A 56,198-nucleotide genomic window follows, 5' to 3' on the forward strand; every position below is an offset into this window, starting at 1 on the left:
GGCCAAATCCACGTGAAGTGACGAAGAACCATAAAAAGAAGATGGATAAAGGTCGAACTTGTTGGAGAATTAATTGGAGAAGAGTTCGAGCGAGGAATTGGTCAGTTCCCCAGCATTAATGATGAAGCTCACATTGTTACTGATACTGATTTAAAGCTTATTTATGGAAATAAAAATAGCGGGCAAATAGTTATTGGAAAACTTTCGAGTTCAGATAGTATTGACGTGAGCGTAGATCTTGAAAAACTTGTAACACGACATTCCGCCGTATTGGGATCTACTGGATCAGGAAAATCTACAAGTGTATCAAGCCTTCTACGATCAATTGTATGCGACGAAGAAGGCAACGTAATTTACCCATCATCTAGAATCGTCTTGATCGACATTCATGGAGAGTACTCCTCAGCTTTAGGCGATATAGCGAAGACGTTTTCAACAAGCCCAAGAGCAGAAGAAGAAAAGCTACTTATACCATATTGGTGTGTTTCGCCCGATAGCTTAGTGGATTTCCTATGCGGCCAAGTGAATGATAAAAGCAAAAACTCAATCATTGATCGCATTCATCAAGAAAAAATAAAATTTATCAAAAAAAACTCCAACATAGCTAAGTTCAAAAAAATTGATTTAAATAGAGTAACCTCGCACACCCCAATTCCATTTAGCTTAAAAAAATTGTGGCATGATCTTTCATTTGATGATGCTGTAACATGGAGTGAGAAAGAGAAAAAAACCCCTTCCATTGCTGACGAAGGTGATCCAGATAAATTAATTGCCGCTCAGTTTAACCCTCCTGCATCTGGCAGTACAGCTCCATACAAAGGAGGAGAGGGTATATTAAAAAGAAGTCTTGATTTATTTAGGGCTAGGCTTTTAGATCATCAATATTCTTTTCTATTAACCCCTGATAAATGGGAGCCTAATTTAGAAAACGAAATTGAGTCTGATCTTGATGAATTGTTGAATTCATGGCTTGGACATGAAAAACCAGTCACTATATTAGATTTGTCAGGAATTCCGTCAACAAGGCTAGATCTTCTTTTAGGATCCCTGTTAGATATATTATTTGAAGCCGCTCTCTGGGGGAGGCGTCTAAAAGAAGGCATGAAAAACAGACCTTTGCTATTGGTTTTAGAAGAGGCGCACAGATACCTATCAAGTGATTCGTCCGGGCTTGCTAAAAATATGGTACGACGCATAGCAAAAGAGGGAAGAAAATTTGGTCTTGGAACTATGTTAGTAAGCCAACGACCTTCAGAAATTGATGAAACGATATTGTCACAATGTGGAACATTCTTTGCTTTGAGAATTAACAACCAAACAGACCGGAGTAGAGTCAAGTCGGCCATGTCGGAAAGTGTTTCTGGAATGATTGATAGTCTACCAGTGCTTCGCACAGGGGAAGCTATCGTCGCTGGAGAGAGCGCCAAGTTACCAATGAGATGCAGGTTTAAAGTACCCTCTCGAGGTAGGTATCCTGACAGCATTGACCCCAAAGTTGCTTCGCTCTGGGCAAAAGTCAGAGCTGAAGAAGAATATGATCAACTGGTTGTCGCTTGGCGAAATCAGAATCCATTTGAGTACGAAAACTAAAAGGTGAAAAGTATGAAAAAGGTACAAGTTGAATCTAGCAATATTGCATCTATAGGATATGATGCCGACAGTGAAACCCTTGAGATAGAGTTTCTAAATGGAAGCGTTTATCAATATTACAATATTCCTGAAAATATATACGATGGGATAATGTCTGCAGCATCCCATGGAGGTTATTTGGCTTCAAATATTAAAGGTCAGTATAGCTATAGCAAGGTGTAAACCTTATGGGAATAGTTTCTTTATCACAGAAGAAAATGAGAGTTGAGATAAATGAATTCGAACTGGAAAACCAAGTCGTTTTTGAGTATTTCAACAAACTTCCAGCGGCAGATAGAGACGAAAAGCTGACAAAAGCGATATATATTGGAATACTAGCACTTATGGAAGACAGGATGTCAGCTTTTTTAGCAAAAACATCAAACGAACTGGGCACTGAGCTAGAAAGCTTGAAGCTCATTTTTGATATGAAGCAAGAGATATTTTATAAATCATCTCTAAAAGGTGTTGCTGCAGAAGAAGACATAGCTGATTTTTTGTCCAAATATTTTCGCGATAACAATCTTAAAGATGAAGTTTTTTTAACAGGAGGGTCTCAAGGTCTTATAAATAAAAACAAAACCGGTGATATTGTCTGTCATGTCAATGGGCGTGACGACCTTAAGATAGTAATTGAATGCAAATTTGACAAAAATATTCGACTTGGGGATATCAAAGACAAAGAAGTATTTACTAACAAGACAGACACTGTGTGGAGTCAACTAATAGAAGCTCAAGCTAATAGAGATGGAAAAATAGGTCTGTTAGTGCTTGACATCTCCTCAGTTGATGGCGTTTTGTTGCGTGAAATACAGAATGTTCGCTTTATTCCGGAGATAGGATTTGTAGCTATTGTCGACTCCCAAAAGGGAGATTATTCGAGTTTGATAATTGCCTATATACTCTCCAGAGATATAGCCATAAACTCGCAAACACTTGAACCTGACAAAGAATTATTAAAAATAATAGTTAACCGATTAATCAAAGATATAAACGATGCTTCCTCTATAAAAAAATTAGTAAAATCAAATATAGATAATAATAAAAAAATCCTTTACCAACTTGAAAAAAGCATGTTGATGATGAATTTTAATATGAAATTTTTGACCAAATTCTTGTCTGATGGGACATTATCAAAAAAAGATCTTTTAGATTTCTATTTCGGCGATGAAGTAAAAGAAAAATACAAACTTATCGAGCAAGATATTAAAAATATATAACTTAAAAAATCAATAAAAACCCGAGATAGCTCTTATTTTCAAGCATCTGGGATCAACAACAGGTTAATACCTATTATCCTTGAACAACCGATCGCGTCATTTCCTATTGTTAATCTTGGAATACGCATCATAACCAAAAAAGGGCCCACGATTTCCTCGCAGGCCCCTCTTTTACAATTTGGCGCGCCCGGCAGGATTTGAACCTGCGACCCTCGGCTTCGGAGGCCATATCTTACTAGTTTCAGTTTTCTTGTTACTAAATCCAAAAATCAAAATAATTGTTATAAATCAAATATATAAATTAAAAACTAGTGAAATATTATAGCAATTTAGCACCGATTAACAACGAGACATGCCTTTTCCAGAGACGGCAATGGACACATTGCGTGATTTTTATACGTCTCTTTTCGGATCGAAATGACCCTTGGCCAATAGTGAAATTTTAATGTATAGAAAAATATAACTCATTTGAGAGAGATGAGTTATATCGGCTTAGGTTTTATACGAAAAGTTGGCTCTCAAGCAGCAGCATTAAAATAATAGACACCAACAAATGATGTGCACGAAGACTGATAGCAAAAAAGTTCAAATTATTCTTTTCTTTATATTCAACTAAGCAATGCGATACAGATAGCCTATACCGGACATGTTTGGGATGTCACTGAGGAGCGACAGCCGCAAGACAAAAATTATTTCAGGTTTATTTTTACTTCATTTCAAATCCTTTATCAACGAGGAATTCTTGCATATGTGAACGCAACTTTTGATTAAATAGCGGCACTAAACTCTGAGACCAGTTTGAAATTTTATTACCACCCCTGCGAGCCTGATAATAATTGTGCATCGTGAGATTGAAGGCATTCACATGTACTGTATCGTCGCCATAACTATTCTCTTTTAGAACTGCCTCAACGGGTAAGCGAGGTTTAACATCAGGATCATGTGCGGGGTATCCAAGACACATACCAAATACAGGATATACGTGTTGTGGCAAACTTAGCAATTCACTCACAGCTTGAGGATTATTACGTATACCTCCTATATAGCAGATCCCTACCCCTTCTGACTCCGCCGCGATTGCAATATTTTGTGCCATTAATGACACGTCTACCGTAGCAACTAAAAGCTGTTCAGTCATACCGCTAACGACGCTTTCTCCTGTGCTTCTAGCCGCTTCTAGCGAACGCTTCATATCGGCGCAAAAGACTAGAAAGTCGCTGCTGCTCGCCACGTACTTTTGGCCACCAGTAAGTTCAACCAATTGATCGCGTAATTGCTTATCAGTGACATGTATAATGCTATATGCCTGTATGTGACTCGAGGTCGCTGCTGATTGTCCTGAACGAACCAGTTCTATTAATAACTCCTTAGGAATATCTCGTTCTTCGAACTTTCGAATTGAACGATGAGATTTTAACAATCTGATGGTGTCGTTCATTATCTATCCCTATCCAAGATCAACTTTTAATGTCGTTTAAAATTTATAACTTGCTCTCAAGCTCCGGTAGGATCTCGAACAGATCGCCTACCAGGCCGTAATCGGCCACCTGAAAGATCGGTGCTTCGTCGTCTTTGTTCATCGCGACGATCACCTTGGAGTCTTTCATGCCCGCAAGGTGTTGGATGGCGCCCGAGATACCGACGGCGATATACAAATCCGGGGCAACGATTTTGCCGGTCTGGCCGACCTGCATATCGTTAGGTACGAAACCTGCGTCTACCGCGGCGCGGGAGGCACCAATCGCCGCGCCCAGCTTGTCGGCAATGCCGTCGAGCAGCTTGAAGTTTTCGCCGTTGCCCATACCTCGGCCGCCGGAGATTACCACCTTGGCACCGCCCAACTCGGGACGATCCGACTGTGCCAGCTCTTCTTTCACAAAGCTGGACTGGCTGTTTTCAACCACTACGTCGACGGCTTCCACCGTCGCGCTGCCGCTGGTGCCGACCGCATCAAAGCCGGTGGTACGCACGGTGATGACCTTGAGGGCATCGTCGCTTTTCACCGTCGCGATGGCGTTACCGGCGTAGATGGGACGCTTGAAGGTGTCGGCGCTGTCCACGGCGATAACGTCCGACAGCTGGCTGACGTCTTTTAGCGCCGCTAAACGCGGCAGCACGTTTTTGCCGGTGGTGGAGGCGCTGGCCAGCACGTGGGTGTAGCCATCGGTCAGTTCGACCAGCAGCGCACCCATGGGCTCGGCGAGCTGGTGGGCGTAAACGGCGTTATCCGCGACGCGGACTTTGCTTACGCCGTCGAGTTTTGCGGTGGCCTCGGCGGCGGCTTGAACGCCTTCTCCGGCCACCAGAACGTCAATATCGCCACCGATGGCTTGGGCGGCCGCCACGACGTGGGCGGTGGCGCCGGCCAGTTGGCCTTCGTGTAGATCCGCAAGTACCAGAATGCTCATGGCATCAACTCCTTTCAAAGCGCTTGTAGCAAAGTACTGGTGGTAAAGAACCGACCTTAAAGAACTTTGGCTTCGTTTTTCAGTTTGTCGATCAGCTCGTCTACCGAGGCGACTTTGACTCCGCCTTTGCGTTCTGCCGGGGATTCCACTTTCACTAGGCTGACCCTGGAAGCAACCTCGACGCCGTAATCAGCGGGGGATTTCACATCCAGCGGCTTTTTCTTGGCCTTCATGATGTCGGGGAGCTTGGCGTAGCGCGGCTCGTTGAGGCGCAGGTCGGTGGTGACGATCGCGGGCAACGTCAGGGCGATGGTCTGCAGGCCGCCGTCGATTTCACGCGTCACATTAACCTTGCCGCCGTCGACCACTACTTTAGAAGCAAACGTACCTTGGGGCAGGCCGGTCAGCGCGGCGAGCATTTGGCCAGTCTGGTTGTTGTCGGTGTCGATGGCCTGCTTGCCAAGGATGACCATGCCCGGCTGCTCATCTTCGACCACTTTGGCCAACAGCTTGGCCACGGCCAACGATTCGGCGCGTTCGTCGGTTTCGATATGAATGGCGCGATCGGCGCCCAGCGCCAGCGCGGTGCGCAGCTGCTCTTGAGCGGCTTTGGGCCCGACCGTGACGGCGACGACTTCCGTGGCTACGCCCTTCTCTTTAAGGCGTACCGCTTCTTCCACGGCAATTTCGCAGAAGGGGTTCATGGCCATTTTGACGTTGGTAAGGTCGACGTCAGAGTGATCCGCTTTAACGCGGATTTTGACGTTGTAGTCGATGACGCGCTTCACAGCGACGAGGATTTTCATAGATTTTATCCAATGCGTTTAATGTAGATATCAAGCAATCGGTAGTTGCGCCTCCGAGCCAGAGACTTGGTGACGGCGAAAGCTACCCGAGGCTGTGGCAATGAGTTGATCATTAGCAAACAGCTGGGCTTCAGCAAAAAAGACACGTCGACCACCACCTAATAAGCGTCCTTTTGCCAATAACACTCCTTCACGTGCCTTAGCCAAATACTGAATTGAAAGCGATAACGTCGCAGCACGGTGTTCTAACTTGCCATTTTCAGGACAAAAACCGGTATAGCCACAGGCAACATCTAGCAACGTGGCAATAACACCACCATGGAGGCTACCTTGGGTATTGGTATGACGCGCTGCAATTTCCAACTCCCAGGTACAGTGCTCCGGATACCATTCAACTAGTTGAGCGCCAAGCATGTCGATAAATGGGTTATGTAGTACGTTCAAATCCATGGAGTGCCTTGTATTAGTTATTGGCGCGTGCCAAAACAGCCCTAGCCCTAGATAAAACCGGCGCATCTACCATTTGGCCTTCAAACTGGAAGGCACCTCCTCGCACCTTGGCTTCTTCAAGAATGCATCGCGCCCAATGAAGAGTTTTATCATCCGGCGTAAAGGCATTATGAATGGCTAATACCTGCTTAGGGTGAATGCTCAACATGCCAGAAAACCCCATTTCTACGGCTTTTTTGGCTGCAATTTCTACTTTGCTAAGGTCATTAATTTCAGGAGTAACACTTTCAATGGGAGATGGAAGTGAATGCGCGCGAGAGTGCAAAATTAATTGGTGACGACAGTGATCTAATACGGTTTCAGCCCCAGAGCTACCTGGCTCTAAATTTAAATCAACCGCCATATCTAGCGCACCGAACACTAGGCGCTCTACGCCCGTTGAGGCCGCAATTTTGGGCAAAGAGATTAACCCTTGCGCAGTTTCAATCAATGGCCATATTGGTTTGCCGCTAGCACTTGCCCTAGCAATCTGTTCCGGCGTTTCTGTTTTGGGAAGCATAACGCCCGTAATGGCGGGAAACTTAGTACAGAGTGCCAAATCCTGCTGAAAGTCTTGTTCTTCGTTGCCAACCTCTGCGTTGATTCGAACAATGAAAGACACCCCAGGTGTGGAATTTAAATACTGCTCCAGCGCTTTACGTGCAGTCGCTTTTTCTTCTAACGCAACGGCATCTTCCAAATCTACAACGACGATGTCCGCACCGCTTGCCAGTGCTTTAGCAATACGATCTGTCCTTGTGCCGGGAACAAAGAGTAAGGAGCGTTGTTGACCCTGTCGCATGGCTATCCCCCTATTAGATAACGCCGCTGGTTTTAAAAGACGCAATGCTTTCCAGTCCATATCCAAGCTGAGCAAGAATTTCAGAGTTATGCTCCCCCAGTTCAGGCACGGGGTTCATTTTAGGTTGAAAAGCACTACTTCTTCCTGGGGGCAACAACGCAGGTAGATTTCCTGAGGGGCTATGCACGCCTACCCAACGCTGACGTGCCTCAAGTTGGGGGTGTTGCCAAACGCCTTGCATATCATTGACATGAGCATTAGCAATACTTGCATCCTCCAATCGCGCTATCACTTCATCGGCAGAGAGATGCGAAAATGCTTGGATAATCAGGGCCCTTAGCTCGTCACGATTGGCCGAACGACGGGAGTTAGTGTTAAAACGCTCATCACTTGCAAGGGCAGCATTTTTCATCACAACTTCGCAGAAGGAGTACCATTCTCGCTCGTTTTGAAGTCCCAACATGACTGCCTGCCCGTCCCCTGCTGGAAAAGGTCCGTAAGGGTAAATCGTGGCATGTGAGGCACCAGCACGGGGAGGTGGCTCGGCGCCTTGATAAGCGTAATACATCGGATAACCCATCCACTCCACAAGACTCTCCAGCATAGAAATATCTATATGGCTGCCTTTACCGGTGCGATCGCGCAGTATTAATGCAGAGAGAATATGGGTATAGGCATACATGCCCGCGGCAATATCTGCGATGGAACACCCTGCTTTGGCCATGCCATCACCACCTGGTTGGCCTGTAGTAGAAAGAAAACCCGCCTCACTTTGAATCAATAAATCATAGGCTTTCTTTTGCTTATAAGGGCCATCAGCGCCGTAACCCGAAATATCGCAAACAATTAAACGCGGGAATCGTTCTTGTAATGCTTCAAATGAAAGCCCGAGCCGTGCCGCTGCTCCCGGCGCTAGGTTCTGAACCAACACATCAGCGTCAGTTAGTAAGCGTTCAAGAATTTCATCCGCTTCGGCTGATTTCACGTTAAGGGTAAGACTCTGTTTGGAACGGTTTGTCCAAACGAAGTGAGAGGCCAGACCATCCACACGTTCATCATAATTGCGGGCAAAATCACCTATTTCAGGGCGTTCCACTTTAATTACACGTGCACCCAAATCCGCCAACTGACGTGTACAAAAAGGTGCGGCAATTGCATGTTCCAGACTAACTACCGTTATGCCATCAAGAGGGCGGGGAGAATCTTGCAAGTTCATATTATTATCCTTTCATCGATTTCCTACGAAAAGCCAAAAGGCACATTCAGCATCGCGTTATGCATGAGTGAGAAGCATGGGTAATGAGTCGAGCTCTCTCAATCCCCACGAAAACGCGACTAATTGTTTGCTTTCGCTTTCATCGACTGCCCCTGAAAAGCCCACTAAACGCCGGAATTTATGTTCAAGCTCCGTTCGTGAAAGTGTGTTTTCTGGGTCTCCTTTAGGGTCACGCACCGTCGCTTGATGAACCTGCCCATTCTGCGTTGTCACCTCGACTTTACCGATCCATTTACTCGGATATGCCTCATTGACTTCAGGATCTAAGCGCATAGTGACTAAACGACGAAATACAGCTACCTCTTCATCTTTCAGCGCGTGCGTTTGAAACTCTTCTAGTCCAGCTTTCCCATGCACCGCGATTAAGCCCAGAACGGTACCCATAGAAAACTTAGCCTGATGTACTGTACTAGGCTCATCTACCGGGCCAAGTACATCTATAGCGGCCTGATGGACAGGCGTGACTACAGCAGAAATATTACTGTAATCCAGTCCTTCACGCTCCATTACAGCTAAGAGCGCATCGGCAGCAGGATGCGTGTGACGACAAGAGGCATGAAACTTAAAAGAAGTTTCTTTTAATGCCCATCGGCTTCCCAACTGGTCAGCCAGGCACTCTGGATCAGCGTCCAGAGACATACCTGCAGCCATTCCCTGTTTACCGTCTATGATACGTTGGGCGCCCGTTAACCCGTCTGCAGTCATGTAGGCCGCAAGCAGGCCATCAGCCGCTGCTTTTGCTGTATGCAGCTGTTTGGAATCTGCGCCATCACGTAAAAACTCCCATAACCCGGCGGCTTGGGTCCCTGCACTCCCCAGTGCATGCATGAAATCATCAGATGAAAAGCCCAACAGCTTACCAACACCCACGGCTGCAGCTAATGTGCCAACGGTTCCTGTGGTATGGAAAATGGTGTAGTGAGAGCGCCCTAAGCTTTCTCCAATACGAATACCCGCCTCGTAACCAGCTACTGCTGCGACGATTAACTCACGGCCCGATTTACCTTCTGCCTGCGCCGCTGCTAGCACCGCAGGAAAAACAACCGTTCCGGGATGTAAAACTGAAGAGTTATGCAAATCATCTTGCTCGACGACATGCGACGCCGCAGCATTAACAAAGGCTGCAAAGTAAGGCGATGTAGAGGTCCTGAGCGTCAATATCTCGCTTTTACCAGCATGTGGCCCCATGAGCAGTGCAAAACGTTCAAAGATAGGAATGGGAGCGTAATCTTTTCCTGCTAATGCGGAGCCAAGCCAATCAAGGAATAATTCTTCGCATCGATCAAGCACAGCGTCTGGGATATCTTCATAGCGAAGTTCTGCAAGAAACTCCGCGAGTGCTCTTGTTGTATTTGTCATTACTACCTCCAAACAGTTAAAACGAGCGCGGCAAATCGAGCAGATGTTCGGCTACATAAGAAAGAATTAAGTTGGTCGAAATCGGTGCAACTTGATACAAGCGTGTCTCTCGGAACTTACGCTCAACGTCATATTCCGCCGCAAAACCAAAACCGCCATGCGTTTGCAGGCATACATTGGCCGCTTTCCAAGATGCTTCGGCGGCCAAATATTTTGCCATATTGGCACTGGCACCAACGGGTTGACCGCTGTCGTACTCCGAGCAGGCACGCCAACGCATCAAATCTGCAGCTTCTACATCAATATGTGCTTCTGCAATGGGGAACTGCACCCCCTGATTCTTACCAATAGGGCGGCCAAAGACTTCACGGTCACGGGCGTAATTGCTCGCCTTCTGGATAAACCAACGACCATCACCAATACACTCCGCTGCGATTAATGCTCGCTCAGCATTAAGGCCATCCAGGATGTAGCGAAAGCCCATTCCTTCTTCGCCAATCAAGTTGTCAGCAGGGATTTCTAAGTTATCGAAAAATAGTTCATTGGTTTCATGATTCACCATGTTGGCTATCGGCTGAACGCTCAGCCCATTACCAATTGCCTGATGGAGATCGACCAGAAAAATCGACATCCCCAACGATTTACGCTCCACCTGATCCAACGGTGTGGTGCGTGCAAGCAAGATCATCAAATCAGAGTGCTGAACACGTGAAATCCAGACTTTCTGCCCATTGATGACGTACTTGTCTCCTTTTCGAACGGCGGTGGTCTTAATTTTGGTGGTATCAGTACCGGTGGTCGGTTCAGTAACAGCCATCGACTGTAGACGTAACTCACCAGCGGCTATTTTCGGCAGGTACTCACGTTTTTGCATCTCACTACCATGACGCAATAAAGTGAACATGTTGTACATCTGACCATGAACTGTGCCCGAGTTGCCGCCACAGCGGTTAACCTCTTCGAGAATGACTGACGCCTCTGTTAAACCAAGACCAGAGCCTCCATACTCCTCAGGAATCATTGCGGCTAACCAGCCAGCTTCCGTTAAAGCATCAACAAACTCCTCAGGAAATGCTTTCCGCTCATCGATACCACGCCAATAAGAGTCATCGAAGTTTGCGCAAAGAGACCGCACACCATCACGTATTGCTTCCATTGATTCATTGTCATGATTAAACATTATATTGACTCCTTATATTCAATTTCAGCTTGATGCGCTGGGCCTTTATCATTAAAAGCCCAGGCAGTGCAGTGCTGTTCACTGGGATGGTGACCACCAATGTGAAAAGGGGTATCGGCAATCAAAGGGCGCAAACCACGGTAGGAGAAGTTCTTCGGTGTGCGCTGAGGGTATTGTTTGATAAAGCTGTGTAATATCAATGTAGCGATCATTGGGCCATGCACTACCAAACCGGGGTACCCCTCCTGCTCTGTGGCATAAGGGTGGTCGTAATGTATTCGGTGACCATTGAAGGTGACGGCGGAGTAGCGGAAGAGCATGACGGGGGTGGGGTGAATTGTCTCGTTCCAAGTAAATGCTGGTAATGGTGAGTCATTTTCTAACTTAGGAGGACTAGGCTCGCGGTATACGATATCTTGTTTTTCACTCAGACAAAGCTCACCATCCTGAAAATACTGATGCTCGACAGTAACGAACAGTAGGGAGCCGGTTTTGCCTTGCTTTTCCTTAACCGCTTTGATGGTTGAGATACATTTAGCCAACTTACCTACGATCAATGGCTGAAGAAAGCAGACACGCCCACCTGCCCACATACGATTTCTGCCCTCGGCAGGAGGCAAAAAAATCCCACGTGCTGGGTGCCCATCTTTTCCCAGGTAAGTTTCAATAAGGGGTTCTTGAAAAAATGCCCAATGCCAAAGGTGAGGTAATGGCTGTCCTTCGTGCGGGCAACCTTCACCAAAAATGATGGCAATGCGCTTAGTTAGCTGAGCTGATATCACATCATGGCGGAGTTCTTGCTTCCCTATCCATTGGCTAAAATCTTGGGGAGAAGTGTGAAATATGGCTTGGGCCATGGCTGCCTCTCATTTCTATTGTTGTTTAAACATGAAGCAAGCATGAAGGAAGGTCAGGGGTGGCTGGAATTTCAAAAACAATAACGGGGCATTCACCCATCATTAACTCAAAAAAATAAAGCAATGATTTCAATAAACTAGACATCATCAATGTTTAACATAAACAAATAAAAACTAATAAATGATCTTAGTTGGCGATTCTTAACTCTCAATTAAAGCCTCACATCCCCCTTAGACAAAAGTCTTGTTAAACAAAGCCAAAAGGGGGGGTTGGAAATTCCAACTTCACCTTCTCCACCAGCTGTTGCAGTCTGCACATGAAGCTCAATCAGTGAGCTAGCAACCCATGAGTCGCCACACATTGGCGATTAACAACAAGACAGCTAAAGGGTTAGACATGAAAAACATTTTATTAACAACTACCGCTCTTACACTCGCAATCGCCTCAATGAATAGCTGGGCGAACGAACAAACTGACTGGCCTAACAGCATGACGGTAGGCACGGCAAGCCAGGGGGGGACTTACTACATTTATGGTTCCGGCTGGGCAAACCTAGTTAACCAAAAGCTCGATACCCGTATAGGTGCTGAAATAACTGGCGGTCCTGTGCAGAACATCAGCATGGTCCAGATGGGTGAACATGACTTTGGCATGGTCACTATGGGTCCGGCGGTGGACGCCCTAGAAGGCAACAGTGAGCTACTTCCTGACAATACGCATGCTGATGTGCGCGCTATGTTCCCTATGTATCAAACAGCACTCCACATTGTTAGCCTAGAAAATTCCGACATTGAATCGGTGGCTGACCTTGATGGCAAACGCGTAGGTGTAGGGCCTGCGGGCGGCACCAATGATGAGTATCATCCGCGGCTTTTTGAAGCTCTAGGGTATGATGTCGAGACTCTTCAAGGTGGTGCTTCCGATCAAGCAGGCCAATTACAAGATAATTTAATTGATGCCTTTGCTTTCGGGGCCGGTATGCCGATAGCTTCTTTCAGTCAATTGGAAGCACAAGCAGACGTTAATATTTTCAGTTATAGCGAGGAGGAAATTGAGCAGATTTTAGAGGAGTTCCCAGCCCTTTCTCACTCTGTGGTGCCGGGAGGAACATACAATTCTGTCGATGAAGATATTCCAACAGTCTCTTTATGGAACTTCGCAATTACTCATAAGGATATGCCGGATACACTCGTTTACGAGATTGTTGATACCATTATGAGTAACCATGAGCAGATGCTCCAAGTACATGGCGCCGCTGCAGAAACACTTCCAGAAAACATATCTTACAACAACTCTATTCCCTTTCACCCAGGTGCCGTTAAGTGGTTTGAAGAGAATGGCTATGACATTCCCGAAGACTTAAAGGGCTGATTTAACGCATAATTAAGTTAATGGTTTGCTGTCGAAAATGGCAGCAAACCATCGCGTCATAGCAGTTTAATGTCTTCCTGAACTACCATTTAAAATCTTTAAACCATCACTTATAGAGTGCCACACAGGGTGCCATGATGAGCAAAGACACCAACACTGCTTCCACAGCAGAAGGCAGTACTGCTTCCGGTGCTATCAATGCCGCTAGCGTAGATGAAATTCAGCCCGCTAATAATGAACGGCTGCTTAGTGGCGCTTCTGCCTCAATCATTTTTATTATATGCGTAGGATACATTGGCTTTCACCTTTATGCCCTAAATATACAGCCAGTTGAAACCTGGACATATCGTATTATTCACGTTTCCTTTGGCTTGATGATCGGCTTTTTATTACTTGGAGCTACAAGCCGGTTTAATGATGACAAACCACAAAGCATTGTGGCAAAGTTCTTCGGCATTGCGTCGATCATCCTATCTGGGTATGCGTTAGCGCTTGTTGTATTACTCTGGCTACAACCACAAGATGGAGGAACTGCTGGTCCTCTAGCATTTATTCAGAGCCAACTTGGTTTAGTCTCATTTTTGGCTCTCGCTATATCGCTTTTTACAAGTTACTGCATAAAAAGCAATCGTAAACGTCTGAACATGTCAGACCTTTCGCTCGGATTTATAGCCCTTGCCGTTGCTGGGTATCTTATTTTATCGCTCTCCCGCTGGCGGCTGATGGCTGGTACATCGATGGTAGGCGATTTAGATTTTTATATGTCTACTATCGGGGTAGTACTTATTTTAGAACTCACCCGCCGTGTTGCTGGAATGGCGTTAGTAATAATTACCGGTGTATTTATTCTGTATGCGTTTATAGGCCCATGGTTGCCAGGAATTTTCGAACATCGTGGCTACAGCCCTGCTCGCTTCTTTACCTACCTCTATACTGACAATGGGGTCTTAGGACCCACTATTGCAGTCTCATCTACTTACATTGTTCTTTTTATTACGTTTGCCGCTTTTTTGCAGAAGTCGCGTGTAGGTGAGTATTTTGTAAACTTTGCATTTTCAGTTGCTGGTCGCTCGCGTGGAGGACCAGCTAAAGTCGCTGTCTTTGCTTCGGGACTAATGGGCATGATCAACGGCACCTCAGCAGGCAACGTTGTTTCGACCGGCAGCCTAACTATCCCGCTGATGCGACGTGTTGGCTATCCAGCGCGTAGCGCTGGTTCCATAGAGGCCGCTGCCTCCACGGGAGGCCAGATTGCACCGCCAATAATGGGGGCTGGCGCCTTCATCATGGCAGAAGTGACCGGTATACCGTATACCGAGATTGCGATCGCTGCGATTATTCCTGCCGCTCTGTACTTTCTGTCTATTTATTTCATGGTGGATTTGGAAGCTCAACGTAAAGGCATGCGTGGTCTGAGAAGTGCTGAATTACCGAAGCTTCGCCCTTTGCTTAAACAAGCTTACCTTTTTATCCCTATCATTATTCTGATTAGTACATTATTTATGGGCTACTCCGTTATTAGGGCGGGCACTTTAGCTTTAGTCTCCGCCGCAATGGTGTCATGGCTGACACCACACTGGATGGGGCCAAAAGCAATTTTGGGTGCTTTAGCACTGTCAGCGAGAATGGTTATTCCATTGGTGGCTGTCTGCGCCTGTGCAGGCGTGGTGGTAGGTGTTATCGCCTTAACAGGTGTCGGTGCACGCTTCGCCTCACTGATGCTTGATATCGCCGATAGCAGCCAATTTCTTGCGCTACTTTTCGCGATGATGATAAGCATCTTACTCGGGATGGGCATGCCTACTACAGCTGCTTATGCAGTCGCGGCTTCCGTAATTGCTCCTGGGTTACAGCAGATAGGTATTGATCCGCTGATTGCGCACTTCTTTGTCTTCTATTACGCAGTCATCTCTGCTATTACTCCACCCGTTGCACTTGCTTCTTACGCTGCAGCAGCCATTGCCAATACTGATCCACTCAAAACTTCCTTAACCTCGTTTAAGTTTGGCCTCGCTGCTTTTGTCGTCCCCTTCATGTTTTTCTATAGCCCTGCCATCCTCATGCAAGGTAATTGGCTAGAAATCACACGCGTTGTCATAACTGCTTCTATTGGTATTTACTTACTATCAGCTGCTGTACAGGCATGGATGTTCGGTGCATTAAGTAAGTCTTTGCGTTTAATTTCTTTAGTTGCTGGGTTAACAATGTTAGCAGGGGGAATCACTACCGACCTGATTGGTATTCTTTTGGGGGCGCTGGTAATGGGTTATCAGCTCAAAATGAAAAGAGGTCACTCACAAACTCAGGTCAGCTAGCGGGAGCTAATTGAAAACCGACATGTATGCTTTTTTATAGGAAGTAATAATGGCTAACTATAGCTTCGAAGGCTTACAACCCAAAATTTCAGCCAGTGCTTACGTTCATCCTTCAGCTGTTATCATCGGTGATGTTGTTGTCGATGATGGTTGCTATATTGGACCGGGAGCCAGCCTTCGAGGCGATTTCGGGCGTATCATTATGAAGCGCGACGCAAACCTCCAAGATAACTGCGTTGTGCACGGCACTATCGGTTCTGAGACTATAATCTGCTCACGCGGACATATTGGTCATGGTGCCGTAGTGCATGGTTGTATTCTTGAAGAAGATGTCTTGGTAGGTATGAACGCTGTAGTGATGGATGACAGTGTTATTGGGGCACGCTCTATTGTTGGTTCGTGCGCTATGGTAAAGGCCAATTTCATTTGTTCGACAAACTCGCTCGTAATAGGAATACCTGCCAAAGTAGTAAAGACCCTCACTTCATCAGAAATTGAGAACAAACGTCAGGCTACGCAACGCTATATCGACCTCGCGAAACGCTCATTACAAAGCATGAGGATATGCTAAACAATGGCTTTCTCACCATTAATTAGCGCTGACGTACTTCAGCATAATCTTGAACAAGGTCAAGATGTGATGATATTAGATTGTCGCGCTAGTTTGACGGACGCAAATGCAGGCAGACTTGCTTGGCAAAATGCACATTTACCTAAAAGCCAGTATTTTGATTTACATAGAGATATGGCAAGTGAAGACTCAAGCCAAGGCCGTTTTCCACTGCCTTTAAAAGAAGCTTTTACCAAGAGATTACAATCGCTTGGCATCACATCCTCTCAGGCAATTGTATTACTAGATGATGCAGGAGGAACACTAGCTGCAGCCAGAGCGTGGTGGCTATTATATATCTGGGCAGACCATCCTAATGTAAAACTTCTCGATGGTGGTCTTGCAGCTTGGCGGTCAATTGGTGGCCAACTTATTGACAGTAGCACGGAATTAACTCAAGCAAGCAGTGATGTATCAGCTGTTTCCGATTGGACTCCTTCATATAACAATAATCAGCTTATATCTGCAGAAGAAATTATTGCTCGTCCAGACCTACACTTGACTGATGCCCGCTCTTTTGACAGATTCACTGGTAAACATGAGCCCCTAGACTCTGTAGCGGGTCATATTCCTGGTGCAGACTGTCGCCCATCAGCTTTCAATTTAACTTGCGATGGTTATTTTAAATCCTCAAAGCAATTACGCCAGGAGTTAACGCATAGGTTTTCTGAAGTGGCTTATTGTGGAGGCGGTGTAGCAGCTTGCCATACTATTTTTTGTTATCATATTGCTGGCCTACCTATACCTAAGCTTTATATAGGCTCATGGAGTCATTGGATAAGGGATAAGACGCGCCCCATCATTCGCACTACTAAAACTGAATCAGACCTAGAAAACCTGCAAAAGGAAGCAAAGAAGTAAAATGACTTGCCGACTCATATTTATCATATAGACTTAAACTACTCATATTTAGCTAGAATTCTGTATATCACCATTAAAAAACCTTTTTCTTCAGTAATAACTATACGCCTAACTAACAGCATTATCGATATTTATTTTAATTAATTGCTAAACACATAGTTAAGTGCGCTTCAGAAAGATCTTAATTTCCGTACAATAAACGCTCACTCTTTATAGCTATGGTAGCTTCTTATCTCATGAATAAGGTTTTTAGAAGATTCAGGCAATGACTCAAACTCTCTAACAACAACTGATCGCTCACGTTTGGCCCATACATCTTTTAGCTCAACAATATTAAGACGCATAGTTGTTTGATAACGCAGTGCACTCGATTCGGGTAAAATGCCGATTCCTACCCCTGCCTCAATCATCCTACAGGCTGGTTCGAAGCCAAACACTTGAATACGCAGCGGCAAAGTCTCTCCTACTTCGCTAACCTCCTTTTTAAGAAACTCAAGAAGGGTACTACCCTCATGTAGGCCTACATGAGGGTAGATAAGTGTATCTTTAAATGCTAAATCTTTAGTTCCCGTAAGCGGATGGCCAATCGGAACTACAACGACTAGCCTATCCATGCTAAAAGGCATGACTTCTAAGCCTTTCATTTTAATTTCACCCGACGTCACGCCAAAGTCTGCTGCTCCATCTAGAACGCCTCTGAAAATATCTTTAGTAAGGCGCTCTTTTAAGTCGATAGTAATCCCTGGACGACTGCCTAAAAAGTTGGCCAGTACTTCAGGCATAAACTCCGTCACTGCTGTTGTGTTAGCAAAAATTCGTATATGCCCAGTTTCACTACGTCCATAGTCAGAAAAATCGCTTTTTAAATACTCGACCTGCCGCATAATCGCACGAGCATGTTTGAGTAAGTTCTCGCCAGCTGGGGTCAGTTCCACGCCATGGCTTCCTCGGTAAAAAAGTCGGCTGCCTAACTGACCCTCAAAAGATTTTATCCGAGTACTAGCAGCTGCCGTGGACAGATGAGCTTGCTTGGCGCCTCCTGTTAAGCTGGACGCTTCAGCAACGTGAATAAAAAGATTAAGGTCGGCCAAGTCAAAATGCATATAAGTGATCCGTAAGTCAGATGAAATTGTTGGCCTGCTGTACGCTGTATTGAGAGACGTACTCGTCCGAGTATTAATCTTTATGATACATGACGTTTTAATTAGCTCCTTGGCTTTAACATACACCTTTCGAATAATATAGAAAATATTCAGTCCGTCCGAAGTCGCTTTCCTAACCCCACCCGCTTAGACAACTGGAGCCATTTCCATCATGTTTCGCCGTGTTTTTTGTCGATCCCGGATGTAGACGTAGATCCACTGATGTCTCTCGTAAACACCGTTAGCATTGGTCATGAAGCTATTGTTTTGCGAGGACTGCATTCGCCCATCAATCGACCAGGAATCAGGTTTGGCAGTCGCTTCGCCATTTTCCAAGCGGTACGTCGGCTCTGATCACTTGCCGGTTAGGCCTGGCGCATAACTACTGGTCAGCCCGTCGCACTTTATTTCGCACCGGTGATTTTTATAGTCTGAGAGTCACCACCCACCAAGGTACGTAATCGACAATTGCCCAAGCTTCGTTGCTGCGCGAAAATGTCGGTGTGCAGATGTCGCTTACCGTCACCATCGCAGTGCTATTTGCGTTGGGCGCACATGGTGCTTTCTTACCGGCGGTGATTTTCAACCCAGTTGTCCAAATGGCTGCGCTTAAGCAGTCTGTTTATTACGCTCGATCTCGTGCACTTTCCCTGGGTTGAGCGACACCGAACCAGTGACCTCCCAGTTTCGGGTGCTGCCCGACCAGCGTTTCAGATATCGACACTTAGCACTTTCATAAACCGCTTTACGGCGTTCAAGGCATTTTCTATCAACACCACGATATCGATCAGCTGGCGTGACATATTGGATGCCACTGTGAAGGTGCTGCTCGTTGTAATCCTGCTCGAACGTTAGCATCCATTCCCGTACCGCGCTCAGCGATGCAAAGCTCTNCTCGTTGTAATCCTGCTCGAACGTTAGCATCCATTCCCGTACCGCGCTCAGCGATGCAAAGCTCTTTGTGGGCCACGCCGGGCAATATTTGACGGTGCGGAACAGTGATTCCGAGTAAGGGTTGTCATTGCTCACTCTTGGCCGACTGTAAGACATCAACATGCCCAATTCTGCTAGCCTCGCGTTTAGCGTCAGGCAAAAGAATAAGGGCGCCTTTACACGAGGGCGCCCTTATTGCATCAGCATCGCATAGAGTAAACCAATACGCTTGGCTAGAGTGTTAATGCTCGCTTACGCTACGGTCGTACTCCCAGTCGCCTTGATCAAAAATTCGTTGGAAAGAGTACCCTCTGTCAGCATCAGGCCACCCATCTCTGAAAAATCATGAGAGGTATACTCATTGGGAGGATACCGTTTACCAAGGTAGCCCATCCGCTGGTAAGCCAACGCAACGCGTTCACTGCAAAAATACTGGAAAGACCACATCGATTGGCGCCTATCAGGCCGTCGTAGACAGAGCGGAAAAGTTGCTTGGTGCAGCGTTCATAGGGACGATCACGCAACTCCTCACGTAGCGCGGCGAGCGCTGCGTAGCGCTGCGTAGCGCTGTGCACTGGGAACATGTCAACACTTTGCCAAGGTAGGCTTCAATACGTTGCTTGAGAGGTACGGTCTGAACCCCTCCAACGATTTCCCCACGCTCGATACCTACAGCCCCGGCTTGCGCCGGTCGACTCGAACAATAACGGATAAGGGTAAGCATCGAGATGTAGCACCATCCCGATGTGCGACCACTTACTTCGCGTGAATCGCTTGATCAGCGACCTACACCGCCCCGAGCCTGCAAATAATACCAAGTCGCCAGTCTTGAACTGAGCTAATTTAAGTTCAAGCCCCTGCATCGCTTTTCTCTTATTCTTTTAGTTTCTAAAGTTAATTAGCGTAACACAATTGATGCCGACCATCTCTCCACCATCACGCTCTTACCAGGTCTCTCGGCCTTTCTGCGTCTAATGTTCACGCCTCCAGAGCAGTACATGGCGCTTCTGGGCGACATAAGTTCACACGAGGCCGCCGTGAGTAATGCATTTACTCATGGCTGCCATCAAAAGGTTCCAAACGGCTCAGCCACCGCGAAGGTTATTCAGCCGTCCAACCACCATCCACCAGTATGCTGCTACCGTTCATCATGGCTGCGGCATCAGAAGCTAAGAACACGGCTACCCCGACAATGTCACCCACTTCAGCAAGTCGGCCAAGCGGAATCTTGGCCAATACATTGCTGAGAAATTCACGATCCTCGAACATGGGCTTGGTCATAGGGGTGTCAACGAAAGTAGGACAGATAGCATTGGCACGAATGCCATATGGCGCGAGCTCTACAGCTAATGCTTTAGTGAGCCCTTCCAACGCCCACTTCGAAGTACAGTAAAGGGTTCGGTTAGGCGCCCCAACATGGCCCATTTGGGACGACATGTTGATGACAATACCTTTCTTTCCCTCTTGTCGCATTCTATTGGTCACCGCTTGCGTGGCGAAATAAACTGCTCGTACGTTGAGGTCCATTACAGTGTCGTAATCGGCAATGGTAATGTCGGCTAGGGGTTTAGGCCGATTGGTGCCAGCATTATTAACAAGTATGTCGTAGCTGGAACGACGTTCAAGCGCCTGAGCAAGGGCTTCCACATCGCTGACATCAGCGACTAACGTGTCAGCACTGTATCCAGCTTGGCATAGTTTTTCCGCCGTTTCCTCTATCTCGTTAGCGGTACGTGCACACAGTGTAACCGTGGCACCAGATGCAGCATAGGCTTGTGCAATGGCATTTCCTATACCACGGCCAGCACCAGTCACCAAAGCGCGTCGTCCATCTAAGCGGAAGCTGGGCACCAAATTGCTCAACTCTTTACACATCGTCATTCTCGATCCTCTTGCTGGTGCTTATGGGCGGCTAACGCCATCATTCGTCTGTCGCGCCATTTACTCCGTTCTATGAGCTTTGTCGCTGGCAAGCGTTGGCGCCGCTCATGCTCTACCTTACTGATCAGTTCATCACTCCAAGGCTGTGGTGACGCCCGCTCCTTGGTAATAGAGAAGTAGAGGTCTCCCAGCCGCTGGGCATAGTCGCGAATGCCACCTGGCGCATTAAGGTCAATGGTTTCGAAAGGGCCCATAAACGACCAGCGCAACCCTAGCCCCTTCGAAATGGTTGCATCGATGTCTTCAAGGGAGCAGTAACCTTCCTCGTATAGTGCCCACGCTTCGCGTAGCAGTACACCCTGCAATCGGTTTAGTACGAAACCCTCGACCTCCCTATTCACACGGATCGGATGTTGCCCTACGCGGTGCATGAGCTGATGAACAACTTCCATCGTATCAGCACTTGTCCAACTGGCCGGCACCAGTTCCACAATGGGGGCGAGGTAAGGCGGGTTGACTGGGTGTGCAATCAAACAGCGAGAACGGAAAGAGATATCTTGGGTGAACGCTGAAGCTGGGATCCCAGACGAGGAAGACCCCACTATAGTATGAGGAGCAAGACTACTTTCCATCTCTTTATAAAGGTCTTGTTTGACGTCAATACGCTCGAGTACGGATTCTTGTACGTAACCAACGCCTTCCAGCGCTTCAGCCAGCTCTTCATGGCAACTGCAGCGCGCAAGAATTTCCTCTGGGGACTCTTGGATCAGGCCATATTCAGCAAGATCCCTGAGTGACTGCCGAATACGGTTTGGCGCATCCTTCAGTTGTTCAGGGTTCCGGTCATGAAGCCGCACGGGCATGCCTGCCCGTGCGAATACAATCGCCCACCCCAGGCCCACTAGACCAGTGCCTACAATAGCAATGGTCATATTCCCGGTTTGAGTATGTTGGATCATGACACCACCGAAGCCATATTGTCAGCTAGACAAATTTCGCTGATGCGCAGATTTTCTTTAGTTATACGTGATGGAAAGCGGTCAGCAAGCCCTTCTTCGTGAATTGGAATGACCCGTGTGTCATCGTAATCTACTTGCTTCATCATTTCTTCGGTAGCCAATAACAGGTTCATTTGGCTGCCTATTGCTAAGCCTACAGGCGTATACATGGTGTCCACCCCAACCACAGAACCATCGTTTTTAATGTTGCTGAATTGGTAGACAAGGTCACCGGCGAGTACCCAGGTGTCCTCAGAGTCAGGCTTGCCATCATTACGTACCGTGACCCACATAGAGCCAAACGTGTGGCTGTCTTTTGCCAAATGCAGGTCGATGCCGGGAAGAACATCTTCGACTGATCCTTCAACCGTACGTAACCTTCCTTGGGCGGCAAGATTAACGCCACGTAGAATATCGCTGGGATCTACTGCAATAAGCAGCCAGCGTAGGCGATCTGGTAATGATAGCGCCCATACCCACTTCTCAATTTCTTCTCGCTGTATATAGAAGGTGGCATTGGGGAAGTCCTCGACACTTCCAAAATGGTCAAAGTGGGCATGTGTAATAAAGACGGTATCGACATCTTCCGGCGTAAGTCCCAACTCAGACAGAACTACTTTGGGTGAGCGCCAGTTTTCCACGCCAAATTTTTCAGCAAGATGCTGGCCATAGTCTTTATGGTTATAACCTACGTCCACAAGCGCTATGTGATCGTTACTGCGTATTAGAACGTAGCAATAAGGTAGTTTTACATAGCCTTCATTATGAGCACCGTAGAGCACGCCACTTTTATGGTAATTGGCAACGTAGCTATACTCCAAGACATGAATTGAATAGTTTGCCATGTTGTTCTCCTTATAGAGTTTATTTGGCTGGGCTAAACGCCCTTTGAAACGCCACAGCTGCAGCAGGCGTGGCTAAAATCCACAGGACTAAGGTGCGCACCGGGTTCTGAAGTGGCGATGAAACATCGCTGTGCTTTATTTAATTGACGCATTAAAAGACGCGTATCTGTATCGTCGAAAATATTGCGTTGATGGGTTTCGATGCTATCGATACGCTTGCTAACCTGTTGGAGGTGTTTGCACATCTCTGAAAGCAGACCATGATGACGCCTAGCTTGGTGAGGAATCCTAAGAGCACGTAGCTGTTCTTCGCAGCTATCCAGTTGTTCTTGCGCTAAGTTGAACATGCCGTGATCCAACGGTAACTCGCGCTGCTGGCTCGACAAGTACAATAAGAAAATCCCCGCTAGCTGCGCCATAACGCGACCAAGCGAATCATAGACTGGCCTTATACCAGTGAGATATTGCGCTGTATCAGGGGCGTATCCCGGAGGAGGCGCAACTAAAGGCTCGGTACTATCTTGAGTTTCCCAAACATCACAATGGGCTGTATGTATATTTGTTTTATTCATTAACCCTCCCGCTGGCTAGTTTTGCTGAGCCACGGATAATCAACTCTCCAGGCATAAAGTATTGCTTAGGAACCGCAGAACGGTTTTGTTGAAAGCGCAAGATTTCGGTTATGACACATTCGATCATGTCATCCATCGGTTGACGAACAGTGGTTAAATCATGTGAAGGCCATGAAGCTAAAGCAATATCATCAAACCCTACGATCGCGATGTCCTCGGGAATCCTTAGACCCAGTTCACGCCTAATACAATCACTGGCACCGACAGCGATGATGTCGTTGGCACAGAAAACCGCATCAATACGTTGATCTCTGGCAAAAAGCGCCTGCATGCCGTCATAACCAGTTTCGTAAGAGAAGTCACCCCCGGAATGGATCACAGGGTCTGGCAAACCAGAGGCATCGATACCTTCCAAATAACCAGTTAAGCGGTCGGCATTAGTACTTGCCGTTGCCAACCCTTCAATAAAAGCAAGATGCCGACGGCCAGACTCCGCTAGACGTTCAGCAACAAGCTGCCCACCGCCAATATTGTCACAGCAGATGGCGCTTGCCCTGGCACCCGCAACATAGCGATTGAAGAGGATAATAGGTGTATTACTGTCATTAAACTCTTGCAAGTAATCTGCTTTCATAGTGGCAGCAAGTAAGATTGCCACGTCAGGATTAATTTCCTGCAACGCCGGGACTGAGTCTTCTACGCCATCGTCCGAAGTAAAAATCATTGTATGCAATTTCATTTTTTGCAAACGCCGAGATAGTTTTACTAGCACTTCAGGGTAGAAAGGGTTGGTAATATTGTTTACGAAAAGGGCAACAACACCACTGCGCTGACGAATCAAACCTCTAGCAAAGAAATTGGGTCTATAGCCCATTTCCTTTGCTTTCATCGTGATGCGCTCTCTGGTTTCTTTAGCGATCACAGGATCATTCGCCAGCGCTCTGGAGACGGTAGAGACGGAGACGCCAGCCTCAATAGCTATATCCTTAACTGTAATGCGATTGATATCGGATTGCTTGATGCGCTTCTGTTCGGCGCCTTCCATGCATTGTTTCCTTTTCGTCGGTTGATGTTACTTATGTATCACAGGGGCAGCAGTGCCATATGGCACTTCAACTCCACCATAACGGCGCACACGAATATTGCACTGCTCTGCATGGCCAACGAACCCTTCCAGCATACACAGCCGGGAGCCGTATTCACCGACCATAGCTGCCGCTTCATCGGTGAGGATCTTCTGGTAGCTATGAGTCTTGAGAAATTTGCCGACCCAAAGCCCTCCTGTGTAGCGCCCTGCTTTCTTCGTTGGAAGGGTATGGTTAGTACCAATAACCTTATCGCCATTGGCCACGTTAGTTCGAGCCCCGAGGAATAGTGCACCATACGCCGTCATATTTTCCAAAAACCAGTCATCTCTATCCGTCATGACCTGTACGTGTTCACTTGCTATATCGTTGGCGACTTCCAGTATTTCTTCGTACGTATCACACAAGATGACAGCACCATAATCTTCCCAACTTTTTGCTGCTGTTTCAGCGGTGGGTAAAACTCCCAGAATCCGTTCGACTTCAAGCATCGTCGCCTCAGCCAACTGACGAGAGTTGGTTACTAGGACGGCTGGGCTGTTATACCCATGCTCTGCCTGCCCTAGCAGGTCTGTCGCACAAAGCTCAGCATCTACGGTTTCGTCGGCGATCACCATGGTTTCAGTCGGCCCAGCAAATAGGTCAATTCCTACTTGACCAAACAGTTGGCGTTTAGCTTCAGCCACAAAGGCATTACCCGGACCCACTAACATATGCACCGGTGCCAGAGTTTCAGTACCCAAGGCCATGGCACCGACTGCTTGAATACCACCTAATACATAAATCTCGTGGGCGCCCCCAAAATGCATAGCGGCGATGACAGCAGGGTTAGGAAGGCCTTTAAAAGGTGGGGTGCAGGCGACTATGCGGGGGACGCCTGCGACGGAGGCAGTGGCCACTGACATATGCGCACTGGCCACCATAGGAAATTTGCCTCCAGGTACGTAACAACCAACCGATTGCACAGGGATATTTTTGTGACCAAGAATAACACCCGGTAAAGGCTCAACTTCAAGGTCGAGCATTGTATCCCGTTGTGCCTGGGCAAACTGTTTGACCTGTTCTTGGGCAAATTTTATATCAGAGACTTCCTGTGGCGATAACTCACTAATTAAGTTATCGATTTCTTCTTGCGTTAGTTTGAAGCTGGGCGGGGTGTAGTTATCGAATTTTTCAGATAACTCACGCACGGCGTCGTCCCCACGTGATTTGATTTCATGGAGCGTAGACTCAACGATTACGCGGATCTTGTTATCATCATCACTGATTTCAGATTCCGCTTTTCCATGCTTTAAGTATTCGACAGGCATATTGTTTATCTCTCAAAGGCGGTAAATGTGTCGATCAGGTTTAAGAGCTCTATAGGCCATTGCCACCGGAGTAACAATGGCCTCTAGTTTTATGGTGAAACAGTTGCTTCCACCGTAGTCAATTCATAGAGATTTTCAGGAGTATCGCAGCTGCGGCAGTTGATACCAGGCTCATTAGGCGCGTTTTCAATCACATCCTCAGGTAGCGGCTGGATTGTAGCGCCAGGAGTAGGACTACCCTCTAATGCTGAAGCTAATGACAGTTCAGGCAGAAGTTGAGGATTGAAAACTTCGGTTACGAAAGAACTGGGTACTTTGTCTTCGGGAAAAGTGTTACAGCCATTCTCGAAAGTATCTCCCTCACAAAGTTGCACGTCACCTGCTGAAACCCAGGGAAGTGGGTATTGAATATTGCGCTTGTCTTCCGGCAAGCTTTCACGCTGGCCTTCGAGCATCTCCATCATCAGCTTGAAAGCAAAACCGGATTGCGCAGGTGGGGAACCGGCAGATACTCCTGAGAGCCCCTTGGCCTGATACTCTTCGTTGGCAAGTGCTAGGCGGAAACCATTGGAATTCTCGCCAGTGATTGGCACTAGACGATTCTCATCAGCTTGTAGAAGCGCCTGAATAGCGCCATATTCACCCGCCTGGGCCCAGATACCGTCAACATCTGGATGCGCTGCAAGTGCTTTGGACGTTTCTTGCTGCGTTGTACGGTCATCCCAATTACTGTAGTACTCGGCAACAACCTCAATCCCAGGGTACTGATCGAATATATGCATGGCCCCATTAGTATGGCGCTCATCTACAGAGTTACCCGGCACCCCACGTGAGAGGAAAATCTTGCCTTCACCTTGTAGCTCGTTGACCAGCGCCTGAGCGGTATTCTCGCCAAATCCAGAGGTGATATAACTGACATTATAGGCGCACTGTTCTGTGACAGTGGCGTCGTACATAAAGAATAAGACACCTTGATCACAGCCATGCCTAACCGTTCGATTTAGCGCGTTGGAAGAGATGGGGAAACTAACAATGCCGTCTGCTCCGTTAGCGATCATGCTTTCGTAGTCAGAGATCTGTGACTGAGGGTCTGTGCCAGAAATGACCTCAACAAGTTCCACAGTTTCGTCATACGGTGGAGTCTGGGCAAGTGCCTTGACAATATTAGCCGCTTCACTTTGCCAAGAGTTACCTGAATAGCTAAGAGAGAGGTAAATTAGCCATTTCCCATCTTCGGTCTTGGCTTCGGCCGGCTGCATTCCAGCGGCAAGCATGGAGACGCCTAGAGCAGCAGCTAGCGTAATGTGCTTTTTCTTTGTAATTAATGACATGGAGACCCCCTGGTCAGTCGTCTTGTGGTTATAGCTTGGGCTTGTCTTGATTTTTAAAACGTTTGCATTATTCATTGTTAGTTTTTATTTAGTCTACAAATCCTCCTTCTTTATGGCTTTAGCTTTAGCTTGATCTTTTAAACATTGACTGAAGGCTAGCAAATACTTGCTCACGCAACATTAGTAATGCGACAAGAATGACAACCCCTTCGAGAACTGTTTTCCATCCTTGACCAACGCCTAATGCGCTAAGCATGGAGCTCAATGTGGTAAGTAATAAAGCACCGCCTACTGTACCGAGAAAATTACCACGTCCACCCAGTATGGAAGACCCTCCCACAACAACTGCTGCTATAGAAGGAAGCAAATAATCATCCCCCATTCTCAGGGTTGCTCCATTGGCATATGCAGCCAGAAGTACCCCGGCGAGAGCGCTACAGGCAGCTGATATGGCATAGGCGGAGATAGTCATTCGTTTTACCGTAATCCCAGCGATATTAGCAGCATCAGGATTATTACCTACGGCATTCAACTTGCGACCAAAGGCAGAATAGGACTGTAGAGTGGTAAATATAACAATTAATATCAGCATTAGTAGGATCGGCAATGCCACGCCGAATACTTTACTTTGCATAAAAGCATTTAAAATCGGTGCCGGAAACCCTCGCGGAGTACCTTCAGTGAAGCCTAAGCACACGCTATATACAATCAACCCCATCGCCATAGTCATAATAAAAGGAGGGATGGATAGACGCGTTATACCAAATCCGCTAATCCCCCCCACCAAGGCACTAATGAGTAGAATCCCAGGAATTATGAAATAGAGCCCCTCATTAGTTCCTTGCATAAATGTCGTTGATAATACGCCACCCAAAGTAATCATAGATGCCACAGAAAGATCCAACCCACGCACCATTATCACTAATCCCTGCCCAAAAGCGCATATAACCAGAAAGCTGCTCAGGTACAGTACGGTCATCAGTTGAGATAGACCGCCAAGCGATGGGCTGACTAGTCGCGAGCCAAAGATCATGAGCACAACTAAGCTGTAAATTGTCAGTACTGCGATGGATGTACTACTGAAACGCTGGGCCTGACGAGTGTCCTGTTTGTCGGCTGTACTATAGGATTGATTCATATGATATTTCTCCTATCAACGACGAACTGCACAGCGCCAGAGAATAGAACTGCCAAGACCATGATCATCCCTTGAATCATTCCAGTGTAAAAAGAGGATACTCCGACGGAGAAGAGGAGTTTTTGCATCAATACTAATGTAGCGGCACCTAAGAGAGACGCAGTCACGCTACCTCGACCACCACCAAAAGCCGTTCCACCTAGGGCTACAGCTGCAAAAGTCAGCAACAGGAAAGGCTCCCCCGCAGAGGGGCTACCAGTTGAAGTCAGAGCAGCTAGAAAATAGGCCGCTAATGCGTACAAGGCACCAGCCCAGATGAAAGAAAAGAACTGCGTTCTTGCCACGTTAATACCCGAAAGCTCGGCAGCTTTAGCGTCCTGACCGACTGCAAGCAGATTTCGTCCGGCGTTAGTCCTGCGGAACACAAACCATAACAATGCCACCAAGGTAGCAATGATGATGGCAACGGGGATTCCGGACATACTGCCGGTAAGTTCGTAGGTCATGAAGTCCGATACATAGCCACCTGGAGCCCGAAGAATTAGTAACGCGACTCCCTGGCAAATGATCATAGTAGCTAGAGTGGCGGCAATAGCCTGGACCTTTAAATAAGCCACAACAAAGCCGTTGATAGCACCGACTAATATCCCAACAGTCAGTGCAATGGCTAGCATGCCAATGGCACCCAAAGCACCATCGAATTGCAACACCGCTACAATAGCATTCACCAGTGAAATGGTACCGGCGACAGAAAGATCAAACCCTCCCTGTAATATGACAAAGGTGGCGCCTGCAGCTGCCAACATCAACGGTAAAGAGTTGTTGAATAAGCCTTGAATTGAATAAGCTGAGAGCGCGGAAGGTTGTACCGCTCCGTACATGGCGAAAATTAATATATAAATTACCATGATCATTAGGCCGCTATCGGCGATTCTCTTAATGGTCATGCTGTGACGCCCCTGTAGTTTTTTGGAATTATCTGAAGATTCACACAGCCTCCTGCAGACTGTCCTTCCTAGCGTTCCCTGGACCGTGTGCAGAAGCCAGTAACCGCTCCTCGGAAATTTCATTTGCTGCGACGTCATCGGTGATGAGGCCATCATAGACAACTAGGCAGCGTGAGCTGAGCTGGACTAATTCGGAGAGCTCGGAAGAATAGAAAATGATAGCTCCACCTTGGTCTACGAAGTGTCGCATCATTGAATAGATAGATTGTTTGGTGCCGACATCCACCCCTCTAGTTGGATCGAATAGCACCAGAATTTTAGCGCCTGTCATCAGAGCTCGAGCCAATAGTACCTTTTGCTGATTTCCCCCAGAGAGATGGCCAACTTCGAACCCGAGATAGCGCGGCGCTAAGCCAACTTGGTCTGCGGCTTCTGCTGCTAAATGACGTTCGATCCGACCATTGACGAGCTTCGCCCAACCTGTCATTGCGAAATGCGGTATCGAAATATTGGCCGCTGCACTTAAGCTGGCAAATATGCCTTCAGTCTTTCGCTCTTCAGGCACGAATGCGATACCAGGTTTAACTTGGAGAGCCTTTCGAGGTGAGCTCAGCGAAGTGACTTTATCTCCGACTCTTATTTCTCCTGATGTCGGTTTATGTAACCCGCCAAATAAACGAAAAAGCTCCTGCTGGCCCTGCCCCTCCAACCCAGCCACACCAAGGATTTCGCCAGCATGAAGTTGAAGATTAATTCCTTTCAGCATTTTCGATCTTAGTTGATATGTTTCAAGCAATACCTCCCCGTTAGTCGAGCTCTCTTGGGAGACTCTTTTCTTTTTACTCGATCCATGGCCCACCATCATTGTAAAAATATCTTCGTCATCGACACCTGCTAGATCAACAGTTCCCATACTTGCGCCATTGCGCAGTACAGTAGCCCTCTGACATATTTCTCTTACTTCATTGAGGCGGTGTGAAATATACAAAACACTCACTCCACGCGACGTGAGGTGATGTATTTGACGAAACAGCCAACTGGTATCAGGAAGCGCGGCCGTAGGCTCATCGAGAATGAGTAGGCAGCGAGCATGGCTGAGCGCACGAACTAGCTCTATACGCTGCCGCTGGGCTAACGTCAGATCAGCAACAATCGACTGAGATGAAATGTCATTGACTTCCCATTCGATTAACACCTCTCGAGCACGCTCGAAAATGCTAGCCTTGGATTCTGGCCAAAACCGTCCGGAAGAAGCACGGGGCAGTAGAATATTTTCGGCAACAGTCATATTAGGAATTAGACTAAGCTCTTGGAATGCAGTAGCAATTCCGCAGCGTCTTGCTTCTATGATTGAGCTTGGTCGAATGCATGCTTCATCGAGCGATATAGTCCCAGCATTTGAGCTAACTACCCCCGATAAAATTTTAACCAGGGTGGACTTACCAGCACCATTTTCCCCAAGAATGGCATGCACCTCCCCAGGCAGAATGCCCATATCCACTCCACTTAGTGCGACAGTGGCTCCATAACGCTTGGACAGATTAGTTATATTTATTCGTTCGGGCATGTGCGTCTCCCAATAGCATAGCTATCTTTGCAAACGTTTGCATAGATGCGCATGTTAATACTACATGTGAAAAAATTGCCCTTTTCACAAAATTTAAAACGTTTGCATATACAGATAATAAATTAACATTGACCTGTCAAATTGCTATTTTCATTTTGCGACTATTGTCTAGTAAAAAACTGTTATGGCTGAAAAAAAGCTTCAGCAAACTTAATAAAATGTGCATAAATACTTCATAAGCTATTATAAATCCCAATGACTAGGTGTAACGAGGCCCGCGACGCTTTTAAGGGCACAAGCGGTAATCGCTGGCTGCAAGGTTGCTTCATGGAGCGTGACGAGATCCCCTCCCGCTACCGTATGGTTAAGCGTGCCTACCAACAGCGTAAAGCGTCCGCCGAGGCAGCATTAGCTTGAATGATAATAATGGCCCCATTAGGCGCTTTGAAGCCGTACAGACAATCCTGGAAAATGTCAGCTGCTCCGAAACAGATCGCAGCTACAACATAACCGCTAAAATGCCTAGTTGACGCTGCAACTGACTGAGTTACTAGGCAGTAGAGCGCCGTTGATGCACCACCCCTCACTCCTTAGCCGCTCTTATGGGCTATCGTTGAGTACCTTCTTCCCCGAAGCACTGTCTGTGCAAACAGGTAGTGCCATTCGAAGCAGCGTAATACACCTGCTCGTGACGAAAACATCTTCTTCATCAATCCATATTGATCAGCGAGTGGAGATATAAAGCGTTTTTAAGGATTCAATAAGTGACATTTTCATCATAAACCCGCTTACAAGCGCGCCCGCAGCGGGGAGTAACTAAAAAGGGAGCGAAGCAAACGGTAAAGTTGGAGCTAAAGGTGAAGCCGCAGACAATACTGACCGGCACGTCCATATCGACTTCCATTAGCAACCATTTTGTACGGAGAAGTCTCAGCAGAAAATACCAGAGGCGGGATTTGTACCTAAACCATGCTCGAAAAGGCACTACAGTCCTCGGAAGGACACACCATTGCGCTGGGCATTCTCAGCAAGTAATAGTTTTTGGTTCCAGATGACCGTTCATCAACTCACTGGGCTCAACCAATCGACAGTTATGCGTGCCCAATCGCCACACCAACGTCATGCGTTGCTGAGCTCTACCGCTACGTAGACACCCGTGTATTAGCTGTTCGGAAACATCCCCGGCCTGTTTGACACACGCCGCAGGGCAATTACTTCCAGCGTCATACTCATAGCCGCGACTCCACCTGGGCCAGAGGCGCCAGCCCACAATTGGGCAACTCCGCCATCAGCACGCCATGGTCACGGCATAACTCCAGAGCGGGTATGCCACTCTCGGCTTGATTCAAGAACAACAATTTGGCTGTTAGAAAAGCGTCATTTTTTTCACGCAAAATCTTCCTGCGTTTAGTTTACGGAAAATTCTACTTCTGAGCCCTGGCTTTTCGGGGGGATTACCAACTGTGCTGCATCAAGCATTTTAACCGTTAAATAATAGCTCGTTAGAAATTTCTCCAATATTTCTAGCCCCGCATAATTGCATGCTTCTCTGAAACTCATCATTCAGAATAGCCAATGCACGCGCGGCGCCCGGGCGGCCAGCCGCAACCGCCCCCCACAAGGTAGCCCGCCCAATTAATACGCCCTCTGCCCCAAGCGCACGCGCTTTCAATATATCCACGCCGCGGCGTACGCCGCCATCCACATACACGGGGATTCGGCCTGCTACAGCGTTGAGTATTGCTGGTAGCGCTTCCATTGTGGCTACCGCGCCATCCAGCTGTCGTCCCCCGTGGTTCGAGACGACGATCGCATCGCAGCCTAGTCGCACCAATCGGTCAGCATCATCTGCACGCATGACACCTTTCACTATCAGTTTGCGCGACCAGGAATCTCTTAACGTCTGCAAGCGCGACCAATCGAACGACGGGTCGTAGCTACGCCCCACTGAGGAGGCTAGCTTGGCGGTACTCGCTGAAGGTTCCTCCAGTTCCACCAAGTTTTCCATTTTGGGCAAACCATGGCGCACGATATCGAGAGCCCAGGCTGGGCGGCTCGCGAAGTCAACCAGGTTTCTTGCCGTATAGCGGAAAGGGAAGGACAAGTGGTTGCGGTAGTCACGCTCGCGCTTGCCTCCCACCGGCAGGTCCACGGTTATCATCAGCGCTTCATAGTCCGCGGCATACGCGCGAGCAATGAGCGAATCCAGTAACTTGCGGTTCTGTAGGATATAGGCCTGAAACCAATGTCTACCAGGGGCCGCTTCGGCGATTTGCTCGATCGACGCCGTAGCCGATGTCGATAACGTGTAGGGAATTCCCATTTCGGCCGCGGCTTGCGCGATGGCGATATCGCCGCCCCTGCGCCCGAAGCCGACGGCGCCTGTGGGGGCCACGGCCATCGGTAGAGGCGAGCGCACCCCAAAAATATCCAATGATGTGTCTACCTTCGATACATCCATCAAACAGCGAGGCGCTAAGCGAATCTGCTTGAAGGCCTCTCTATTCGCGTCAAGCGTTGTCTCTTCCTCGGCTCCGCCATCAAAAAAATCGAAAATAGCGCGTGGCAGGCGGCGCTTGGCCAATTTTCTTAGGTCTTCAATACTGTGTAGCTTATCCACCGTAGACATATCGGCTCCTTGTTATTTCTAATAATTGTTAGTGTCTAACCATCAGGACCAGCTTGCCCCTCAGATGGCGAGACTCGCTCAAGTAATGGGCTTTTGCTGCATCTTCGAGCGCAAACGTGGTGATCTCGGGTATCTGAACCGCCTTGGATTGGAGCAGCTTCATGATGCGTTCCAAGTGTGCCGAGTCGCGGTTGACTTGGGGGCGTAACGCCTGCACATCGGTTCGTGTCGGCAAGGGTGCCTTGGGGCCTGAAGCGATAAACGCGGCACGACCGCCCGAACGCAACACACTGAAGGAGCGCACGGCTACCTCTCCACCGATGGTGTCGAGTACGGCATCGTAGTCACTGACACAGTGCGTGAAATCCTGGGTATTGTAGTCAATGACCTTATGCGCCCCCAGGCTGAGCAAGTACTCATGGTTAGCTGCACTGGACGTTGTGGCGACCTTGGCACCTAAATGACGTGCGAGCTGAATTGCAAAACTGCCGACCCCTCCGGCGCCACCATGGATCAAAATATGCTCGCTAGGCTGAACGTTAAGCGTATGTTCGATACTGACGATAGCCGTGATCCCGGTCAGGGCAAGGGCCGCCGCTTCGAGATGGCTAACCGTGTCCGGCTTGCGGGCAACGTTTGATGCGCTGATAGCGATTTTTTCCGCGTAGGCGCCGTCGTTTGCCGTTTCGCAGACCCCGAACACGGGAGTGCCAATCGGTAAGCCCTTCACACCTTCGCCCACCGCCGCCACAACGCCGGAGAAATCGCGTCCTAATACGTAGGGAAACCGGGTGATTTCCTTGTATTGTCCGTTTCGAATCTTCCAATCTACACCGTTAACGCTGGCAGCATGGATGTCGACCACAATCTCACCGACCGCCGGCTCGGGATCCGGAAGGTCGCCGTACTGGAGCACTTCCGGGCTGCCTGTTTGCATGAAATATATCGCTTTCATTGCTTTCCTCTTTTGATGCCATCTCACATATCCATGACGCGCGAACTTGCCACCCGGTACAGTAGGGGGGTCAACGGCACCATGATGAATAGCCGAACAATTTGGAATGCTGCGACGCCTGCCACGCCTAAGCCCAGGTTTTCCGCGGTAATGGACATCTCGGTCACGCTCCCGGGGGCTGTGGCCAGAATCATGGTCGGCAGGTCCCAAGAAGTGAGCCGAGACGCCACATACCCCATCGCCGCACAGATCGCCATGAGTAGCCCAGTCATTAAGGTGCTTACTAACAGAAATCGAGGGGCACGACGAAAGATCTCCCGGGTAAAGCTGAGCCCCAACGATGCGCCCAGCAATAGCTGTCCTGCATAGATCACGAAGCGGGGAAACCCGAAGTCATAGAACCCCGTTCCGGCAAGGATGGCCGAGGCGGCGAGCGGCCCCATGAACATGGGGCTTACAATACCGCAACGGTGAAAGAGGTAAGCGGCAAGCGTGGCTATCGTGAGCACTTCCAGCAGGACCAGCGGCCCCACCACAGGGAGGTTGGTGGCGACACCAAACGATTCAGTGCCCGCACCCATTGCGGCTAGGGAGAGGGGAATGATCGTTACCACCATGGCGATTCGCAGGCTCTGGGCGATGGCGACCAAGGCGGCGCTGCCTCCCTTCTGTTCGGCCAATTGCGCCATTTCACCAGGCCCTCCGGGAATGCTCGAAAACAAGACAGTGGCCAGGTCAATCGCGGTGAGCTGAATCAGAAGATAGGCCGTTACGCAGCCGGCCAGCGTGGCTAACAGCGCTATCCCCACCATAGCGGGAAGGTGACTAATGGTTTGTGCCAATGCGCTTGGCGTGAAATACAGCCCAACGGCGGCGGCCACGACCAACTGGCCTAAGCCTCGGGCAGAATGGTGCAAGTAGGGGGCGTATCCCGAGAGGCTTATGGCGGTTGCGGCGCACATGGGGCCGATCATCCAAGCCAGGGGAGCTTGAAGGCTATCCGCAACGAATCCCGCCGCCGCACACAGCAGGAACAGCATGGTAAGACGAAGCCCTTGCCGAGGTGAATATCGGCACACGGAGGAAGATTTCTTGGAGTCTTTCACGCGGTCGCTTGGCCCCCGAGCGTGATCACCACTTTCCCCATGTGCGTCCGGGACGCCAGGTGATGGTAAGCGGCTTTCGCTTCGGTGAAGGGAAAGACACTATCGATGACCGGCTTTAGCGCATGCTGCGCGATGGCAAGATTCATGGACTCGAAATGTGCTCTCGAGCCAACGTACAGGCCTCTCATAGTCACGTTGCGGCGGCGTACACGTGTGGGGTCGATCAAGCCTCCCGCCTGGGCACCGATAAGATGAACCGTGCCTCCATTTCGCGTAGCTTCGACAGATTTACCAACGTTCTCGCCGCCAACAACCTCAATGACGTGATCAACGCCACGGCCCCTTGTAAGGGCCATGACCTGCTCATGCCAATCTGGTGAGGTGGTATAGTCGATGCCTTCGTCGGCACCCAACTGCAAAGCGTTATTGAGCTTCGCTGCACTGGATGAGGTAGCGATCACCCGGGCTCCAGCCATCTTGGCGAACTGCAGTGCGAACAACGAAACTCCACCGGTGCCCAAGGTTAGTACGGTCTCTCCAGGTTTGACAGGAGTGGCGCCGAAGAGAGCATTCCATGCTGTTGTTCCTGCGCACGGCAGCGTGGCTCCTTCTTCGAAAGACAGATGCGAGGGCAACTTTACGAGGCCGTTCTGATCGAACACGGCGTACTCTGCCAGTACGCCATGGCATGATCCACCCAGGGCGGATACTCCAAAGGCTTCCTCGAAATCTCCCCCCAGCCAGTGCTGGAGGAACAAGGCGGCGACTCGATCACCGGGCTGAACTCGGGATACGCCCGATCCGATGCTGATTACTTCCCCCGCACCGTCGGAAAGCGGCACCAGATTCTCTGGTACGCTGCCCAGCGCATAGCGGCCTTCGGCCACTCGTAAATCACGGTAGTTAAGGGATGCGGCTCGCATCCTTACCAGCACCTGCCCCGGCCCCGGGCGGGGAGTGTCGGCATGTCGTAACACTAGGCCATCGAGGCCCTGGTCGGGAATTAGATGATAAACCTGCATGGTTATACCTCTGGTGTATTCGATGGCGGCTCAACGTCCACCACTGACTCTCAATACGGCGCCGGTCACGTATGCGGCCGCGTCCGACATTAGCCATAAGATGGGGGCGGCGATTTCTTCCGGGGTGCCCATGCGACCAAGAGGAATCGTCTTCGCCAATGCTTGTGGGTCGGGTGCAGCGCCAAACGCAGTGTGAATTTCAGTGTCCGTGACGCCTGGTGACAGAGCGTTTACTCGAACCCCCTCCCCAGCCACTTCTCTGGCAAGCCCCAAGGTGAACGTTTCAACCGCTGCCTTCGATGCGCCATACCAGACGTAGGCACCGGCTGCACCCTGCTGGGCTGCACCCGATGATAGATTGACGATCGATCCGCCAGCGCCTCCCCTTTGGGTCGAGAGGCGCTGTACGGCTTGACGACTACACTCCATGAGGCCAAAGACGTTGACGTCGAAGACCTGATGGACGGTGGACATAGACGTCTCCATGAACTTGCCCCGTTGTCCGGTAATGCCAGCATTGTTCACCAGGGCGGCGAAGTGCCCTGGCTGTGCATCGATGGTCTCGAACAACCGCGTGATATCGTCCGACTTGCTGACGTCGCTACGCACTGCAAGGGCACTGCCCCCCGCCTGTTCTATTTCGGCAACGAGGCGCTCGGCCGCTTGGGTGTCGTTGCGGTAGGTGAATACAAGCCGATAACCTTGCTTCGCGGCCATACGACAGATGGCGCAGCCGATCCCCCGCGAGCCCCCTGTTACCAAAAGAATTTGCTGCTCGTTCGTCATACCCCCTCCTTACCTTAGCCAGCCAGATGTTGGCCTTCCTGTTCAGCCGTTAGTAGCAATAGGCGTACGAAGGCCTGTGGTCCCGGCGCCAACGCTTCGTCACGTCGGGTGATGATCCCGATGGGCCGCACCAGGCACTTGCCTCGAAACGGCACCGCGCGTAACCCCATAGCATTTAAAATTTTCGTGTCGACCGCAGGCATGACCGTGCCCCCAAATCCTGCCGCGGCTAATGCAAAAAGCGTCGGATACTGCAGGGCTTCGTACTTGGGCATGATGGCAATCCCCTCTGCCTTTGCGGCGTTTTCCAGCACTTCACGTGCGGTGGTGCCCACCGAGGAGCAGAGAAGGTTGATGTTCGCGAGATCTCGTATTCGGGCATGCCCGCGAATGGCAAGCGGGTGATCTTCGCGAACAATCAGGGAGAATTCCTGATCGAAGATTGGGTTGAAGGCCAGCTTGTCCGTGGTCGGCTGATAGGGCCCGATTCCGACGTCCACACTCCCGTTAAGGATCGCTTCCAACATTTGTGGTGCTAGCTCCTCACGAAGCAGAACGCGGATGCCGGGGTGCTCACTTTCAAACGTGGCCAACACTTTCGGGGCGAGGCTCATGGCGATGGTGGGCGAGAAAGATACCACCACCTGGCCGGTCAACAGACCTGCCTGGGCATGGATGTCGCGCATGAGCCGCTCGGATTCCGCCAGCAACCGCTTGCCTCGCTCAAGTAGTTCTGCTCCCGCCGTTGTAAGCCGTACCTGGCGGGTAGAGCGAACCAAAAGCTTCACCCCAAGTGCGTTTTCCAACTGGTTAATCTGAGATGTCACTGCTGGCTGAGAGCGACTAAGCATCTCAGCTGCGCGTCGGAAGCTGAGTGTTTCGGCAACAGCAATGAAAGTATCCAGCCGACGGAAAATCGTGGGAGAGATTGTTTCTGGGTTCAGCGCCATACTCGATTTTCCTTACCATTAAAGGAAAGTTCGAAGCCGCGACGAGTCATAAAGGAGGCCTTAGCGTTCATCGGGGCGTAACAGTTCGAATACCCGTTCGACAACCGCATAATCGCGATAACCGCAGCGGGCGAGCGACTGGGCCGCGACCGTGTCAAACCGCCCGTCGCGAATATATTCTTCATTGATATACACACCTACGACCTGACCTATCACCAGATACCGATCTGTCGGTTTTCCGTCCAAATCCAACAACTCGCTATAATGCACTGTACGGCATTCCAATGCGGCAGGCGCCCTGGCGACACGAGGCGGCTTGACCAAGCGTGAAGGCGCCATTTCCAGGCCTGCATAGTCAAACTCATTCTCACCATGCGGTAGACTGGCCGAACTCTCACTCATGGCCTGCGACAAGGGCATGGTGGCCAGGTTGTAGACGAATTCGCGGGTCGCTTGCGCATTTCGTGGGGAGTCTTTCATGCCTTCACTGGTAAAGCCGACCATAGGAGGACGGCTCGACATGGCATTGAAGAAACTGTACGGCGCCAGATTAGGCACCCCCTCATCGGTCAAGGTCGAAATCCAGCCAATGGGCCTGGGGGCGATAATGGCCTTAAACGGATCGTACGCAAGGCCATGGCCCGCTGACGGTTCGTAGAACATCCAGACTAGCCTCTTGAGTGAACGAGAATTATTGCAGCGGCAAGCAGCCGACTACCGGGGTTCACGGTCAGCGCCAACAGCCTGGGCCTGGGGCGAGTCGAAGATCCAGTCGGCCATGACTTGGCACCGCTTGATAAAACGGTGCTCATCGGGAGCATAATCGGCGACGGCGTTATGCAGCGTACCAATGTTCTCCCACATAAGAACGTCATGCTCGTTCCACTCATGAGTATATTGGTACTTCGGGTCGAGCTGATGCTTGAATAGAAATTCCAGCATCTCTTCGCTTTCCTTTTCTGACCAACCATCAATGCATACGGTATAGCCGGGATTGGCGTATAGCACCCTACGCCCCGTGATGGGATGGGTAAGGAAGACTGGATGTGACACCGGTGGTTTGGCCTTGCGCTGCTCTGGGGTCAGCGGGGGACGCGTACTGCCTTTCTCGCGGCGCATCATTTCCCAGAATTTGTTGAAGTCATGGGTGGCCGTGGCGGTGGCTAATTTTTGCTTCACGTCTTCGGGCAAGTCTTCGTAAGCCGCTTGCATATTGGCGAAGCTTGTGCAACCGAGTGCCTTGCCATCGCGACGCGGCACCTTGATCGCATACAGCACATTGGCAAAGGCAATGGTGCTGCTGTAGGACATATCGGTGTGCCAGTCCTGACCGGCATCCGCGATACCGATGGGTTTTCCATTCTCGACGATATTGGAGAGGATCATTACTTCAGGATGACCGGGAGACTGAAACGTGTTGGCCACATTGATTTCGAGTGTACCGAAACGGCTGCTGAAGTGCTTTAAACTCGCGTCATCCAAGCTCTGCCCATTAAAGCAAAGCACTCCATGCTCGCCTAGCGCGTTAACAATGGCATCAAAAGTTTCTTGATCTAATTGTTGTGTTAGGTCCAAACCATCAACCTTTGCGCCGAGGGTCTTTCCACTAGGCTTAATATTTAGCGTAGACATAGCTATTTCTCCTGGATTTCAATTCACAAGGTCAAGCAGATCGCCTGACGTCGTTGGCAAGTACGCCAATCGGAGGGATTTCCATGCGCACCTGATCGCCCTGGGTGAGATACATGGGGGGATCCCTGAAACAGCCCACACCGGATGGCGTGCCGGTCGCGATGACATCACCGGGCTCCAACGTCATGAAGCGGCTGAGATAGGACAGGATGTAAGCCACCGGGAAAATCATGTCGCTGGTATTGCCTTCCTGCATCAGAGTGTCATTTACCCAGCAGCGCAGCTGGACGTTGGTGGGATCGGTCAGCTCATCGGCGGTAAGTAGCACCGGCCCCATAGGGGTAAAGCCATCCATGCTCTTGGCGAAAGTGGTTTGCGGTGGCTTTACATCGAACTGAAACTCGCGAGCGGAAACATCATTGATGATCGTATAACCGGCGATGTATTCCAGCGCGTGTGGTTCAGGGATATCTTTCATATTCCTCCCAATAACCACGGCAAGTTCCACTTCCCAATCTAGTTTATTCACCGAGGCGGGGCAGGGAATCGAGGCCCCAGTACCGATCACAGAGGTAGGCATCTTGGCAAAAATACGAGGCTCATCCTGGGCCAGGAGGCCCCCTTCACCAGCATGAGCGCCATAATTTCTACCGACCCCAAGGATTTTACCTGGGCGCGGTATTGGTGCTTCTAGGGTTAGGGTGTCATGATCCACCAATGATTCATTTCCCGCTGTGGCCGCAGCTTCGCGCAGCAGCGACAGGTCTCCTTTGGCACGATCAAGCAGCACAGTCATATCAGAGGGAACCAGGAACATCGCTTGCTCGGCTGCATCTAATTGGCCCTTTTGACGCAGCAACGCTTCCAACGCACTGCGTAAATCAATGACTTGATTACTGTCATACAACGAGCCCACACGCCGGACACCCTTCGTCGTGTATGTGATTAGTTTCATCCTTTACTCCTTCTATGGGTTGGACCATTGCCTGATTGGTAAGCTGCCATGTATCTCTCAACCCAGCAGATTCGGAAGGAATAGAGAAATTGAGGGGAATGCAATTAGCAAACCGAGAATCAGCATTTCGGCGACCAAGAATGGGGCTACTCCTGTAAAACCTTCTTTCGTGCTGACTCCTGTTGATCCCGACGCGATATAGATATTCAATCCCAATGGTGGTGATACGAGACCAATCTCCGCGGTCTTTATGAGAACTATGCCAAGCCAGATCCCATCAAACCCCAAACCTGTTAGTACTGCATAAGTAATAGGAACGGTCAGCACGATAATGGCAAACTGATCCATGAACATGCCGAGAATGAGATAAATAAACACGACCAGTAACAGTACCGTGTAGGGTGAAAGGCCTGCAGTTGAGATCCACTCAATCATGGTGGTGGTTACGTGGGTATACGCCATGAAATATCCAAACAGCAGCGCCCCAAAGATGATGGCCACAATCATGGCCGTGGTGCGCAGCGTCTTGCCGACGGCCTCGTAAAAAGATCCCCACGTCATACGGCGTAGCATCAGGCTGATAGCCAGTGCTCCAAAAGCACCGATTGCACCGACTTCCGTTGGGGTGGCGATGCCTGAGTAGAGAGCCCCTAGCACGATAAAAATCAGAACAAGCATTGGCCAAATGCGACCTGTCTGGCGGAGTTCACCCGCCGCTTCGTCATCGCTATCCGCCTTAAGAATTTGAGACTTGATCAGCTTTGGGTCCGGCGCCCAGTTCGGCTTGATGCGCACTACAATAGCGATCGTCACGATGTAGCCTAGTGCCGTCACAATGCCGGGAATCAGTCCAGCCATAAAAAGCCTACCGATTGATTCCTCGGTAATGATGCCGTAGACGATGAATGCGATCGACGGAGGAATCATAATCGCCAAGGTGCCAGCAATGGCCATGGTGCCGATAGAGAACCCTTCGTTGTATCCCAACGACTTCATCGTGGGGAAGGCAGCACTTGAGATCGAGGCCACCGAGGCGGTACTGCTACCCGATGCCGAGGCGAGGATGGAGCCAGCCAGTACACAGGCCATAGCCAAGCCTCCTTTGACCCGATGCATCAGGCGGCTACATGAAATCATCATGTCTTTGGCAATGCCGCTGGCACCGAGGAACTCGGCCATTAATACGAACATCGGTATGGTCAGCAGTACGTAATTCGATGCCGTATGGTGAACAACTTGACCAAGTAAGCTGCCAACGATGCCCGGACTTACGATCATGGCCAGGCTGATAGTCCCAGCGAGACCGAGGGCAAAACCGACTGGCACACCAACCACAATCAATAAGAGCAGTAGCCCTATGCCGAGGAAAATATCCATTGAGTCATATCCAAGATAAAATCAGTGTGAGGAGCCAATGGCACTCAGACGGGGGGCAGTCGCATCGAGTAGTAAGCGTACCGCGAGTAAGCCACAGCCAAGCGGAATCCAGACCCAGGACCAAGCAACCGGCCAATCGATGACGCCCATGATCAGCTTTCCCTGTTCCCAAGCATCGTGGAATTCGATATAGCCTTGCCAAGTCATTGCGGCAATGTAACCCGCTGAGGCCAGCAGCCCGACCCGAACCAGAGGACCGACTAGCGCTGCTGGCAGTCGGTGGATAAGCAACTTGATCTGGATGGCCCCACCGGTTCGGTAGCCCCAGGACAGGGCTAGCATGGTCACCATAACGAGCAGGTAATACTGAGTAAGGTGATGTTGGAAGGTGAGAGGTGAGCTAAATAGATGTCGTAAGATGGCATCGAAGGTTACCAGCACCATAGTAATTAATGCTGCGCAGCCTGCAATGATGGCAGCTACGTTTTCTATCCAGATCAGCACACGATCGATACGCCCATGTATTGAAAAAAACATGCCTCTCACCTCCTCGTTCTCCCAGGCTTCTCTACTGGCCATTCAATGCGCTGCTGTATTCTTCAAGCGCCTGTGCGGCTGCTAGCCCTCGGTTATCGAGGCGTTGAACCCAATCTTTCTGGACTTCAGCGAGGCTGCTATTAATCTTGTCGAGTTCATCTGGAGCGAATTCATAGATTTCGATGCCAAGCTCGGTAAATTCCTGTGCCAGCACTTCGACTTCCTGATCCAGATGGCTGGCCATGGCTTCTTCAGTGCGAGTGCCGCAGTTGACTAAGGTAGTCTGCATCTCACTGGATAAGGCGTCGAAATTATCCAGAGGCATGCTGAGAACATTGGTAAAAGTGCCGAAAGCACCATTGCTGCTCATGCTCTTCATGAGTTCTTGAAGACTGAAGGGCTTGATGCTGGCAAAAGCAGAGATAGTGCCGTCCACCGTGCCTCGCTCAAGAGCGATATAAGTATCGCCGATAGGGATTTCAGCGGGTGATGCACCCAATTCGGAAATTGCCAGGTTCATGGCGCCGCCGGCAGAGCGAAGCACGGTTCCTTCGAAGGCGTCGGCGCTATCGATCTTTTCACCAATGGATACCAATTGGTAAGGGGGGTAGGCCATGACAAGAAGTGGCATCAGATTGTTCGAGGTAAACTCTTCTTTCAAAATGCCACTCTTCAACGCACTAGAGTAGGCGGTGACAATTTCCGTAGAAGAACTGCCCAGGCCTGGGAGCATCGAAACGCCATTCAACGGCAGTTCATCACTGACATAACCAATGGGGACCGGGGCTACATCAGCGATACCTCCTTTGATCGCCCGAAGTAGCTCAGGAGTTTTCGAAATTTGCCCGCCAGGGTAATAATCAAAGCTAATTTGATCATCAGTCTCTTCGCTGACGCATGCCATCCAAGGTTCTATACCTTGTTTGGTTATCACATGGCTTTCAGGACTACCATGGACCATGGATAACGTTACCGACTCCTGGGCCTGTGCAACCCCCATGCCGGTGGTAAGTAGAGTTGCTGAGGTGATGGCCAAAACCAATTGTTTCTTTATCATTGTAGGTGCCTCAAATTACTTTGGGGATGTATTATTATTGCTTGTATTCTGAGTGATAGACTTACCGATGATTCGATCTTTCGTATTGCTAACGTGTTTGATCAGGCAGTGTTTTTTGAAAGGAGTCTCTTTGCACGAACTCTTCGTACCAATCACTCAACTGTGGGCGGTTACTCAGCCAATCGTGATCGCCATGACGGAGCTGCAGCCAGGCAATCGCACACGCGACGCCGATGGATCCCAAATCGACGTTGTTGGCAAACTCTGGAACGCTTTCCTCAATCGTATCCATCCCACGAGAGGCGGTTGCTAACTGCTTTTCGATCCAGGCAGCGGAGCGTTCCTCCTCAGGGCGCATGTTTTCTAACCGTACTGCCATGCCTGCGTCTAGTACGCCATCGACCAATGCAACTAGCGTACGGGTTCTCCAGCGCTCCTGGGCGTCTTGCGACAGGAGATGGCCGTCCCCCTCGACTTCGTTTAGGTACTCGCAGATGACTGGTGAGTCATAAATAATGTGGCCGCTATTCGTCATGAGGGCGGGGATCTTTGCTAAAGGATTTATTTCCCAGAATCCCGTGGATGGATCACGTGGATTGACCTCTACCATCTTGACACTGTCATGCAGGCCAAGCTCATAGGCGACCAACCTTGCTTTCCGTGCATACGGAGAATTTGCTGACATGTAGAGTTGCATTTACGCTCCAGACAGTTTGTTTTTATGTGTACTGCTCATTGCGTTGCCTTGATTTAAGTCATTAGATTGATAATTTACAACACAATTTATAAGATCAATTGATCAGATAAACGAATCAGTAGGACTTAAAAACCCGTCCTGCGCGTTTCTTAATGGTGCGGGGACTTCGTAAATAACGACTAAAGTATAATCAACAAAGACTGAACCAGGAGTTAAATGTTTACTTCTACTTATCCTTTAGTTGTCGCCCCTTCACCATAATTGTTGCGCGCCTCCCAGCGATGGACTCAGCCAGAGCCCTCTAAAGCTTTGAAGTAAAGACCTGTAACGTCGGAAATTTTGCTAGTTTAATTTCGTCACTTGCTGAGTGACCCAGAAAAGCGCGCATATGAAGTAGCCAACCACCTCGTTGTAGGTTGAATCTGGGTAATTGAAAGCATAAGAAAGTAAAATTAGCATAAGAAGCCTTCGGGTTTTCTCCGGAGGCTTCTCATGGCTCAAATCAGCCAATACCTAGTAACAGCCTTGGCAGCAGCAGTGATAGCTCAGGCAGGAAGGTGACGATCAGCACCATAGGAGGTGGGCGAGCAGTAGAGTGCTCATGGTTATATCGAATTGCTTATCAAGAGAAGCCATCATAAAGATGAGGGAAAGCCCAGATGAAGATTATTTGTGTCGGTGTTATATGTAAACGCCCCACAAAACCCACCTACCAAGCTAATCAATTAGCTCCTCATACAGATGCACGTCATTCACCTGCTTACCGGAACTTGTCGGTGGTTCGCCGTGAAATTTATCGATCTACGTATGCAGCGTATTGACGTTCCCCCCGCTCTCGGGCGGACTGGGCAACCGGCTGATTTGATTTTATCGCCAGTTTGACGGCCCCTTCCCTGAATTCGTTGGTATAAGGATTGGTTTACTTTTGAGCCATGACAAACCTCTATAAGCAGAAGGTATTGCCTGCCTCTGTGTATCCGGGAAACTATACCACTTCATAAAGTTTGAGCGCCGTGAAGGTAATGCCATCATCGATTTTCTAGCCCCCATGTGAATTAGGCGATGTTGATGACGAGTCCCAAAGGGTGCTTACAGCACAGGAGTATGCGCGCTGAACCGCCCCGATTATTCCGGAGACTGGTTTGTTTGAGTCAGGCAGCTTCACCCGACTCCTCCAATTGACGATAATACGTCCTTTCTCGTTCTGCTGGTGGAACGTTTCCGATGGGTTCCAGTAGTCGGCGATGGTTGAACCAGTCAAACCACTCCAGCGTGGCATACTCAACGGCATCCAGCCCTCTCCATGGACTTCGATGGTGGATCAACCCTTGTCTGTGCTTTCGTGCCCACATAGCTTGCTCCAGAGCGTCCAGCACCAGTGCCGTTCTCATCGACGTCGCTACACGCCAACCCACGATACAGCGTGCATAAACATCGATAACGAACGCAACGTAAACGAAGCCAGACCAGGTAGCGACATAGGTAAAATCGGCCACCCAAAGCTGATTTGGACGCATGGCCGTAAAGTCACGTTTCACTAAATCAGGTGCCCGTTTCTGGCCGGGATCACTGATGGTCGTGAAGGGGCGTTGGCCCCGCACCACGCCGCGAATTCCCAGGCGGCGCATGAGCCGTTCTACAGTGCAACGAGCAACATTAACGCCTTCACGGCGGAGTTGCCGCCAGACCTTACGGGCACCATAGACGTAGAAGTTTTCTTCCCACACTCGCTGAATCTCAGCGGTAAGAAACTCATCCTGTCGATACTGGTCTGCCCGCCGTTCAGGATCAGCTTCAAGTGCCTTGTGGTGGTAATACGACGATGGGGCGATTGGCAGTTGGCTACAAATCGACTCGCCCCCGAACTGAGCACGATGCTCGTCGATAAATGACACCATCAATTGGGTTTGCGGTCGAGCTCCGCCTGGGCGAAAAAAGCAGCCGCCTTGCGGAGAATTTCATTGGCGCGCTTCAATTCGGCGTTTTCACGCTTTAGCTGCTTGAGTCGTTCATATTCCGGCAGGTTAACCGCGCTGTCTTCCTGCGTGAGTTCTGTGCGTTTGCACCAGGCCCTCAAGGTCTCTGGTGAACAGCCAAACTTGCTGGCAATGGACAGATCTCCGCCCACTTGGACGGGTATTCACTTTGCTGTTCAATGACTAACCGAACAGCCCGCTCCCACACTTCTGGAGAATATTGTTTTGGTGAGATCATGTCTTCATTCTCTCAAGTTATGAAGTCTCCGGTAAACCCGGGGCGGTTCAAACTGTTGGGACAATGCTCTGTTAGAAAGTTTCTTTCATACGCTGAATACCGAGTTGGTGTGTCACGAGGGCTTCAAGACGCGAGCGGAAGCGAGGCAGGCGATCTTCGAGTATATCGAGGTATTTTATAACCGGACTCCAGCAACGGCTATATGAGTCCAGTGGACTATGAATCGCGGCGAAGACCAGCCGCTTAAAAAAATGTCCGGAAAACTGTTGCCAGATCAGTAACCTTATCCCCCAGTCAGCATGCCTCTGATAGCTTCCAGCAGCTGCTCAAGAAGCATGAGTTCAGTTGCAGTATGAGCCAGGAGGGGAATTGTTGGGATACTCAGTCCGAGAGCTTCTTCCTCACGCTGAAAACCGAGTTGGTTTATCACGAGGACTACAGAACGCGAGCAGAAGCGAAGCAGGCCATCTTCGAATATATCGAAGTGTTTTATAACCGGGTGAGGCTGCACTCTAGCAATGACTATATGAGTCCAGCGGACTATGAATCAGCGCTACGAGCAGCTGCTTGAAAACATGTCCGAAAAAATATTGCCAGATCACCCCTGGCATAGGCTTTCCGCTGGGAGAGTATGCAACGACGATTGCTGGTGTTACTAGCCATGACGGCATTGCGTATTCAATTATTTGAAGTAGAGCAGTTTTAGAGCCTTTGACAGCCCTTACCTGCTGATTCGCAAAGAGTGCCTCATCCTGACGATTGGTATTCTAGGTAGTGTTTGCTTCCCGCTCCCAGACCGCGGTTCGCGTCACTACAGGGCTTCCAGTCTGCTAAGGGTGAAAGCAGAAGAATCTATATATAACAATGCTGGCGATTGTCCGTTTTGCGGTAACATCAGATAATTTCATCTCAGGTGGTAACAAAATACGCCTACGCTTTACAGCATTATGGAAGTGTTATCAGGTAGTCGCTTAGGCTAAACACGAGTAAAATCATTGGGTAGTTATTCCTCATCATAAGATCATGGATATCGCATGAAAGTCGCCAAACGCCGAGAAGAAATGCTGGAAGCGGTAAATGCCGGTATCACTAATGTTGAAGCCTTATGCAGCCACTTTCGTATATCAGAAGCGACGGCGCGCCGTGACCTTGCTGCACTTTCTAAAAGTGGGCTGCTAGTACGAACCTATGGTGGTGCTATAGCTCATATTGGGCCATTTGAGCGAGAACTAACACTTGAGCAGCGTCGGTCACAGCATGGAGACGTTAAGGCATGTCTAGCTGAGTGTGCTTTAGATTTTATTTTAGATAACGAAACACTACTACTAGACGGCGGTTCTACCACCGCTGCACTGGCTTCACGCCTAAGCGAACGCCGCGGACTTCACGTGATCACTAATAATCTGGTTGCCCTGCCCTGGCTGGCGAATTTGCCCGATGGGCATGTCACTGTATTAGGTGGCGACTTGCGCACCACCAGTATGTCCACATACGGACCGTTAGCACATAACGCCCTGACACGACTAACGGTGGACCGGCTCTTTCTGAGCGCCGATGGCGTGGTCGCAGAATACGGCCTGTGTGAGGCCAGCCCCGAGCAGACTTGGCTCAAGGAAGCAATGATGCAACGCGCCGCAGAAATCTACATCATGGCAGATGCCACTAAGCTCGGTCGCGCGAGTCAACAGCACTGGGCGTCGCTCCCTCGTCGCTGGACGCTAATTACCAATGCCAACGACCCTGCTCAGTTGGAAGCATTTGCAAAGCGTGGTGCCGTTATCTACAGCACAGATGCATACTTCGACCGTACCGGACAGTAATGAATGAGCACTTCGGCGCTCGATAGGTAGGTTGTAGTTACCCCATTCATTGGACGTTTTGCACTTTATCTCGAACACAAGCAACGCACTTCCTCCTGTTCAGTGCTGATCGGAACGTCGTAGGGTCGACCGGTACCACGAACGTCATCCCGGTCACATGCTGGATCATCTGTACCGTCAACTTTAATTTATGGACCAGCACTTCGATCGTTTATCCATCTTTAACGAAATCGACGATCTACTACCGGAACTCCTCAGGTTATGAGTTGGGTCTGGTGGACTTCTTCCTACTCAAAGGATCAAATGGCCACCGAAACAGATCCATTCCATTGACTTAATTACTCAGGAACGCAGCTAGGGCCGCCTTGGTATGGGTTTCAGCGCTTTAATTCTTTTTTTGACAATTTTCGTAATCTAACCTGCTGTATAAAAAACATTCGGAGATAATAGTTACCGGAAGCAAGAATGGCAGCGGCAAGCTAATTGAGAACACGAAAGCTGCGCTCTAGTTTTTTCGAACAAACCAGAAGCTTTCGAAGCCGGTTGGCCAGCTGTGAGCGACTTCGATAACCTATCGCTAGGCTCGTTGATTAGTGTGACGCCTGAGCAATAATTTGCCAGCTAGGCAATACCTATCTTCGCGTCGTATTCGTCCTGACCGGCATATCAAGGTGCTTTAAAGAATCGGGCTAACTCCCATTCCAGAAATCCGCTTGCGAGCACTGACATCCTGTAAGCAACCCACATGATAGCTTCGAAGTCCAGACGAACGGGCTTTGGTTTTCGTTCAACGCAAAGCTTACGCCATTACTCTTTATCTGCTGCTCTTGGTCGAGCCCGAGGAATCGGTGTCATCACACGTCTCCAGAATCCATCCCTAATTTTTAAGAACTTTGTCTCCATGGTAAACCCTCAGCATCAACAGCTCACCACAGCATAACCAAGCTCTATTTACGGACAACCTATAGACCAAGCTTGCCGCTTAGGCTTTGTATGAAAACTGCTTGCGCTCGCTCATGAGGTGTTAAAAATCGGCTCAAAATAATCATTTACACCCCGTAAACTCCGTTTTTCATCGGTTTTGCCTTGCTTGGCCTTTCCTCACCGACTTCTCGTACAAACCCTAGCATATTTCGGGACCGCCTCGCCCGACACTAAAATGAACGAAACGATCACCACAGACAGCTAATCTTTATATTCAGAGCTTTTTTTGCTTCAATCTTGCACTAATACGTAAGTCCACTTGCAAAAAATGACTACTTCGATCATTTTTTAAGATGCTTCATATCTTAAAGAGCCTCTTATGCCTAATATTGCCAACAAGGCATCACCCTCCAATTCGGGCGGAACTTACTGCAAGCTACTAATTTTGGCAGACGATCTCACTGGCACCGCCGATTCGGCAGTTGGATGCGCAACCGCCGGCCTATCGACCCAAGTGAATCTGTCGCCCCAACCCGGGCTTACCGCTGATGTCATCGCCATTGACATGAATTCTCGTGATTACCCATCGCAAGAAGCAGCCCGGTGCATTACGGAGTGTCTACAGCAGTGGCGGGGGAGCTATTCCCACCTTTACAAAAAGGTGGACTCTACGCTGCGCGGCAACATAGCGGCCGAGTTATCAGCACTCATCCCTCTGGCAGGCATGGCGATTGTCGCACCGGCCTTTCCCGCGACCGGACGTACCACCCTCAATGGACGACAATATCTCAACGATCAGCCGGTCGAGGCATGCGAAGTATGGATTAATGAGGGCTTAACAGGTCGCGCCGATCTAATGATGATGTTAAAAATCGAAGGGCTATCGACGGCACTGATGACCCTCGATCAACTGCACCGTTCGGCTGAGGCAGTTCGCGATACCCTCGTCCACTGGCAGCAAGCTGGCATCCAAGCGGTAATCTGTGATGCGCTTACCGATAAGGACTTGATGCATCTGGCGCAGGCCTCGGCCTCTATTGAACATGTCTTTTGGGCCGGCTCTGGCGGGCTCAGCCAGCATTTACCTGAGGCTCTCGGATTAACCGCAGGAACATCAGCACCGGACATCTTATCTGTAGCTCAGGGCCCGACCTTAATCGTAGTAGGCAGCATGAACAGTACTTCACACGCTCAAGCAGATGCGTTGCTGGCTGGTGATAGTGAAATTGTGTCCATAGATATAGAAGTTGACCAGCTACGCGAACCAGTTTCTCTGCCGAGCTTGAGGGCATTGCGTGAACGCATCCAAAGAGTGCTAGCCGATGGACGTGATTTACTTGTGCGCCTCATCCGTAGTGGAGAATTTAACGACACTGAGGGGCCACAGCTGAGCCAGCAGCTGGGACAGTTGTTGGCTCCGGCACTTCCTCTTGTTGTACGTCTGGTTGCTACTGGTGGAGCCACCGCCCGCGCAATCCTTATTTCAGCTGATATTACCCACCTAAGGCTGCTCGACTCTCCCCATACCGGTATGGCTCGACTGTGCACCCTTCACAACGGCCACCGACTCGAAGTCGTTACTAAAGCCGGCGGCTTTGGCAATCGCGATGCCTTGCTACGCGTTTGGCAATCCGAACGCTCGAAGTTTCGCTCTACTGATTATCCGAGGACATCTTCATGATAGACCGCCCCGTTATTGGTATTACTATGGGCGACGCAGCTGGCGTCGGCCCAGAAATCATTGTCAAGAGCCTCTCACATGTCGAGGTCCATAGATACTGTCGTGCTCTGGTGATCGGCGATGCAGGCCGATTGCGAAATGCTATTTCTCTGCTGGAAAGCGCCCTGACCGTTCGAGTCATCGAGTCCCCGTCTCAGGCACGCTTCGAGACTGGCATCATTGACTGCATCGACCTGGGGCTAATACCGGAGAACCTGCCCTACGGTGAGATTTCCCCGATTGCAGGCAATGCCGCATATCAGTTTATTGCCCGCACCGTCGAGCTAACCCGGAATGGAGAACTCGATGCTATTTGTACCGCTCCGCTTAATAAGGAAGCACTGCATGCCGGCGGACATATCTTTCCGGGACATACCGAACTGCTAGCGCATTTGACCGGCACAGAGGAAGTATCGATGATGCTGGTGACACCAAATATGAAGGTAATCCATGTTACTACACACATGGGGCTGATCGACGCCATCAACCGTATAGAGCCCGGCCTGGTACAGCGCACCATCGAGCGCGCGCACGCTACCTTAAACCGTGCTGGCATCAATAATCCGCGCATCGCGGTCTGCGGCATCAACCCTCATGCCGGTGAGAACGGCCTGTTCGGTCATGGAGAGGAAGAAGAAAAGATCGTACCAGCCATCAACGAATTGCAGGCACGAGGCTGGAATATCGAAGGTCCCCTACCCGCCGATACTCTCTTCTTCCGCGCCGGTCGCGGCGATTTCGATTGCGTAGTAGCAATGTATCACGATCAAGGCCACGGTCCGGTCAAAGTATTGGGGCTGGAGGCTGGGGTAAATGTCACAATCGGCCTGCCGGTCGTACGTACCTCGGTCGATCATGGCACCGCCTTCGACATAGCGGGCAGTGGGCTGGCAGATGAACGCAGCCTACTGGAAGCCCTGCGACAGGCAGTAAAATTGGTAAGCCGACTTCAGACGGAGACCACATGAAAATTAACTACTTCATTTGTAATCGCGTCGAAATGGTTTGGAAAGCGCTTAAGAAAACATTAGATTTTTTTCATGGGTACACCCCATCCGGTTCGTTCTCTAGCGTTACTTTACACGAAACTTGCGAGTTTCTCTCCATTACCACATACATATTTAATAACCTAACAACCTCAATGATTCAATTCCAAAAATAGGCTGATTAAAAATGGTAAACAAAAATCACTATACATTTAAAAAAACCGTCAATATTTCGTTTGACACAATGAAAGAGTGGGTTGGGAATATATTCACCGCCTCAGGTTTAAACGAAGTTGACTCCAGCTTGGTTGCAGATAGTTTGGTCACGGCAGATGCCAGAGGTGTATATTCACATGGGGTTTTAAGAGTATCACTCTATACAAAGAGGATACTTAAGAGAACGATTAATACTTCAGGAAAACCAGAAATTAAGCGGAGTCACTTGGGCACAGCTGTGATAGAAGGAAATAATTGCATGGGGCAAGTCGTAGGGGACTACTCCATGCGACTAGCTATCGATAAAGCCAAGCAGCATGGTATATCTTTTATTACTGCCAGAGGAAGCAACCATTACGGCACTTGCGCTTATTATGCCATGATGGCCTTGGAAGAAGGAATGATAGGTTTTACTACTACTATTGGTGGCGGCAATCTTATGGCCCCTTGGGGTGGAACAGATGCTCGAATTGGTAACAATCCTTTTGGGATAGCAATTCCAGCATTTAATCATTATCCGGTTGTATTGGATATGGCGCAGAGCGTAGTAGCCAAGGGGAAAATTGTTATGGCAACTAAAACAAAAACCCCCATACCAGAGGAGTGGGCATTCGACAAGCATGGGGTACCTACTACAAACGCTGATGAAGCGATGGAAGGGACAATACGACCAATAGCAGATTATAAAGGGTATGGAATTGCTACAGTTATGGGAATGATATCTTCAGTAATCAGCAACGCATCTATAGGAAGCTCCTTAATGGATGTTTATGAGGACTTTTCAGGCGGACTAAATAAAGGCCATGTATTTGGAGCAATTGATATAAAATGCATGACTGAGCCTCTGGAGTTTAGAAAACGAATGGACCGAGAGATTGACTTTATCAAAAACTCGCCCAAGGCCCAGGGAGTCGAATCTATATATTTACCCGGGGAACCTGAATACATCTCATATGCTCTTCAGAAACGAAACGGAATTGAGTATCCGATTGAAATTATAGAAGAAATAAAACAAATAAGCGGAAATTTTGGAGTCCCTTCGCCACTGTGATTATATGATGAAGTTCGGGAGACTAATTAGGCTTTTCGTCGTTGGGTGCGGAGTTAAGCCCTAGCGTTGAAGCAAAATAGGGGCTCCCACACCGACAGGAGGCATAACATGGACGGCACTTAGATTCTGACTCTCGAACTAGTCCTACTGCGTCATAAAATATCGCCATCGGTTATACAAGTTCGTCATAATCTCCTGGTGGAGATACCAACGTAGCTTGGTGATGGAATCACTCACATGTCGCTGAGCGGGTTGCACGACCCCGCGGCCGATGCCCTTCGGGTAAGGTAGGTGCCGGGAACAGTGAGATTTTTTGATGCCGATTACGTAACCGTTCAGCGACCACGAAGCTATACGCCACGATGCAGAGGCTAGCGTGATGGTGAAAGCCTCCCCAGTTGCGGCCCACATAGTGTTCCAACCCGAGCTCCTGCTTGAGTTCCTGATAGTCACGCTCAATTCGCCAACGTGCCTTAGCGGTGTCACCTCAGGTTGGCTGCTCAGCCAATACTTCGTGGGCTTGTCAGCCCCTTGGGGCCATTCGATCAGGAGCCTCCGGTTCACGATACTGTTGGCCACTGCCACTCGCACACGAACTGAAGCAAAACGGGACGTCAGCGGCTGGTCTGTGCCTTTCCGCAACGTGACGTCTTGAAAGTCGTCAGCCCTCAGCGACTGGGCCAAGGTGTCTACCGAGACCGGGTGATCGTCCTCCCGTCTGCTGCGAGCGGGTCGGTAGACGCCCAACGCTCGACCAGCGTGGTGGTAAAGGCTCGGCGCCGGACGCCGGGCGCCCAGACACTCTCAGGTCTGCACGCCGACGCACTAGGTCAGTCCCAGTCGGCAAGTTACTCTCGCCACGCTGTTCCCTTGCCATAGGTAGCACCGGCCAACACGATGTCCGTTTTGATGTCTGACTCCATCGTTTGGTAAAGCTGCTGCAAGGCGATGTCTGGCTTGGCGGCAAAATCTACATCGTCGGGAACAACTGCCTGGCGACAGCGGTCGGGATTATCTGTCCAGGAATTTGGCAAATAGAGCTGCCATGCCACCGGTAAGCACGCATGCTCTATAGCGACTGACAAGCTGACGGCGGCCTAGCAATTGTCTTGCTTACCGATCTCTCCACAATATTGTCGACTGACATCCAACGAATATCGGCCCTTATTGCGGATAGCCGTATCATCGATGATCCAGTAGGTGGGGGTGTCAGTCAGCAAGTGGGGCAAGGCTCATTGCGCTACTCCTATCAACAGGGCGGGATCGACGGTGGCAGCGATATGTTCATTGCTCTTGCGAGGCAGAGACAGCATCAAGCCATAGTAGTAGTCTTTGCAACTGGAGACGCGGTCGGCATGTCCCACTTTAGGTGCCAGTTCCTTAAGATATGTCTCAAAATGGTCATAGAGCGTGTGATGGGGCATAGCGTTCAACCACAACACGGTAGGTAGGCGTCATCATCGCACGGTAGCAGAACCAATTTATGACACAGTAGAACTAAGTACCAATACAAAAGAAATTCGACATTCGCTACCATACCTGATGACAACTTTTGCTCATGATCTGTTAGGGACTGGAAGCTTTCACAAGCCACTAGTTGCAGCCCCCAATACATCCGGTAAGCATTTGCCATCAGCACGCGCTTCTAACAGTGGCTAACGAGATATTTTCCCATGCCGCAATACCATAAGGTGATAGGTTATGTGACAGTAGTAACTTGGTCACAATCGCTTGCCGACGCTCATCTGAATAGCGAGGCATGAGTGCCTCCTTTGTCCTTTGGGACCCTGATTAATATTTAAGAAAATATCAGAGGGGCGACACTTACCCTGACACTGGGGGTGTATGTGAACATTATTGTGCTTCGCTAACAAAGGGCTGCAGGGGGTCGGCCTCGCTGACCAAGCGCAACCTCTACCCTTATTATATTTCGTGTTGTACTTAGTCATTGACAGCGCCAACACAGAAAGCACCCTTAAAAAACTATTACAAGGAACATAAACTGTCGATATTAGTTATTAACAATTATTCTCGTAAAATAAGTCGCCACATTTTCAACATATTACTAAACAGGGCAAGAAAGCCTGGACCTTTTCTTCAAGCTCCATTATTTAGTCAAACAAAGGGCTTTTTAATGTTAAAAATATAAAAAAATAGTATCAATAAAAATGACTACGGCATTTGGTTTATTAACTGACAAAAGGCACTCTATTTTAAACCATGCACTTCAATTAATACGTTAATAATATCAGTACAATATAGGCAAATTAAAGCATTGAGCATAAAATTATTTTTTTATCTAAAATCCACTCTTTTACTTGATCATGATATCTTAAGTAATGAGTCGAATTTAAATGCTCCTCAAATGCCAGCTTGTCCTCATACAACTCGTAAAGAAAAACTCTATTTATATTTTCTTCATTTTGGCAGACGTCAAATCTATGACATTTTGGCTCCATCTCTAAAGAATTACTAGATTGATTCAAAGTTTTTCCTATAAAATCATCTATATACCTATGATCCACCATAAACTCTACGATGACGGCGAATGCTTTCTGAGCTTGCATTAGTTTCTCCAAATTATTTTCTTTTAGTAAAATTAAGTGGTTATGCAAAAGTTATCGAGTTACT

Annotated in this window: 45 protein-coding genes, 5 pseudogenes and 1 other annotated feature; of the genes and pseudogenes, 13 read left to right on the forward strand and 37 right to left on the reverse strand. The window is 49.1% G+C overall.

All coding sequences use genetic code 11. The annotated features are described in order from the left end of the window. Nucleotides 1–192: 192 nt before the first annotated feature. The 3 genes from HZU72_RS24160 to HZU72_RS21420 are packed head-to-tail and all read left to right on the forward strand — an operon-like array spanning nt 193 to nt 2,849. Nucleotides 193–1,590 carry an ATP-binding protein gene (locus HZU72_RS24160; protein ID WP_328738148.1) on the forward strand — a complete coding sequence of 466 codons (1,398 nt, stop codon included), beginning with the start codon at nt 193–195 and terminating at the stop codon, nt 1,588–1,590. Between the two features lie 12 nt (nt 1,591–1,602). Next, nucleotides 1,603–1,812, forward strand: a complete 210-nt coding sequence (locus HZU72_RS21415; protein ID WP_180095747.1) for a KTSC domain-containing protein — start codon at nt 1,603–1,605, stop codon at nt 1,810–1,812. Nucleotides 1,813–1,817: 5 nt separating this feature from the next. Then, the gene (locus tag HZU72_RS21420) at nt 1,818–2,849 is read left to right on the forward strand and encodes a putative PDDEXK endonuclease (RefSeq protein WP_180095749.1); all 1,032 of its coding nucleotides are present in this window, start codon (nt 1,818–1,820) and stop codon (nt 2,847–2,849) included. A gap of 706 nt (nt 2,850–3,555) precedes the next feature. Here the strand turns inward: HZU72_RS21420 and nfsA are convergent. From nfsA to HZU72_RS21465, 9 genes are read right to left on the reverse strand one after another with little or no spacing between them, the layout of a single operon-like run. Further along, on the reverse strand, nt 3,556–4,287 hold the full coding sequence (nfsA, locus tag HZU72_RS21425; RefSeq protein ID WP_180095751.1) for an oxygen-insensitive NADPH nitroreductase: 732 nt from the start codon (nt 4,285–4,287) through the stop codon (nt 3,556–3,558). A gap of 43 nt (nt 4,288–4,330) precedes the next feature. Then, the gene (locus tag HZU72_RS21430) at nt 4,331–5,257 is read right to left on the reverse strand and encodes an electron transfer flavoprotein subunit alpha/FixB family protein (protein ID WP_180095753.1); all 927 of its coding nucleotides are present in this window, start codon (nt 5,255–5,257) and stop codon (nt 4,331–4,333) included. Nucleotides 5,258–5,313: 56 nt separating this feature from the next. After that, nucleotides 5,314–6,063 (reverse strand): electron transfer flavoprotein subunit beta/FixA family protein, encoded by a 750-nt coding sequence (locus HZU72_RS21435; RefSeq protein WP_180095755.1) that lies wholly within the window; start codon nt 6,061–6,063, stop codon nt 5,314–5,316. Between the two features lie 30 nt (nt 6,064–6,093). After that, entirely contained in the window at nt 6,094–6,513 is a 420-nt protein-coding gene (locus HZU72_RS21440) for a PaaI family thioesterase (RefSeq protein ID WP_180095756.1), read from the reverse strand. A 13-nt stretch (nt 6,514–6,526) separates the two neighbouring features. Next, the gene (locus HZU72_RS21445) at nt 6,527–7,354 is read right to left on the reverse strand and encodes an HpcH/HpaI aldolase/citrate lyase family protein (protein ID WP_180095758.1); all 828 of its coding nucleotides are present in this window, start codon (nt 7,352–7,354) and stop codon (nt 6,527–6,529) included. Between the two features lie 13 nt (nt 7,355–7,367). After that, nucleotides 7,368–8,570, reverse strand: a complete 1,203-nt coding sequence (locus HZU72_RS21450; protein ID WP_180095760.1) for a CaiB/BaiF CoA transferase family protein — start codon at nt 8,568–8,570, stop codon at nt 7,368–7,370. Between the two features lie 57 nt (nt 8,571–8,627). After that, a complete protein-coding gene (locus HZU72_RS21455) occupies nt 8,628–9,989 on the reverse strand; it encodes an MmgE/PrpD family protein (protein WP_180095762.1) in 1,362 nt (453 codons plus the stop codon). A gap of 16 nt (nt 9,990–10,005) precedes the next feature. Beyond that, on the reverse strand, nt 10,006–11,169 hold the full coding sequence (locus HZU72_RS21460) for an acyl-CoA dehydrogenase family protein (protein WP_176305069.1): 1,164 nt from the start codon (nt 11,167–11,169) through the stop codon (nt 10,006–10,008). Beyond that, nucleotides 11,169–12,026, reverse strand: a complete 858-nt coding sequence (locus HZU72_RS21465; RefSeq protein WP_180095764.1) for an HTD2 family dehydratase — start codon at nt 12,024–12,026, stop codon at nt 11,169–11,171. Before HZU72_RS21465 ends, HZU72_RS21460 begins: the two co-directional genes overlap by 1 nt. A gap of 346 nt (nt 12,027–12,372) precedes the next feature. On the opposite strand from HZU72_RS21465, the gene HZU72_RS21470 reads away from it, so the two are divergent. The 4 genes from HZU72_RS21470 to HZU72_RS21485 all read left to right on the forward strand — a co-directional run bounded on the left by HZU72_RS21470 (nt 12,373) and on the right by HZU72_RS21485 (nt 17,184). Continuing rightward, a complete protein-coding gene (locus HZU72_RS21470; protein WP_235976203.1) occupies nt 12,373–13,398 on the forward strand; it encodes a TAXI family TRAP transporter solute-binding subunit in 1,026 nt (341 codons plus the stop codon). 134 nt (nt 13,399–13,532) lie between these two features. After that, entirely contained in the window at nt 13,533–15,713 is a 2,181-nt protein-coding gene (locus tag HZU72_RS21475) for a TRAP transporter permease (RefSeq protein WP_371829553.1), read from the forward strand. 49 nt (nt 15,714–15,762) lie between these two features. Continuing rightward, complete coding sequence (locus HZU72_RS21480) at nt 15,763–16,284, forward strand: gamma carbonic anhydrase family protein (protein WP_180095767.1); 522 nt, start codon at nt 15,763–15,765, stop codon at nt 16,282–16,284. 3 nt (nt 16,285–16,287) lie between these two features. Beyond that, nucleotides 16,288–17,184 carry a sulfurtransferase gene (locus HZU72_RS21485; RefSeq protein WP_180095769.1) on the forward strand — a complete coding sequence of 299 codons (897 nt, stop codon included), beginning with the start codon at nt 16,288–16,290 and terminating at the stop codon, nt 17,182–17,184. A gap of 203 nt (nt 17,185–17,387) precedes the next feature. On the opposite strand, the gene HZU72_RS21490 is transcribed toward HZU72_RS21485, so the two are convergent. The 26 genes and pseudogenes from HZU72_RS21490 to HZU72_RS21620 all read right to left on the reverse strand — a co-directional run bounded on the left by HZU72_RS21490 (nt 17,388) and on the right by HZU72_RS21620 (nt 46,850). Then, nucleotides 17,388–18,287: a LysR family transcriptional regulator gene (locus HZU72_RS21490; protein ID WP_180095771.1), complete on the reverse strand. Its 900-nt coding sequence runs from the start codon at nt 18,285–18,287 to the stop codon at nt 17,388–17,390. A gap of 936 nt (nt 18,288–19,223) precedes the next feature. Beyond that, nucleotides 19,224–19,412, reverse strand: a pseudogene (locus HZU72_RS24325) (integrase core domain-containing protein); the annotation flags it as partial. A 948-nt stretch (nt 19,413–20,360) separates the two neighbouring features. Then, nucleotides 20,361–21,140: an SDR family NAD(P)-dependent oxidoreductase gene (locus HZU72_RS21500; RefSeq protein WP_235976204.1), complete on the reverse strand. Its 780-nt coding sequence runs from the start codon at nt 21,138–21,140 to the stop codon at nt 20,361–20,363. Next, entirely contained in the window at nt 21,137–22,099 is a 963-nt protein-coding gene (locus HZU72_RS21505; protein WP_235976205.1) for a 3-hydroxyacyl-CoA dehydrogenase, read from the reverse strand. Before HZU72_RS21505 ends, HZU72_RS21500 begins: the two co-directional genes overlap by 4 nt. Continuing rightward, nucleotides 22,096–22,983, reverse strand: coding sequence for an N-acyl homoserine lactonase family protein (locus HZU72_RS21510; RefSeq protein WP_180095775.1), 888 nt, complete (start codon nt 22,981–22,983; stop codon nt 22,096–22,098). Before HZU72_RS21510 ends, HZU72_RS21505 begins: the two co-directional genes overlap by 4 nt. Before the next feature lie 32 nt (nt 22,984–23,015). Then, the gene (locus HZU72_RS21515) at nt 23,016–23,555 is read right to left on the reverse strand and encodes a hypothetical protein (protein WP_180095777.1); all 540 of its coding nucleotides are present in this window, start codon (nt 23,553–23,555) and stop codon (nt 23,016–23,018) included. Next, nucleotides 23,548–24,600: a LacI family DNA-binding transcriptional regulator gene (locus HZU72_RS21520; RefSeq protein ID WP_180095779.1), complete on the reverse strand. Its 1,053-nt coding sequence runs from the start codon at nt 24,598–24,600 to the stop codon at nt 23,548–23,550. Before HZU72_RS21520 ends, HZU72_RS21515 begins: the two co-directional genes overlap by 8 nt. Before the next feature lie 27 nt (nt 24,601–24,627). Beyond that, nucleotides 24,628–25,950 carry a histidinol dehydrogenase gene (gene hisD / locus HZU72_RS21525; RefSeq protein ID WP_180095781.1) on the reverse strand — a complete coding sequence of 441 codons (1,323 nt, stop codon included), beginning with the start codon at nt 25,948–25,950 and terminating at the stop codon, nt 24,628–24,630. Between the two features lie 89 nt (nt 25,951–26,039). Then, a complete protein-coding gene (locus HZU72_RS21530; RefSeq protein ID WP_180095783.1) occupies nt 26,040–27,281 on the reverse strand; it encodes a sugar ABC transporter substrate-binding protein in 1,242 nt (413 codons plus the stop codon). 124 nt (nt 27,282–27,405) lie between these two features. Beyond that, on the reverse strand, nt 27,406–28,419 hold the full coding sequence (locus tag HZU72_RS21535) for an ABC transporter permease (protein WP_180095785.1): 1,014 nt from the start codon (nt 28,417–28,419) through the stop codon (nt 27,406–27,408). Next, nucleotides 28,416–29,366, reverse strand: coding sequence for an ABC transporter permease (locus tag HZU72_RS21540; protein ID WP_180095787.1), 951 nt, complete (start codon nt 29,364–29,366; stop codon nt 28,416–28,418). Before HZU72_RS21540 ends, HZU72_RS21535 begins: the two co-directional genes overlap by 4 nt. 40 nt (nt 29,367–29,406) lie before the next feature. Then, on the reverse strand, nt 29,407–30,933 hold the full coding sequence (locus HZU72_RS21545; protein WP_180095789.1) for a sugar ABC transporter ATP-binding protein: 1,527 nt from the start codon (nt 30,931–30,933) through the stop codon (nt 29,407–29,409). A 1,480-nt stretch (nt 30,934–32,413) separates the two neighbouring features. Further along, the gene (locus HZU72_RS21555; RefSeq protein ID WP_180095791.1) at nt 32,414–33,562 is read right to left on the reverse strand and encodes an alpha-hydroxy acid oxidase; all 1,149 of its coding nucleotides are present in this window, start codon (nt 33,560–33,562) and stop codon (nt 32,414–32,416) included. Nucleotides 33,563–33,590: 28 nt separating this feature from the next. Further along, entirely contained in the window at nt 33,591–34,517 is a 927-nt protein-coding gene (locus tag HZU72_RS21560; RefSeq protein ID WP_180095793.1) for an NADP-dependent oxidoreductase, read from the reverse strand. Nucleotides 34,518–34,540: 23 nt separating this feature from the next. Continuing rightward, entirely contained in the window at nt 34,541–35,623 is a 1,083-nt protein-coding gene (locus HZU72_RS21565) for an AbrB family transcriptional regulator (RefSeq protein WP_180095795.1), read from the reverse strand. Then, on the reverse strand, nt 35,620–36,645 hold the full coding sequence (locus HZU72_RS21570) for a zinc-dependent alcohol dehydrogenase family protein (protein WP_180095797.1): 1,026 nt from the start codon (nt 36,643–36,645) through the stop codon (nt 35,620–35,622). The genes HZU72_RS21565 and HZU72_RS21570 overlap by 4 nt, the downstream gene beginning before the upstream one ends. Before the next feature lie 30 nt (nt 36,646–36,675). Further along, on the reverse strand, nt 36,676–37,431 hold the full coding sequence (locus tag HZU72_RS21575; RefSeq protein ID WP_180095799.1) for an SDR family NAD(P)-dependent oxidoreductase: 756 nt from the start codon (nt 37,429–37,431) through the stop codon (nt 36,676–36,678). Nucleotides 37,432–37,445: 14 nt separating this feature from the next. Continuing rightward, complete coding sequence (locus HZU72_RS21580; RefSeq protein ID WP_180095801.1) at nt 37,446–38,381, reverse strand: LysR family transcriptional regulator; 936 nt, start codon at nt 38,379–38,381, stop codon at nt 37,446–37,448. A gap of 60 nt (nt 38,382–38,441) precedes the next feature. Continuing rightward, nucleotides 38,442–39,044 carry a flavin reductase family protein gene (locus tag HZU72_RS21585; RefSeq protein WP_180095803.1) on the reverse strand — a complete coding sequence of 201 codons (603 nt, stop codon included), beginning with the start codon at nt 39,042–39,044 and terminating at the stop codon, nt 38,442–38,444. A gap of 51 nt (nt 39,045–39,095) precedes the next feature. Beyond that, nucleotides 39,096–40,013, reverse strand: coding sequence for a TauD/TfdA dioxygenase family protein (locus HZU72_RS21590; protein WP_180095804.1), 918 nt, complete (start codon nt 40,011–40,013; stop codon nt 39,096–39,098). A 31-nt stretch (nt 40,014–40,044) separates the two neighbouring features. After that, nucleotides 40,045–40,968: a fumarylacetoacetate hydrolase family protein gene (locus HZU72_RS21595; RefSeq protein WP_180095806.1), complete on the reverse strand. Its 924-nt coding sequence runs from the start codon at nt 40,966–40,968 to the stop codon at nt 40,045–40,047. 57 nt (nt 40,969–41,025) lie between these two features. Then, a complete protein-coding gene (locus tag HZU72_RS21600) occupies nt 41,026–42,345 on the reverse strand; it encodes a TRAP transporter large permease (protein WP_180095808.1) in 1,320 nt (439 codons plus the stop codon). 21 nt (nt 42,346–42,366) lie between these two features. Continuing rightward, entirely contained in the window at nt 42,367–42,882 is a 516-nt protein-coding gene (locus tag HZU72_RS21605) for a TRAP transporter small permease (RefSeq protein ID WP_180095810.1), read from the reverse strand. 31 nt (nt 42,883–42,913) lie between these two features. Next, nucleotides 42,914–43,939 (reverse strand): TRAP transporter substrate-binding protein, encoded by a 1,026-nt coding sequence (locus HZU72_RS21610; protein WP_180095812.1) that lies wholly within the window; start codon nt 43,937–43,939, stop codon nt 42,914–42,916. Between the two features lie 88 nt (nt 43,940–44,027). Further along, on the reverse strand, nt 44,028–44,636 hold the full coding sequence (locus HZU72_RS21615) for a glutathione S-transferase N-terminal domain-containing protein (RefSeq protein ID WP_328738145.1): 609 nt from the start codon (nt 44,634–44,636) through the stop codon (nt 44,028–44,030). Between the two features lie 1,151 nt (nt 44,637–45,787). After that, nucleotides 45,788–46,850 (reverse strand): annotated as a pseudogene (locus tag HZU72_RS21620) (IS3 family transposase). After that, nucleotides 46,460–46,576, reverse strand: a sequence feature (AL1L pseudoknot). It overlaps the preceding pseudogene by 117 nt. A gap of 50 nt (nt 46,851–46,900) precedes the next feature. Here HZU72_RS21620 and HZU72_RS21625 point away from each other — a divergent pair. From HZU72_RS21625 to HZU72_RS21650, 6 genes and pseudogenes are all read left to right on the forward strand, one after another. After that, nucleotides 46,901–47,097, forward strand: a pseudogene (locus HZU72_RS21625) (IS3 family transposase); the annotation flags it as partial. A 45-nt stretch (nt 47,098–47,142) separates the two neighbouring features. Further along, a pseudogene (locus HZU72_RS21630) lies at nt 47,143–47,421 on the forward strand (IS3 family transposase); the annotation flags it as partial. Nucleotides 47,422–47,884: 463 nt separating this feature from the next. Beyond that, nucleotides 47,885–48,670: a DeoR/GlpR family DNA-binding transcription regulator gene (locus HZU72_RS21635; protein ID WP_180095817.1), complete on the forward strand. Its 786-nt coding sequence runs from the start codon at nt 47,885–47,887 to the stop codon at nt 48,668–48,670. A gap of 1,303 nt (nt 48,671–49,973) precedes the next feature. Continuing rightward, nucleotides 49,974–51,275 (forward strand): four-carbon acid sugar kinase family protein, encoded by a 1,302-nt coding sequence (locus tag HZU72_RS21640; protein ID WP_180095819.1) that lies wholly within the window; start codon nt 49,974–49,976, stop codon nt 51,273–51,275. Then, nucleotides 51,272–52,282 carry a 4-hydroxythreonine-4-phosphate dehydrogenase PdxA gene (gene pdxA, locus HZU72_RS21645; protein WP_180095821.1) on the forward strand — a complete coding sequence of 337 codons (1,011 nt, stop codon included), beginning with the start codon at nt 51,272–51,274 and terminating at the stop codon, nt 52,280–52,282. The genes HZU72_RS21640 and pdxA overlap by 4 nt, the downstream gene beginning before the upstream one ends. A 205-nt stretch (nt 52,283–52,487) precedes the next feature. After that, nucleotides 52,488–53,567 carry an Ldh family oxidoreductase gene (locus tag HZU72_RS21650; protein WP_180095823.1) on the forward strand — a complete coding sequence of 360 codons (1,080 nt, stop codon included), beginning with the start codon at nt 52,488–52,490 and terminating at the stop codon, nt 53,565–53,567. A 229-nt stretch (nt 53,568–53,796) separates the two neighbouring features. Here HZU72_RS21650 and HZU72_RS21655 read toward each other — a convergent pair. After that, nucleotides 53,797–54,991: pseudogene (locus HZU72_RS21655) on the reverse strand (IS701 family transposase). 843 nt (nt 54,992–55,834) lie between these two features. Continuing rightward, nucleotides 55,835–56,134: a putative quinol monooxygenase gene (locus tag HZU72_RS21660; RefSeq protein WP_180095825.1), complete on the reverse strand. Its 300-nt coding sequence runs from the start codon at nt 56,132–56,134 to the stop codon at nt 55,835–55,837. Between the last annotated feature and the right edge of the window lie 64 nt (nt 56,135–56,198).

This window comes from Vreelandella sedimenti, from assembly GCF_013416325.1.
GTDB lineage: Bacteria > Pseudomonadota > Gammaproteobacteria > Pseudomonadales > Halomonadaceae > Vreelandella > Vreelandella sedimenti.

Excerpts from the sequence above, each read along its gene's own strand:
- HZU72_RS21415 (WP_180095747.1), top strand. The coding sequence starts at position 1,603 with ATGAAAAAGGTACAAGTTGAATCTAGCAATATTGCATCTATAGGATAT.
- HZU72_RS21420 (WP_180095749.1), top strand. The coding sequence starts at position 1,818 with ATGGGAATAGTTTCTTTATCACAGAAGAAAATGAGAGTTGAGATAAAT.
- nfsA (WP_180095751.1), bottom strand. The coding sequence starts at position 4,287 with ATGAACGACACCATCAGATTGTTAAAATCTCATCGTTCAATTCGAAAG.
- HZU72_RS21430 (WP_180095753.1), bottom strand. The coding sequence starts at position 5,257 with ATGAGCATTCTGGTACTTGCGGATCTACACGAAGGCCAACTGGCCGGC.
- HZU72_RS21435 (WP_180095755.1), bottom strand. The coding sequence starts at position 6,063 with ATGAAAATCCTCGTCGCTGTGAAGCGCGTCATCGACTACAACGTCAAA.
- HZU72_RS21440 (WP_180095756.1), bottom strand. The coding sequence starts at position 6,513 with ATGGATTTGAACGTACTACATAACCCATTTATCGACATGCTTGGCGCT.
- HZU72_RS21445 (WP_180095758.1), bottom strand. The coding sequence starts at position 7,354 with ATGCGACAGGGTCAACAACGCTCCTTACTCTTTGTTCCCGGCACAAGG.
- HZU72_RS21450 (WP_180095760.1), bottom strand. The coding sequence starts at position 8,570 with ATGAACTTGCAAGATTCTCCCCGCCCTCTTGATGGCATAACGGTAGTT.
- HZU72_RS21455 (WP_180095762.1), bottom strand. The coding sequence starts at position 9,989 with ATGACAAATACAACAAGAGCACTCGCGGAGTTTCTTGCAGAACTTCGC.
- HZU72_RS21460 (WP_176305069.1), bottom strand. The coding sequence starts at position 11,169 with ATGTTTAATCATGACAATGAATCAATGGAAGCAATACGTGATGGTGTG.
- HZU72_RS21465 (WP_180095764.1), bottom strand. The coding sequence starts at position 12,026 with ATGGCCCAAGCCATATTTCACACTTCTCCCCAAGATTTTAGCCAATGG.
- HZU72_RS21470 (WP_235976203.1), top strand. The coding sequence starts at position 12,373 with ATGAGTCGCCACACATTGGCGATTAACAACAAGACAGCTAAAGGGTTA.
- HZU72_RS21475 (WP_371829553.1), top strand. The coding sequence starts at position 13,533 with ATGATGAGCAAAGACACCAACACTGCTTCCACAGCAGAAGGCAGTACT.
- HZU72_RS21480 (WP_180095767.1), top strand. The coding sequence starts at position 15,763 with ATGGCTAACTATAGCTTCGAAGGCTTACAACCCAAAATTTCAGCCAGT.
- HZU72_RS21485 (WP_180095769.1), top strand. The coding sequence starts at position 16,288 with ATGGCTTTCTCACCATTAATTAGCGCTGACGTACTTCAGCATAATCTT.
- HZU72_RS21490 (WP_180095771.1), bottom strand. The coding sequence starts at position 18,287 with ATGCATTTTGACTTGGCCGACCTTAATCTTTTTATTCACGTTGCTGAA.
- HZU72_RS21500 (WP_235976204.1), bottom strand. The coding sequence starts at position 21,140 with ATGACGATGTGTAAAGAGTTGAGCAATTTGGTGCCCAGCTTCCGCTTA.
- HZU72_RS21505 (WP_235976205.1), bottom strand. The coding sequence starts at position 22,099 with ATGATCCAACATACTCAAACCGGGAATATGACCATTGCTATTGTAGGC.
- HZU72_RS21510 (WP_180095775.1), bottom strand. The coding sequence starts at position 22,983 with ATGGCAAACTATTCAATTCATGTCTTGGAGTATAGCTACGTTGCCAAT.
- HZU72_RS21515 (WP_180095777.1), bottom strand. The coding sequence starts at position 23,555 with ATGAATAAAACAAATATACATACAGCCCATTGTGATGTTTGGGAAACT.
- HZU72_RS21520 (WP_180095779.1), bottom strand. The coding sequence starts at position 24,600 with ATGGAAGGCGCCGAACAGAAGCGCATCAAGCAATCCGATATCAATCGC.
- hisD (WP_180095781.1), bottom strand. The coding sequence starts at position 25,950 with ATGCCTGTCGAATACTTAAAGCATGGAAAAGCGGAATCTGAAATCAGT.
- HZU72_RS21530 (WP_180095783.1), bottom strand. The coding sequence starts at position 27,281 with ATGTCATTAATTACAAAGAAAAAGCACATTACGCTAGCTGCTGCTCTA.
- HZU72_RS21535 (WP_180095785.1), bottom strand. The coding sequence starts at position 28,419 with ATGAATCAATCCTATAGTACAGCCGACAAACAGGACACTCGTCAGGCC.
- HZU72_RS21540 (WP_180095787.1), bottom strand. The coding sequence starts at position 29,366 with ATGACCATTAAGAGAATCGCCGATAGCGGCCTAATGATCATGGTAATT.
- HZU72_RS21545 (WP_180095789.1), bottom strand. The coding sequence starts at position 30,933 with ATGCCCGAACGAATAAATATAACTAATCTGTCCAAGCGTTATGGAGCC.
- HZU72_RS21555 (WP_180095791.1), bottom strand. The coding sequence starts at position 33,562 with ATGTCTACGGTGGATAAGCTACACAGTATTGAAGACCTAAGAAAATTG.
- HZU72_RS21560 (WP_180095793.1), bottom strand. The coding sequence starts at position 34,517 with ATGAAAGCGATATATTTCATGCAAACAGGCAGCCCGGAAGTGCTCCAG.
- HZU72_RS21570 (WP_180095797.1), bottom strand. The coding sequence starts at position 36,645 with ATGCAGGTTTATCATCTAATTCCCGACCAGGGCCTCGATGGCCTAGTG.
- HZU72_RS21575 (WP_180095799.1), bottom strand. The coding sequence starts at position 37,431 with ATGACGAACGAGCAGCAAATTCTTTTGGTAACAGGGGGCTCGCGGGGG.
- HZU72_RS21580 (WP_180095801.1), bottom strand. The coding sequence starts at position 38,381 with ATGGCGCTGAACCCAGAAACAATCTCTCCCACGATTTTCCGTCGGCTG.
- HZU72_RS21585 (WP_180095803.1), bottom strand. The coding sequence starts at position 39,044 with ATGTTCTACGAACCGTCAGCGGGCCATGGCCTTGCGTACGATCCGTTT.
- HZU72_RS21590 (WP_180095804.1), bottom strand. The coding sequence starts at position 40,013 with ATGTCTACGCTAAATATTAAGCCTAGTGGAAAGACCCTCGGCGCAAAG.
- HZU72_RS21595 (WP_180095806.1), bottom strand. The coding sequence starts at position 40,968 with ATGAAACTAATCACATACACGACGAAGGGTGTCCGGCGTGTGGGCTCG.
- HZU72_RS21600 (WP_180095808.1), bottom strand. The coding sequence starts at position 42,345 with ATGGATATTTTCCTCGGCATAGGGCTACTGCTCTTATTGATTGTGGTT.
- HZU72_RS21605 (WP_180095810.1), bottom strand. The coding sequence starts at position 42,882 with ATGTTTTTTTCAATACATGGGCGTATCGATCGTGTGCTGATCTGGATA.
- HZU72_RS21610 (WP_180095812.1), bottom strand. The coding sequence starts at position 43,939 with ATGATAAAGAAACAATTGGTTTTGGCCATCACCTCAGCAACTCTACTT.
- HZU72_RS21615 (WP_328738145.1), bottom strand. The coding sequence starts at position 44,636 with ATGCAACTCTACATGTCAGCAAATTCTCCGTATGCACGGAAAGCAAGG.
- HZU72_RS21635 (WP_180095817.1), top strand. The coding sequence starts at position 47,885 with ATGAAAGTCGCCAAACGCCGAGAAGAAATGCTGGAAGCGGTAAATGCC.
- HZU72_RS21640 (WP_180095819.1), top strand. The coding sequence starts at position 49,974 with ATGCCTAATATTGCCAACAAGGCATCACCCTCCAATTCGGGCGGAACT.
- pdxA (WP_180095821.1), top strand. The coding sequence starts at position 51,272 with ATGATAGACCGCCCCGTTATTGGTATTACTATGGGCGACGCAGCTGGC.
- HZU72_RS21650 (WP_180095823.1), top strand. The coding sequence starts at position 52,488 with ATGGTAAACAAAAATCACTATACATTTAAAAAAACCGTCAATATTTCG.
- HZU72_RS21660 (WP_180095825.1), bottom strand. The coding sequence starts at position 56,134 with ATGCAAGCTCAGAAAGCATTCGCCGTCATCGTAGAGTTTATGGTGGAT.